This is a genomic window from Gimesia alba (assembly GCF_007744675.1).
GTDB classification, from domain to species: Bacteria; Planctomycetota; Planctomycetia; order Planctomycetales; family Planctomycetaceae; genus Gimesia; species Gimesia alba.
In genome coordinates this window covers 2158780-2216450 of the sequence record NZ_CP036269.1, presented here as the reverse complement: position 1 = coordinate 2216450, position 57671 = coordinate 2158780, and the positions used below count along the sequence as shown (strand labels likewise).

At 48.8% G+C, this 57671-nt stretch carries 35 protein-coding genes and 1 pseudogene (2 of these 36 only partly in view); 21 read left to right on the top strand and 15 right to left on the bottom strand.

Annotated elements, in window-relative coordinates:
* Window positions 1–1747, top strand: the 3' portion of a protein-coding gene (locus Pan241w_RS08330; RefSeq protein ID WP_145213694.1) for a hypothetical protein. Its footprint begins 659 nt before the window's first position; the window shows 1747 of its 2406 coding nt (coding positions 660–2406); its start codon lies beyond the left edge, outside the window; its stop codon occupies window positions 1745–1747.
* A 68-nt stretch (window positions 1748–1815) separates the two neighbouring features.
* Here Pan241w_RS08330 and Pan241w_RS08325 read toward each other — a convergent pair whose 3' ends face one another.
* Window positions 1816–3855: an outer membrane protein assembly factor BamB family protein gene (locus tag Pan241w_RS08325; protein ID WP_198000404.1), complete on the bottom strand. Its 2040-nt coding sequence runs from the start codon at window positions 3853–3855 to the stop codon at window positions 1816–1818.
* A 292-nt stretch (window positions 3856–4147) separates the two neighbouring features.
* On the opposite strand from Pan241w_RS08325, the gene Pan241w_RS08320 reads away from it, so the two are divergent.
* The 5 genes from Pan241w_RS08320 (at window position 4148) to Pan241w_RS08300 (ending at window position 12367) form a co-directional block, all read left to right on the top strand.
* Window positions 4148–4777: a hypothetical protein gene (locus Pan241w_RS08320; RefSeq protein WP_145213688.1), complete on the top strand. Its 630-nt coding sequence runs from the start codon at window positions 4148–4150 to the stop codon at window positions 4775–4777.
* Between the two features lie 95 nt (window positions 4778–4872).
* Complete coding sequence (locus Pan241w_RS08315; RefSeq protein WP_198000403.1) at window positions 4873–5973, top strand: AAA family ATPase; 1101 nt, start codon at window positions 4873–4875, stop codon at window positions 5971–5973.
* 84 nt (window positions 5974–6057) lie between these two features.
* Window positions 6058–6795: a hypothetical protein gene (locus Pan241w_RS08310; protein ID WP_145213681.1), complete on the top strand. Its 738-nt coding sequence runs from the start codon at window positions 6058–6060 to the stop codon at window positions 6793–6795.
* 20 nt (window positions 6796–6815) lie between these two features.
* Entirely contained in the window at window positions 6816–9623 is a 2808-nt protein-coding gene (locus Pan241w_RS08305; RefSeq protein WP_145213678.1) for a hypothetical protein, read from the top strand.
* A gap of 2 nt (window positions 9624–9625) precedes the next feature.
* Window positions 9626–12367, top strand: coding sequence for a hypothetical protein (locus tag Pan241w_RS08300; RefSeq protein ID WP_232107471.1), 2742 nt, complete (start codon window positions 9626–9628; stop codon window positions 12365–12367).
* 20 nt (window positions 12368–12387) lie between these two features.
* Here Pan241w_RS08300 and Pan241w_RS08295 read toward each other — a convergent pair whose 3' ends face one another.
* The 6 genes from Pan241w_RS08295 to Pan241w_RS08270 all read right to left on the bottom strand — a co-directional run bounded on the left by Pan241w_RS08295 (window position 12388) and on the right by Pan241w_RS08270 (window position 19857).
* Complete coding sequence (locus Pan241w_RS08295; protein ID WP_145213672.1) at window positions 12388–13146, bottom strand: TrkA C-terminal domain-containing protein; 759 nt, start codon at window positions 13144–13146, stop codon at window positions 12388–12390.
* A gap of 51 nt (window positions 13147–13197) precedes the next feature.
* Complete coding sequence (locus tag Pan241w_RS08290; RefSeq protein WP_145213669.1) at window positions 13198–13404, bottom strand: YqaE/Pmp3 family membrane protein; 207 nt, start codon at window positions 13402–13404, stop codon at window positions 13198–13200.
* 307 nt (window positions 13405–13711) lie between these two features.
* On the bottom strand, window positions 13712–17059 hold the full coding sequence (locus Pan241w_RS08285) for a PAS domain S-box protein (protein ID WP_145213666.1): 3348 nt from the start codon (window positions 17057–17059) through the stop codon (window positions 13712–13714).
* A 253-nt stretch (window positions 17060–17312) separates the two neighbouring features.
* The gene (locus tag Pan241w_RS08280; RefSeq protein ID WP_145213663.1) at window positions 17313–17576 is read right to left on the bottom strand and encodes a hypothetical protein; all 264 of its coding nucleotides are present in this window, start codon (window positions 17574–17576) and stop codon (window positions 17313–17315) included.
* Between the two features lie 129 nt (window positions 17577–17705).
* A complete protein-coding gene (locus Pan241w_RS08275; protein ID WP_145213661.1) occupies window positions 17706–17873 on the bottom strand; it encodes a DUF1328 domain-containing protein in 168 nt (55 codons plus the stop codon).
* A gap of 502 nt (window positions 17874–18375) precedes the next feature.
* Window positions 18376–19857 (bottom strand): sigma-54-dependent transcriptional regulator, encoded by a 1482-nt coding sequence (locus tag Pan241w_RS08270; RefSeq protein ID WP_145213658.1) that lies wholly within the window; start codon window positions 19855–19857, stop codon window positions 18376–18378.
* A 459-nt stretch (window positions 19858–20316) separates the two neighbouring features.
* Between Pan241w_RS08270 and Pan241w_RS08265 the strand changes: the two genes are divergently transcribed.
* From Pan241w_RS08265 to Pan241w_RS08255, 3 genes are all read left to right on the top strand, one after another.
* Window positions 20317–21147, top strand: coding sequence for a PRC-barrel domain-containing protein (locus Pan241w_RS08265; RefSeq protein ID WP_145213655.1), 831 nt, complete (start codon window positions 20317–20319; stop codon window positions 21145–21147).
* A gap of 124 nt (window positions 21148–21271) precedes the next feature.
* The gene (locus Pan241w_RS08260; protein WP_145213652.1) at window positions 21272–21460 is read left to right on the top strand and encodes a hypothetical protein; all 189 of its coding nucleotides are present in this window, start codon (window positions 21272–21274) and stop codon (window positions 21458–21460) included.
* 107 nt (window positions 21461–21567) lie between these two features.
* On the top strand, window positions 21568–21771 hold the full coding sequence (locus Pan241w_RS08255) for a CsbD family protein (RefSeq protein ID WP_145213649.1): 204 nt from the start codon (window positions 21568–21570) through the stop codon (window positions 21769–21771).
* 183 nt (window positions 21772–21954) lie between these two features.
* Here Pan241w_RS08255 and Pan241w_RS08250 read toward each other — a convergent pair whose 3' ends face one another.
* On the bottom strand, window positions 21955–22551 hold the full coding sequence (locus tag Pan241w_RS08250) for an ANTAR domain-containing response regulator (RefSeq protein WP_198000402.1): 597 nt from the start codon (window positions 22549–22551) through the stop codon (window positions 21955–21957).
* A gap of 335 nt (window positions 22552–22886) precedes the next feature.
* Between Pan241w_RS08250 and Pan241w_RS08245 the strand changes: the two genes are divergently transcribed.
* The 3 genes from Pan241w_RS08245 (at window position 22887) to Pan241w_RS08235 (ending at window position 27592) form a co-directional block, all read left to right on the top strand.
* On the top strand, window positions 22887–24443 hold the full coding sequence (locus tag Pan241w_RS08245) for an alkaline phosphatase family protein (protein ID WP_198000401.1): 1557 nt from the start codon (window positions 22887–22889) through the stop codon (window positions 24441–24443).
* Between the two features lie 397 nt (window positions 24444–24840).
* Window positions 24841–25794 carry a PP2C family protein-serine/threonine phosphatase gene (locus Pan241w_RS08240; RefSeq protein ID WP_145213641.1) on the top strand — a complete coding sequence of 318 codons (954 nt, stop codon included), beginning with the start codon at window positions 24841–24843 and terminating at the stop codon, window positions 25792–25794.
* Window positions 25787–27592 (top strand): cation:proton antiporter, encoded by a 1806-nt coding sequence (locus tag Pan241w_RS08235; RefSeq protein ID WP_145213638.1) that lies wholly within the window; start codon window positions 25787–25789, stop codon window positions 27590–27592. The genes Pan241w_RS08240 and Pan241w_RS08235 overlap by 8 nt, the downstream gene beginning before the upstream one ends.
* A 112-nt stretch (window positions 27593–27704) precedes the next feature.
* Here the strand turns inward: Pan241w_RS08235 and Pan241w_RS08230 are convergent, their stop codons facing one another.
* The gene (locus Pan241w_RS08230) at window positions 27705–28604 is read right to left on the bottom strand and encodes a helix-turn-helix transcriptional regulator (RefSeq protein WP_198000400.1); all 900 of its coding nucleotides are present in this window, start codon (window positions 28602–28604) and stop codon (window positions 27705–27707) included.
* Between the two features lie 141 nt (window positions 28605–28745).
* Here Pan241w_RS08230 and Pan241w_RS29685 point away from each other — a divergent pair.
* From Pan241w_RS29685 to Pan241w_RS08190, 7 genes and pseudogenes are all read left to right on the top strand, one after another.
* Window positions 28746–29825, top strand: a pseudogene (locus Pan241w_RS29685) (SMP-30/gluconolactonase/LRE family protein).
* Window positions 29822–30862, top strand: coding sequence for a peptidyl-alpha-hydroxyglycine alpha-amidating lyase family protein (locus tag Pan241w_RS08215; RefSeq protein WP_145213626.1), 1041 nt, complete (start codon window positions 29822–29824; stop codon window positions 30860–30862). Before Pan241w_RS29685 ends, Pan241w_RS08215 begins: the two are co-directional and overlap by 4 nt.
* On the top strand, window positions 30859–31998 hold the full coding sequence (locus Pan241w_RS08210) for a malate/lactate/ureidoglycolate dehydrogenase (RefSeq protein WP_145213621.1): 1140 nt from the start codon (window positions 30859–30861) through the stop codon (window positions 31996–31998). Before Pan241w_RS08215 ends, Pan241w_RS08210 begins: the two co-directional genes overlap by 4 nt.
* Window positions 31991–32791, top strand: a complete 801-nt coding sequence (locus Pan241w_RS08205; protein ID WP_145213619.1) for a cupin domain-containing protein — start codon at window positions 31991–31993, stop codon at window positions 32789–32791. The genes Pan241w_RS08210 and Pan241w_RS08205 overlap by 8 nt, the downstream gene beginning before the upstream one ends.
* A gap of 44 nt (window positions 32792–32835) precedes the next feature.
* Window positions 32836–34311 carry an Nramp family divalent metal transporter gene (locus Pan241w_RS08200; RefSeq protein ID WP_145213616.1) on the top strand — a complete coding sequence of 492 codons (1476 nt, stop codon included), beginning with the start codon at window positions 32836–32838 and terminating at the stop codon, window positions 34309–34311.
* Between the two features lie 50 nt (window positions 34312–34361).
* The gene (locus tag Pan241w_RS08195) at window positions 34362–37328 is read left to right on the top strand and encodes a PSD1 and planctomycete cytochrome C domain-containing protein (RefSeq protein ID WP_232107387.1); all 2967 of its coding nucleotides are present in this window, start codon (window positions 34362–34364) and stop codon (window positions 37326–37328) included.
* A 20-nt stretch (window positions 37329–37348) separates the two neighbouring features.
* Window positions 37349–38803: a DUF1501 domain-containing protein gene (locus Pan241w_RS08190; protein WP_145213613.1), complete on the top strand. Its 1455-nt coding sequence runs from the start codon at window positions 37349–37351 to the stop codon at window positions 38801–38803.
* A gap of 32 nt (window positions 38804–38835) precedes the next feature.
* Here the strand turns inward: Pan241w_RS08190 and Pan241w_RS08185 are convergent, their stop codons facing one another.
* Window positions 38836–39327, bottom strand: a complete 492-nt coding sequence (locus Pan241w_RS08185) for a carboxypeptidase-like regulatory domain-containing protein (RefSeq protein ID WP_145213610.1) — start codon at window positions 39325–39327, stop codon at window positions 38836–38838.
* Between the two features lie 481 nt (window positions 39328–39808).
* Here Pan241w_RS08185 and Pan241w_RS08180 point away from each other — a divergent pair, with 481 nt between their 5' ends.
* Window positions 39809–40867, top strand: a complete 1059-nt coding sequence (locus tag Pan241w_RS08180; RefSeq protein WP_145213607.1) for a DUF1559 domain-containing protein — start codon at window positions 39809–39811, stop codon at window positions 40865–40867.
* A gap of 131 nt (window positions 40868–40998) precedes the next feature.
* On the opposite strand, the gene Pan241w_RS08175 is transcribed toward Pan241w_RS08180, so the two are convergent.
* The 5 genes from Pan241w_RS08175 to Pan241w_RS08155 form a co-directional block, all read right to left on the bottom strand.
* Window positions 40999–42465 (bottom strand): DUF1501 domain-containing protein, encoded by a 1467-nt coding sequence (locus Pan241w_RS08175; protein WP_145213604.1) that lies wholly within the window; start codon window positions 42463–42465, stop codon window positions 40999–41001.
* Between the two features lie 45 nt (window positions 42466–42510).
* The gene (locus Pan241w_RS08170; protein WP_145213601.1) at window positions 42511–45465 is read right to left on the bottom strand and encodes a PSD1 and planctomycete cytochrome C domain-containing protein; all 2955 of its coding nucleotides are present in this window, start codon (window positions 45463–45465) and stop codon (window positions 42511–42513) included.
* Between the two features lie 152 nt (window positions 45466–45617).
* Window positions 45618–46820 (bottom strand): efflux RND transporter periplasmic adaptor subunit, encoded by a 1203-nt coding sequence (locus Pan241w_RS08165; RefSeq protein ID WP_145213598.1) that lies wholly within the window; start codon window positions 46818–46820, stop codon window positions 45618–45620.
* Window positions 46821–46827: 7 nt separating this feature from the next.
* Window positions 46828–49191 carry an ABC transporter permease gene (locus Pan241w_RS08160; RefSeq protein ID WP_145213595.1) on the bottom strand — a complete coding sequence of 788 codons (2364 nt, stop codon included), beginning with the start codon at window positions 49189–49191 and terminating at the stop codon, window positions 46828–46830.
* A 2-nt stretch (window positions 49192–49193) separates the two neighbouring features.
* Window positions 49194–49937 (bottom strand): ABC transporter ATP-binding protein, encoded by a 744-nt coding sequence (locus tag Pan241w_RS08155; RefSeq protein ID WP_145213592.1) that lies wholly within the window; start codon window positions 49935–49937, stop codon window positions 49194–49196.
* A gap of 616 nt (window positions 49938–50553) precedes the next feature.
* Here Pan241w_RS08155 and Pan241w_RS08150 point away from each other — a divergent pair.
* Window positions 50554–57671: the beginning of a golvesin C-terminal-like domain-containing protein gene (locus tag Pan241w_RS08150; protein WP_145213589.1), read on the top strand. 9799 nt of this gene lie beyond the right edge of the window; only the first 7118 of its 16917 coding nucleotides appear in the window; its start codon is at window positions 50554–50556; the stop codon falls past the right edge of the window.

The following is a 57671-nucleotide window of genomic DNA, read 5'->3' as shown; positions in this document are numbered from 1 at the left end:
GCCTAAACAGGACGAGACATTCTTTCTGGCAATTTCAGATATTCTCTATCGCGGGGGATCGGAGCACTTTTATCGCTTGAGTGTTTCCAACAAACCGCACATCGATTTTGTATTCCCCCCCGCCGGCGAACCGGGGTCAAGAAACACCTATACGATTTATGGACGCAATTTGCCCGGCGGCAGCTTCGGTAAATCGGTTTATCGAAATGGCCAAAAACTGGAATCCGTGGAAGTGGAAATTCAGCTACCTGACGTTCCAACTCCCCCGGGCAGTTTCCAACCCGGCACACCCCGCCAGGGTTCATTAAATGGTTTTGACTATCAGCTCGAAAATTCAAATACCGTCAAAATCGGATTTGCGACAGCACCCGTCACACTGGAAAAACCAGAGTTGGATCAACAAACAGTTTCGATTCCCACAGAAATCGCCGGACGATTCGACGAGCCCAATGATGAAGATGTCTTTCATTTTCAAGCGAAAAAAGGCAAAACATACTGCATTGAAGTCATCGCTGATCGAATGACATCCAAAGTCGATCCCTATCTGGAAATTCACCAGATCACTCAATCCAAAACGGGAGAAAAGACCTTCAAAAAAATCACGGAAAATGATGACCCGCCCTCATTTTTTAGTGTCCATAGAAAGAATGCCATCAATCTCGACACCAATGACGCTTCGGCGACATTTGTTGCGGAACAGGATGGCGAGTATGCAGTCACTATTATTAACCAGTTTGGTAGTGGAGGCTCGGCAGACCTGTATCGTCTGGCGATTCGCGAACCAAAGCACGACTTTCAGTTGATCGCCACAACAGAACGCACATTACCGACAGGGAGGACAGGCTATTCAGTCACCCCGCTCTTACGACGGGGTGCGAACTGGGGAGTGCGGATCGTCGCTCCACGCCAGGATGGATTTACCGGCGACATCGTGATCACCGCGGAAAATTTACCCCAGGGTGTGTCAGCGAAGCCTTTGACGTTGAGTGGTAAAACAGACGAGGGAATCCTGATCATTTCAGCCGACGAATCTGCCAAATCCTGGGCCGGGGAAATCCGCATCGTCGGCAAAGCTCAGATCAACAACCAGCCGGTGGTCCGTGAAGCAAAATTTGCTTCGCTGATCTGGGGGCATATTTTTGCTGATTCGATTCGCGTACGTTCGAGACTCACGATGCGCATGCCGCTGGGAGTGAATGAACACGAAACAGCGCCTGTGATTCTGTCACCAGTAGAAGACAAGGAATGGAACGTTGAACTCAACCAGAAGCTGGAAATCCCGATCAAGCTCACGGGAAGCGGCTCGCGAACCGGAAATCTGACAGTAGAACCGCATGAACTGTTTGGAATGCTACGTAGCCCTCCTACAGTCAATATAAGTGAGAAAGAAACTGAAGGGACGCTGGTCATCGACTTCAGGCCGACCGGGAATTTCAAAGTCGAGCCGGGGCGATATCAATTCGCCCTGCTGGGAGTCGGCGTGACGCAATATCAACATAATCTACCCGCCAGCGTTGAAGCTGCTGCCGAAGTCAAACGACTCGAAAAACTGGTAACACAAATCAAATCAGAGGTTGAACAGAAGAAAGCGAAACCCGATCTACTTGCTCGCGCAGAACAGGCATTGGCAAAAGCAACCGCAACGGCGCAATCGACAGAAAAGAAAGCCGCCCCCGCCAATACCAAATTTGCCGTCTGGTCAAAATTGATCACCGTCAATGTCACAAAACCGGCAGACAAAAAGTAACCCTGTTCATCATCATTGATGATGCTGGTCACTTGCAGAATGACTAAGAATCGAACCAGAGGGCCTGGCTAATATTTCAGCACCAAGACGATCACACCACTTCCATAAAAGCAGGCAAACGTCACCAGCTTTAAGGTAACAAAAGCCAAGAGCTTACCGGCAGACTTCCTGTTTATCCGCCACTCCCACCAGCCAATGGGAAGTGCACCAATCGGCCCTGCGAGAAATGCCCACTCAAACACAAGACTAAGTCGGCGGCAGAGTAAAAAATAGAGCACGAAGACAAACAGAAAGCAGATTAACGGCAAACGATCCCGCCAGAATGATGTTTTCTTAAGATTGCGAAATTGAACGCTCGCCAGAACCGGTTCCAGTGCAATAAACAGACACAGAGGCCAGGTAAAAACAAATTCCTGTGTCCAATCACTGATAAAGGTGGTCCCTAAAGCACCTGAACTAAATGCAAGAAAGCGATAGCCGATGATCCACGTCTTCATCCGACGCGCAGGAGCGACACAATAAGCAGGACCCGTAGCGATAATAAGACTGGCCAATAGCAGTCCCATACACCAGTAGAACCAGTTTACTAGCCAGGCTGGTGATGGGATATCAAACGCATACTCCGGCTCTACTGTGAGAATATGCCCCGCCCAGTCGTAGTATTGCTCTTGGGGAATCTCGGCCAGGCTGAGTGTGGACTGGTTTTGAGGCAACAATGCAGGTTCCCCTACGTAGATACAAGCCGCCCGGGATTGATTGCGAACAAAAACACAACCACGGTGTAGAATAGGGGGAGTCCAGGTCAATTCTCCCGTCAAGACAGAACAACGAGCCAGAATCTCGCACTGATTCGGATTCGCTCGCAACAAAATCAAATCGCCGCGTTCATTGCACAGGATCAGCTTACCATCCGCAACAATAATCCCCGCCTGGCCTAATTCGTCTGACGTATCATTATTGGATCGCTCGGGTCGCCCCGAACCCTGTTCCCATAATTCCGTGCCAGTCATAAATTCGATGCAACGAAATTTCCCACGTGAGGGCCGTTGTGTTTTCGACTGTTGATCAAAGATATCAAAACCATAGAGTTGATCACCAACCAGTACGCTGGAAAGGACGTCATTGGATAAGGTGCGGGATCGCCAGATGTTTTTCAGGGAACGCTGCAGCCCCCATTCTTCAGGCAACTCAAACAATTGCGAACCGGATTTGAACGGAGCAGCCACCCACAAGTACGGCTCTCGATAAATCGGCCAGGCAGAATGTTCGTCATAGCCTTGTGATAATTCGTGTTCCAGCAGCAGTTCCCCGGATTTCAAATCATGGATCACGATCGCATTTTCCAGGTAACCGAGGACCAGTTGCCGTCCGTTTCGAACGAGCGGCATGGCAGGGTTATAACTGGCAGGTTGATCGCCAGACGCCCAGACGGTCGAGCCATCGGATAAATTCAAGGCAACCAGACTCGCTCCCGGACCTCCCACAGGCAGGATTACCAGTTCATCCACAACGGTCGGAGAGCAAGAGTAACCAAAGCCGGTCCCCCCCTTGCCTTGAAAATCTTCTACGACATTGCGTGACCAATGCAATCGCCCCGTGTCCGCATCCAGACACCCAATCAGTCCACTCGGTCCTGCAAACAGCAAACGTCCTTTAGCCAGCGTGGGCGTCGCGCGTGGTCCCGGATAAACACCAGCCAGTTCGTAAGGCCAGTTATAGCGGTACTGCCAGATTGTTTTCCCGGTGCGCGCATCCAGGCAATACACAGATTGACCTTGTAATGTCTGGGCCTGGGTATAAACCCGATTTCCTTGTGCAACAAACGCCGAATATCCTTGCCCTAAATCTTTCACCCATAGAACAGGAGGCCCTTCCTCCGGCCAGCTGTCTGCCAGATGAATTTCGGAAGAATGCGCATCAAAATGGACTCCGCGTACTGCAGGCCACCCCTCTTCCTGTACCCCGTCTGGTAAAAACGGGTTTTGCTCTTCTGCCTGCAATTCAACGGCGACCACCAAAATCAATAATACGAGTCGTGACAGAAAATGGACTCCGTGGCGGAATTTTTGCCAGTTCTCCGATTCATTTAATCGTGATGAGAATGTCACATGTAACCGATCGTAAATTATAGAATGGAACAGTAAACCGTTGATTGTGAAGAAGTGTTAGCCGGCCTGACATGACTGAGAAACGAAATTTCGCACCGTGGCCAAGAGCTATTTTGTGCCAGTCTGACGATCACGTCAAATAAATAATCACTTCCGAACACGAAAACATTGTTGGCAAGACATGCAGGGAACGTCTTGCATTCATACACTCGAGTCACCTTTATTGCTATGATACAGTCTTGAATCAGATGCTGAGATCAGCTGAGCCATGCCTTCAACAGGATACTATCGCATGAGCAATTATGCCTATTTTTTTTCTTCCCTCTTCGAAGACGGCATCGTACACGTGCCTGAAATTGGAGAGCTATCCGATTCAGAAATTCAAACTGCGGATGAAATTCTGGTTGATTTTGAAAAACAATATCGGCTGGAAATGCCCCTGGAGATGCCGCCATTTTCGGTTCCCGATGCGCAGAATGCTGCTTATTGTTTTTTTCGCGCTTGTCAGTTTGCCGTCTCGCGCGATGCACCACCGCAGTTGATCGACTCTGAGTTCCAACGTCTGGAGGAATTGACTGATACGCCACAAACGCATTATTCAGTCGATCTTATTTTTCGTTTTTTACCTGATTTATTTCGTTTGTCAAAATCTGCGATGGAAGAAGATCCTCTAGTCCAACATCTTCATGACTGGGCCGTTCGCTGGCCTTTATCTTCAGTCAATATCAGTAATTTGCAAAAACCGGTTCAAATTGATGGCTTTTCTGAATCACCAGGACTCATGCGGCTTTACTGTGACCGAATCATTTCGACAGGCGATATTTCACGACTGGAAGATCCACGAGTGAGAACACTTGTAGAGGCATCGTGGGGAATGTATCCTGAACTGGCGCCCAATATTTCCCAGCACTTCAATCAATGAATTTGTCAGCAGCAATGAATCATACAACTCAAGAAGAAACTGATTTGGAAGGACTCCAACTCGGCCAGAAACTAAAAGAAACCATTTTGTCGCCAATGAAACAAACATTTGTCGGCAAAGACGAGATCATTGACCTGCTTGGAATCTGCCTGGTGGCCCGAGAAAACCTCTTCCTCCTGGGGCCACCCGGTACGGCCAAAAGTGCGCTGGTCCAGGATCTGGCGCGGCGGATTGAAGGCAATGTATTTGACTATCTGCTCACCCGATTTACCGAACCGAACGAAATATTTGGGCCGTTCGATATTCGAAAATTACGGGAAGGAGAATTGATCACCAATACGGAAGGCATGCTCCCGGAAGCTACATTTGTGTTTCTGGATGAACTCCTGAATGCCAACAGCGCGATCCTGAACAGCCTGCTGATGGTACTTAACGAGCGCGTCTTTCGTCGGGGTCGAGAAACCCGCTCTCTGCCCACATTGATGGTAGTCGGGGCGAGCAACCATCTCCCTGAAGATAACGCGCTGGGCGCACTCTTTGACCGGTTTCTAGTGCGCGTTCAATGTGAGAATGTCGAGCCAGATCAGCTGTCACAGGTTTTGACCGCCGGCTGGAAACTGGATGCCGACAAACAAGCGCCGCTTGAGACGATGTCGATTGATGACATCAGGATGATGCAGCTCATTCTCGACAAGGCTGACTTTTCCACGGTGCAATCAGATTATGTCGCTTTGATTCACCGGATGCGGAGAGCAGGCATTTCAGTCTCTGATCGCCGTGCCGTCAAACTGCAACGTCTGCTGGCGGCCAGCGCCATCCTTTCCGGACGCCTGAATGTGAACCGGACGGACTTCTGGATTCTGCGTTCGATCTGGCACACGGAAGAACAGATAGAAATTTTAGCATCCCTGGTTTCCGATGCACTGGAACAGGCAAGTGAAGAAGAAAAACAAACGGGACATCCTCGTTCTCGAACAACAACGATTCCCGATCCCGAATTGCTTGTCCGCGATATCGATCAATTGGAACAGCAATGCGCAAATGATAATTTGACCGAAATCGAAAAAACGCAATTCCAGGATCAAGTCACTCTGCTCGCTTCGCGATGTCAATGGGTGGAATCAGAACAACAGAAATCATTCCTGGAAGAAAAACTCGAAAAACTACGTGATCGCTTGCGCATCCTTTCTGAGTAAGCTCCTACTGGGAAACGAAAAAGGTTTTCGCTTTGTACTGCAGACTTTTTTGAAACAGACTGATCGTTTCGTCAGGACAGATCTATGAAACAACAGTGGGTGCTGCGTTTGCCTGTTGAAAACGTTGCAACTCTAGGACATCTCAGGCTGATTCCCGGAATTCAAGTGGCTGAATCCCCAAGCCATCTTTGGTTACGCGGCTCTCAAATGGATGAACGATTATCGCGTTTGCTCCGCTCGATTCCGGATGGAGAAATCTTCACACTGATGGAAGAACAGCAGCTGGTTCCCGCCGGCAAGCACGTCCCCCAGGGTTACTTGCCAACGGGCGAATGGACGCCAATTCAAGCCTGGTATTCAGTCCAATTAGAAAAATCGTCGCTCGCAGGGATTTCCACCGAGCGTATCGCTCTGGAATTGAAACGCAGCCAGACAACTCAACCAGCGAACGTGGTGGTCACTTCACTTGTCCAGTTATCAGAGTTTGTCAGTCATTGTGCCCAGGTTCGGCTGGCACCACTTTTATATGTCGTTGACGCACAACAACGTGCTGTGATCTACGGTTCCCCCCTGCCCCCGATTGAAGGAACCCACTTTTGCGAGTCAAAGGGGGTCGCGGTGGAAGCGGGCTGGACCTGGACGCCACCAGTCAATGCGGAAGTTCTGCGAGACCTGTTCCAGCTCTCGAAAGGGGATCTCGTATTGCTGCATTCTGATCAATCGAGGGAAGTCATACGCGCAGATCAGTTTGTGCGTCTGTCACGCTCCTCGGTCCGACTTTCGCTGCAGCAATTTGTGAAAACCAGTGAACCGAATTTTTAATCAGCTGGACCGAAAGACCCATGAGCGAAATTGAGAAACAGGTTCAAAAATATCTGACTCCAACACTTAATTCCTTTTGGCGCTGGGATGATGAAGGCGAAGTCATTGTCTGGGCCGACGGATCGACAATTCTGTTTCGACAGGAACTGGCTGAAATTGCAGCACACCTCGCGCCTCTGGGTCTCCCTCCACTGGAAATATTACTGATTCTGATCGCGATAATGCGAGACAGAATAGAAAACATCAAGATCCTGAAACAGCGTTTCAATAGTTTCAAGGTGCTAAGGTCAATCCTGCTCCATGAAAGTCAAAAATCAAATGAAGAAGAATCTATATCCAATCTAGAGAGAAGATTCCAAAAAATTCAGAAAATCCCTCGAGAACTGCGTTCCTCGCTTCAAGGCAAAGCAATCATTGCAGAAGTCGTTTTCGAAAACTATCCTAACCGTACCTCTCCGAAAACGGCTCATGCAATATTGGGAATTCTTTCGTCTGGTCTGGAAGAGATTCATTTTCAGACGGACTCAGACCTTGATTTTCCACCAAACAGTTATGATCTGACACTCAAAGATATTGCCAGTTTTCTCAAGGGCATCGACCAACTTGATCCGCAGAAGCTTCCATTAAGACAATCGACCGGCCTGGATGAACTCCCTCAACCAGTCGAACTGGAGCTTCCCTTTGCCCAACAGATTCGGCAACTCATTTCTGAACTCAAACATGAGGAAGAACACCAGATTCTAGCAAAATTAGCACAAAACTTATTGGCGGCTGTTTCGCTTCCCCGCCCGGTTTCGGAACCGGAAGACATCACGCATGGCGGTGTTTCGGATATTTGCAACCGAGGCCCGCTGGATCGCCTGCTGTTGAGTGAACTGGCAAACGATGATTTAACCCTGACTGTTCGCGTGGCCGTCAATGAAGCTTTATATTTGCGTCGCGAAGCTTCGCCACACCCCCCGAATCGCTGCCGTACCCTGCTGATCGACTGTGGTATTCGAACCTGGGGGATACCGCGAGTCTACCTTGCGGCTGTTGCTTTGGCACTGGCAGCGACGGTCGACCCCCAAAACGAATTTCAGGCTTTTCGGGCGATCCAAAATGAGCTGGAACCGGTCGACCTCACTTCTCGCGAAGGTCTGGAGGAACTGTTACAGACGCTGGATACTTACCTGCATCCGGCGTTTGCGCTCTCTGAATTCATCCGACAGCTACAGCAGACTGATTTCGATCCCGAGCCGGTATTGATTACGACAGAAGATGTCTGGCGTGATCCCGAGTTACAATACGCCATTCAAGAATCTGAGATCGACACACTGCATATCGCGACGGTCAAACGTGATGGTCAATTTCAATTGCTGGAAAAGAATTCCCGAGGGATCAAAACACTTTGTAAGTTGCATCTGGACCTGGAAGAAATCTTTTCAAATTCCCCGAAATCTGTCTCGGCCATTACGAAAGAAACAGGGATTGAACATTTACCCGCGATCTTTTCCATGCGTCCGTTCCCATTGCGATTGGCGTATGGTTTTCATCAGGGTAAGCGGACCACCTGGTGGGTTCCAGGTTATGGGCAATTAGGCGTCACTTATTCGGGGCTGTTATTATTCTGGTCGAATTCACGCTTTGGTGCCAGTTTGCTCGCTTATGATATTCCCCACCTCAAAGGTGACTGGATTCAATGGAAGACCGGGCTCCCCGAGGAAGGTCGGGTGTCACTTGTTACTGGAAAACTTCAGAACAGCGAACTTGAAATCGTTCATATTGACCTTGAAAAACAGGACGTTTCACACACTTCACTTGAGCTGGAACAGATGAAATGTACCGCGATTTGTGCGCATCAGGGATTTCTGTTTTGCATCAATGATTCCTTTCATACGATTGTGACTGTGGATGCCATTACGGGAGAACGCGCAGGCTCCTGTCACTATCCCTCAAACCTGGAATATGTTTGTGATCGTTTTTTTAGAAATACAAATCGCAGCAAATGGTTTGCACTCTCTCATGACATGGTCAAAGGCGAACCAATACTGACAGAATTCGCACTGGGAGAAATCTCTCCGCGAGAAGTCGTCACCATCTTCGAACGTGACCCTGACACCGGCCCCGTCTGCATTTTGAGAAAAAATGGAACCATTTATTTCCCTGCGCGGGAGCAAACCAAAGTCATTCCCTTGATGGATTCGATTACTGTTGACTCTCTTGCTCCGGAGCATATTTCAGCCGATGGCCAGATTGTTGTTTTAAAAGTACATCGCTCGTACAAGTGGGAATACTGCCTGTTAAACTTGTATAGTATGCAGGCGGAGCTCAAAACAGATTTCCGGGATATTCAATCCTGGGTTGATCAACCGGCGCATTGGAAAAAAACGGTTGTGAATGTTCGCAAGAAATTTCTTGGAATCATCATCACCAGCGATGGCAAGCTGGTCTTAAAATCGAACAAGCAAATATATCTGCGGCTGGACTACAACCAGTCTCAAAACAAAATCGAACTCGCTCATCACAAGTTATCAGCGTTAGACGAAACGCGGCTCAAAACGTTTAAACCGGTGAAGACCGATCGAAATGTCGGTTGTCAACTTTCCGTCGCGACGTGGGACGATGGATCTCAGGCGTTTCTGGACTCACGAGGCATGCTGCATTTACAAAGCTCTGACCTGTCAATCACGGAAGTCACGCTTGTGCTGGTTGAGAAATTCGTCTCTGGCTGGTGTGCTGACAACCGTTTCTGGGGAGATCCCTACTTTTGTGGTGAGCATGATCTCTGTGACCCGAAAGAAATTTTCGATTCCGTCATCCAGGAGTTTGTGGAGCATCTTTCGTGAAAATGCAAACCTTACAATTTCAATATACTTCCAGGCCACGACGCAAGACCGTTGCCTGGTTTCTTAAAGGTAATTCCCCTGCCGCTTGGCTCACGATAATTTCCCAGTGGAATGTACCGCATCATTCGTTGCGTCTGCTATTGATTCCTCAATCGATTACAAATCGTGAACCATGCGGATTGCTTGTCATCTCTAACAAAGACTCACTGGAGCAAGTCGCTCCCGCAGGAATCCCCTATGGGCAAACGACTTCACGTCTCTTCCTGCCGGTTGAAGCACAAATTTTCCCCGAGGTCACAAATAGTGAGCTCCAGTCACTGTTGTCTGAGCAATATACTTACGCCTGGCATCCCCAATGTGGGCTGGTGGCGTTTGAGCCTGAAGATGAAAAAACCGTTGCTGATTTTTTATTCGGTGATTTTAATCGGCAGACAGACTGGATTCATACGATCCCGGGGAATGCCGTTTTGTCTCAGTTGCGGTCCATTTCGTTAATTGAACTTCCCGATTTTTCATCACTCTTTGGGCAGGAAGAAAAGGAAATCGGTTCAGACGCTCCTTCGCTCGATAAACTTCCCAAAGCTCCGAACGAATCGGCCTTTGATGAAATCCCGAATCCCCTGCAATTACCCACCAAATGGCTTGCCAAAGGAATCCTCTCGCTGACGAAATATGTTCCCACGAAAACATCAGGTCCGCCGACCTGGATTAACCATCTGGAAAACTGGGCAAGCCAGAATCTGTTTAACGCATTCAAGCCTAATGAAGCAAAACGCAATAAGGAAATCAATCGACTGCTCAATCTGCTGGAGGAGAACCCTGATGAGGGTCTGCGTTTTGCACTCCCGATGGGGGGAGATGGAGGCTATCGTGGCATCGCGCCCCCCTCTGATTCATTAAGCATGCGAGACATCAATTTTAATCTTTCTCAAATGGGAGGAGGCGCTGCAGATTTCTGGGACATTCCATACGATTTTCAGATGCAACTCCTGGAACGATATCGCGAACTCGCAAACCGGGAAATTCAGCTAGGACGTTACCGTCGAGCCGCTTATATTTATGCACATCTGCTCGGTGATTATGGCGCTGCTGCCCAAACTCTGGCAGCAGGCCGTCAATGGCGTGAAGCCGCTGCTTTGTACAAAGAAAAACTAAACAAACCGGAAGAAGCTGCGAAGTGCCTGATCCAGGGGGGGCTGTGGGCCGAAGCCATCGCACACTATGAAGAACTAAAGGAGTATGAAAAAGTCGGCGATCTGCATCGCAAGCTGGATCAGGATGAAGCAGCCGTCAAATCGTATCGGCAGGCGGTAGACCATTTCCATCAACAAAGGTCTCATATTGAAGCTTCACGAATTCTCGAAGAGAAACTGCATGCCACCGATGAAGCCATCGAGGAACTGGAAGCAGGCTGGCCCCACTCTTCCCAGGCAAAGCGCTGCCTGGAGAATCTGTTTGGCTTGTACACAAAGCATGGCTTTCATCAAAGTGCACACCAGAAGATTCATGATCTGTCTGAGATGAACCTGACACTCTCGGACAGGCTGCCGCTGGTCCAGTTTCTAACGGAGACGACAACAACATACCCTGATCGCGCTGTTTGTGAACATGCAGAAGAAAATGCGCGTGTTTTAGTCTCACGAAGTTTGAAACAAGCCAATAACAGTCAGAAAAAAGAACTGCTTTCCCATTTAAGCCAACTGGTTCCGTCAGATAAATTATTGCAGCGAGATACAGGCAGGTATTTACAGCAAATCAAACAGAAACCAAAGGCTCCCAAACGCCGGTTACAAAACTCAGCGATCAATCTGGTTCGCACAATTGAACTGTCTCAAGAAGTCGATTGGAAAACCGCTGTCTGTCTCGGTAACTCCATTTTTGCAGCCGGGTACCATGATACCAGTCTCGTGGTTGAACGTTGCCTCTGGGATGGCACAGTAGATCATCACCGCTTGAAATGGTCTTTAAGCCCCGGTGACATACATGCTTATCCTATTCTGCTGATCCCCGGATCTACCACACCCGATCACAGTCTGATGGTGCGTGCGGTTACTGCACGCGACAATTTTAAAGACCAGACATTTCCTGAGAATGATCGCTTTCCAGACAGTGTAACAGTGGGAGACATTAAAGGTCTGTCACATATTATTTTGGGAGCAACACCAGGGTCCTTGAATGGGGTTTCCTGGAATCTGGCGATCCAGAGAAATCAGTTGCTGACGAGCTCATATAACCAGCAAGGTTATCTGATTGCGAGCCACACCATTCCGATACTAGAGGATCTCACACTACAGATTCCCATCCCCTGTCTGGAACGCCGGAATAAACTGTATTTTGCTTTAGGCAATCAGCTTGGAATTTTAGACTCGCAAGAGGCCCATTTTGAAGAGTTCCATCGCCCGATCAAGTCGATGGTTGCATCTACGCCCAATACTCAAGTCCGTATTGCACTGTCTTTTGACCAGGGAGGCACAGTGATCTGGTCTGGTTATGGTCCAAATACGACCTGCTCCTTCGGAGAAGGCCTGGATGATCCGATCGCCTGTTTTAATCGCAAAGGCAATCTGATCGTGAGTGGCAGTGGAACACTTGAGATTTACAAGACGCAGCAACAGAAGCTGGAAATGATCAAAAGTTCGACACTGAATTCACCAGATCCAATTGCCGTTTTGGCATCGAATCATGCAGATCAAATTGGACTGCTGGACCAATCGGGCAACATCTCAGTTTACCAATGCGATTAATTTTCCAGATAACATGATGATCAAACCGGCTTTGCCTGGTTCTGCTCATTTCGTTTTTGATCATCCACGGCTTTGTGATGCTCCCAGTTCCCGGCTGCACCGGTTCTTCGTTCATCCAGGTTTTTCAAAACACTGGCTTTTCCATAAAGCAGAACCGTATCATCGACTTCCAGTTGAGTATCCCCGCGGGGTGCTCCAATGTAGGAGGCATCCGGCTTTTCTATCCCAAGTACCAGCACACCTTCGTCGGCCAGTTTCAAATGGTTCAATCGAGTGTTTGCCAGCCAGTCACCTGCTTTAACATTCAATTCAACCACGATGTAATCACCAGTTAGATGCAGTAATCCAGCGTAGTCACGTATTTCCAGGTCACTCCAACGCTGCAGTGCGCGCTGTATGATTTTTGAAATGCGTCGGTCGACCCATTCACTGTAAGCGATCATCCAGAGTAATGATAAACAGAAGGCAAGAACTCCGATACGCAGCCACAACCCTTCATTCGACTCAGCTCCCATGAAAGATAGAATCAGTGACGAGATTGCTGTCACGAACCCGGCGTTCCCAAATACCATGAGGATCATAATGATTCGACGACGGACTGGGTGCCGCATGACTTTTTCGGTTTCGGTTGTCGTAAAACCCGTGCTGGTAAATGCCGACCGTGCCTGGAAGCGCGCCAGCGGGGTTGAGAGTCCCGTCAAAGTCAGTGCGATAGTCGCCACGCGCACCACGATCATGGAAATGACGATAATTACAACAAGCGATACAATTGCTAACATAATTGCTCAGATCAGATTTCATTTCATCTTAGAATTTGTCGACGTGAACTACTATTTCTTCGCAATCACCCAGACAGCATGTACCAGCCCTGGGATGTATCCACATAATGTGAGCACGATATTCAACCAGAAGTGCATACCCAGGCCGACTTGTAACAGCACCCCGACTGGTGGCAGAATAATTGCCAGAATGATTCGTAGTACATCTGCAAAAGTTGACGACTTTGGCTGTGCCTGAGTCTGTAAATTAGTTGACATGGTTTTATACCTTTCTGAATGAAGGGAATTTTTCCAGTAATGGTTACATGGCACGCATGTATTTTTCCAGTGCCTGTGAATGGAACCATTTCTAGAATGATTTAAAGCAGATCCCGTACCAATCCCGGATATTTGAGCATTTTCTACAAGCAGTACATGAAAACCATGTATTTTCAAAGACTTTAGGGAAAAACTACATAAATCCGTGATCGATTTACGATCAGAATGAGCGAATATCGATCATCCGCCAGCGCCCCTGAGAGTCGACGCTATTTGAGATGAGAGACAGTAACAATCATGAGTCGCCTCATTTATTTTCGGCTTGCCACTGGTGGAGTGCTTCGGTCAGGATGGTGAGCTCTTGCTGAAGAGTCGCCAGCGATTCCGAAACGTGATTCAAATCGCCGGAAAGACCGATGTCTTCCACCACTCTTGCCGCTTCAGTTGCCGAGTATGCATTAAAGTTCGCGCAAAGCCCTTTTAAACTGTGGGCTGCACGGGTAGTCTCTTCCGCATCTCCTTTGTCCGCACATTCAAGTGCTTCCTGCATCAGATTCGAAGAATCTTCAAAAAAGTAATTCACCATATCATTCAGAATTTCAACGTCATCCCCCGTACGTTGCAGCGCTGCTTGCATGTCAATCACGGATTGTTGTTTTCCAGAATCGACTTGCGTTCTGGGTACAGGGGGTTGTTGCTTCGTTTCCTCTGAGTCCGTCCGTTTTCGCTGGGCTTCCTTGGCATATCGTTCTAACAGACGCAGCAATTTTTTGGCATCAATGGGTTTAGAAATGTAGTTATCCATCCCCGCTGCGATACATTTATCGCGATCGCCACGCATGGCGTAAGCTGTCATCGCAATAATCGGAATATGGTCACCTGACTCTTCTTCCTGTTCACGAATCATTGCCGTTGCCTGTAAACCATCCATGGTTGGCATCTGGACGTCCATCAACACAATGTCGAACGATTCATTGCGTAGACACTCGACGGCTTCACGCCCGTTATTGGCAATCACACAGTGATGTCCTCTTTTATTTAAGATTGCCGTGATTACCTTTTGATTGGCTGGTGTATCTTCGGCAATCAGGACCTTAAATGACTGACTGGCTTCATTAATTTGACTGACGCTTTCCCGTTCAAGTTGAGGCCCCTTGAGAGCCGTCATGATTGCATCAAGTAAATCGGATTGAGAGACAGGCTTTTCCAAAAATGCTGAAATATCCAGGTCATGGCAACGTTCGCTAAAAACCTGGTGATCTGCAGACGACAACATGAGAATCGTTGCAGAATCCAACAGGCCTTCTTCTTTCGCCTGCTCCAGCAACATAAACCCATCGGTCTCCGGCATTAACGCATCGACAATCACAAGTGGGAATGTTTTTTGTTCCTGACTCGCTTCAGAGAGTTGCTCTATCGCATGTTGGGCTGATGGCACTGGTGTCGGAGACATTGACCAGTTGCTCAACATTTCTTCCAGGATGAATCGATTCGTATAATTATCATCCACGACGAGTACAGGCAGGTCTCGCAATTCATCGACGGTCGCTTTATCACGGATCACGACTGCTTCATCGGCTTCTGCAACAGGTAATTCTATGACGAATGAAAACTTGCTGCCCCTTCCCAATTCGCTCTCCAGCTGCATTTCCCCCTCCATCAACCCGATCAGTTCATGACAAATCGCCAGACCCAAGCCTGTACCCGAATACTGTCGTGTCGTGGAAGCATCGGCCTGGGCAAAAGGGGAAAAGATCCGTTCCTGATCCTCGGCTGCGATCCCGATACCTGTGTCTGACACACTGAATTCCAGAGAGACATTTTCGCCGGGTAAAATATCCTGAGTGACCTCAGACGACTCAATCAGCTTGAGGGCAACAACGACTTCCCCCTGCTCTGTAAATTTAATAGCGTTGCCTGCCAGATTCGTCAAAATCTGACGCAGCCTGACTGGGTCACCAACAACGCGTTTCGGAACTTCTTTTTTGATATGACATACGAGCTCTAAACCTTTCTCGTACCCCCTCAAAGAAAGCGTTTTAACAACATCGTCCAGTAAATCGCGCAGGTTAAATACAGTCGGTTCCAGTTCAAAACGACCTGCTTCGAGGCGTGAAAAGTCTAGAATGTCATTCACGAGCAACAGAAGTTGTTCTGCAGAATCTTTTGCTGTTTCGAGATAATCGCGTTTTACGGGCGTCAAATTCTCCTGTAATGTGAGCTCCAACATCCCCAGTATTGCATTCATGGGCGTGCGGAGTTCATGACTTACGTTTGCAAGAAACTCGCCTTGGGCACGGCTTGCCTGTTCTGCCTCATCACGGGCTTTCCGTAGTTCTTCTTCCCGACGACGTCGAGCAGTAATATCACGTTCGATTATTGACGAGCCGATAATCTGCATGTCCTGACCTCGAATCGGTGAAACGGTAATGGAAACATCAATAATGGTTCCATCTTTCCGCATGCGCCGGGTCTGGAACTGCTCCAGTCGTCGCCCCGTTTTCATGGCTTCGAGAATCTCAGATTCTTCACGCGCCATCCCAGGGGGCAGAATAATCGAAATCGTTTCGCCGATGACTTCATCAGCTTTCCAGCCATATGTGATTTCAGCCCCGTTATTCCAGGAAGTGATGGTCCCATCAGGCGCTTTGCCGATGATCGCATCTCCTGAATTATCAACAATGGCAGCCAGACGCGTCCGTTCTTCCTGCCATTGCATACGTTCCATCATCTGCCTGATTTTATTTTTCACCCCGCGCGCTAAAGACAACAGATTCTGATCGGGCGAAACCAGTTTTGTATTGAAAAACTCGACGACTGCAATCACTTCTTCGTCTACTTTAATCGGAAATGCAAAAGCAGCTCTGACTCCAAGACGAGACTTATTACGTCTACGAACGATGGTTTCGTCCTGTTCAATATCTGTAATCCAGACTGCTTTTCCAGTCTGCCAGACCTGTCCTGGAATATCCTCGCCTGGAGCCAGTTTCACTTGTTCTGAAACAGCTTGCAGCTCACTAAAATTTGTATTCTCTGCCAGGTACCAGATACGTGAAGAGACCAACTGAGTCCCTGCCTGATTTCGAATAAAGGCATGTCCTACAGGCCAGCCCGAAATCTCTCCCAGATTGGTAACACAGATTCGCAAGGCGTCTTCCAACGCATCATGCGTTGATGAAGAATAACTCGCCTGCTGGAGTAAGGCTGTTTCCAGTTTCTCACGTGCAATGAGTTGTTCGGCCTCTTTCCTCTCCGATACATCCCGCACAAAAGCATTAAAAATGATTTGCTCATTCCATTCGAGTTGCGTCACCATTAATTCAATTGGAAATTCTTGACCATCTCTGCGCAGTGCTGTTAGTTCCAGTTTCTGATCAATCACACGTCCTTTACCTGTGGACTTGAATAGACGAAGACCATCCAAATGTTGCGCAATATACTGCTGAGGCATAATCAGTTCTGCAACCGGTTTTCCCACTGCTTCTTCACGTGTCCACCCAAAGACTTCTTCAGCGCGCCGATTCCAGTCAATCACGCAGCCATCCAGATCCATGGTGATGACTGCATCCAATGCAGAATCAATGATTGCCTGTAGACGTGCATCAGAAGCCCATAACGCAGAACTCGGGGTATTAGAATTTGAGGAGTGTGTCATGCTCTTGCTGTTTCTAATTTAATGACTTTGATTTTTCTGAAGCATTCTGAGAACCAGAAAGGGACTACAGCTTCATATTTTGTATGAAATTAACAGAATGGAATGCGTTTTTCTACACGTATGCAATCAGCAGGACCAGACCACTGGGAAAAGATGCCTCCACTCTGACCTGGGGCTCCTGCTGGAAAATAAGCTTTTCAAAACAGGGGAGGCCAGCCTTAGACCACTTGCCTCCCTGTCTCCTCAATTATTGTTATTGTTGCTTAAGAGTGTCGGGCGCCGCCTGATCTGTTTTCGAATCTTGCGTTTGATCAATAAGATCACGTCCCTGCTGAGTCGCATCCTCAATCAACGCTTCGCCTTTTTCAAGAGCAGATTCGGTATCTTTTTTAACCTCGTCTTTATGAATCGTAATGGTTGAACTCTCATTAAGGTCAGCAAAGGATACCCACTCACCAAGCACCATTGCCACTACGGCAACAATAATCAAAATAATGACAATCAAATTTTGCATCATCCTACTCCTGATTAAAAACATCTGATTCCTGCCTCATAAACCAAACCGACGACACACAAACAGTATGCCGTCGGTTGGTTATTGCAGCAGCTTAGAAGACAGAATGAATCTAGCCTTCAGTTGATCCTATTATTCCGTAGGAATACGCTTGCCAGTCAGCAGACTGATGACTGCAAGGACCAGAAAGATGAAGAAACAGATTTTGGCGGCACCATAGGCCATTCCACCAACCAGACCAAAACCAAACAGACCTGCGATTAAAGCAATTACCAAAAACATCAATGCCCAGCTTAACATAGTTCCACCCTTTCAGTATGTGGGGTTGTCTTGTTCGAAATCGGGTTCTCATTTCCGATCCGGTCAGGCCAACGACAATGTCAGCGGAAACCAACCGACCGAGTTTTCATCTCGGCTCATTTAATATTTCTTTTTTCATTGTTGATCGCGTTGTGGCGATAAAAGTAAGTATCGCAAGTGGTGTGCCAAACAAGTCACCCCAGCAACAAATTCACCGTAAGCCATTACTTGCGAGTGAGATAGAAAAACAAACCAAACTTTTATTTTTCAAGAAAGCATGGAGGAGAAAAGAAAATCGGTTGCTCACCGATCGGGAGAGAAGATGCTTTGGTCGGTTACCAACCGAAACCAGAATGAAGAGATTCTACTTGATTGAGCTGCGCATTTTTTCAAGCGCGTGTACTGATCTGACTGAGCACGACGAAGCAAGCAGGCCCCACAGTCTGTCTGTTGTGCTGGTGGGCTCCTCTTCAATCAATTCGGTCAGGCAAGTATTGAGATGCTATGTCGCATCGTCATCGATGCTGACCGTCTTCTCTAAAGAAATGCCGAACTGGGCAATACGATCGCGAATTTTTCCTCTCGTGATCCCCAGAATTTCCGCGGCACGCGTCTGGTTGCCACCAGTTTCATTTAAGATCCTCGTGAGCAGGTAGCGTTCCATCGTTTCCAGAGTTTCGCTGTAGAGATCAGTCGAATTGGCAAGCAATCGCTCATCCACAAAAAGGCGCAAGTCAGAAAGTGGGAGCGTATCGCCCGTTTCCGAGATTTCCGGATCTGCGGAAGCCGCAGTTGCGACATCTGCAGAAGTCTCGCCCAGAAGCTCGCCTGGCAGGAACGAGGGAATAATAATCGGACTGGTGCTGTTTAACAGAGACTGTCTGATCACACTCTGTAATTCACGTACATTTCCAGGCCACTGATATTTCATCATCAATTCGAGCGCTTCGGAAGAGACTCCTTCGGTTTCCGTACGTCCCATCTCATAGCATGCCGCATTCAGATAATGCTCTACCAAGAGAGCAATGTCTTTACCACGTTCACGTAACGGTGGTAAAGAAATTGTCATCCCATTCAGTCGATAGAACAGGTCTTCGCGAAACGAACCATCTTTCACCATCTCTTCCAGGTTACGATTCGTCGCCGCTATGATCCGCACGTCTGTTTCGATGGTTTTATTTCCGCCAACGCGTTCGAACTTCTGCTCCTGCAACAGACGCAGTACTTTCCCCTGGGTCAATTGTGACATATCGCCCACTTCATCGAGAAAAAGCGTACCACCGTTGCATTGTTCAAACTTACCGATCCTCTGTTTATCGGCTCCTGTGAAAGCCCCTTTTTCGTAGCCAAACAATTCACTTTCTAAAAGTGTCTCAGTCAGCGCGGCACAATTGACCGCCATGAAACATTCGTTTGAACGGGGACTGTGCTGATAGATGGCCCGCGCGACCAATTCCTTGCCTGTACCACTTTCTCCTCGAATCAGAACGTTCACATTTTGTGCGGCGACGCGTCCAATTGACTTGAATACTTCCAGCATCTGTGGACTGCGCCCCACAAACTGATCACCATTTTCAGGCTTTGCATCGCCCACGGGCAACGCAACGGGAATATTCATCAACCGGCGGGTTTCGATGGCTTTCTGAATCAGAGCATTGAGTTTCGGTAGGTCAAGTGGCTTGGCCAGATAGTCAAATGCCCCTAACTGCATGGCTTCAATAGCCACATTGCTTTCACTTGATGAAGTAATGAAGACAACCGGCAATCGACGGTCAAGACTGCGAATTTCACGAAACACATCCAGTCCTGAAACTGAAGGCAACACGATATCAAGCAGGACTACTTCGGGCGCTTCGCCTCGGATTGCCTCAAGCCCTTCGTCGGCTGTTCCTGCAGAAATGACATCCACATTTACTTTTTCAAGCGATCGCCGCACCATTTCGCGAATTGTACGATCGTCATCAATCACCAATGCTTGGGGCATATTTCAAAAGTTCCCGGTTTCTTTTCAAATTTCCATTGTGGCTGCTGCCTCGCGAGCAGGCAGATTCTACCACTGTCGTAACCCATTGAACAGAATCAAGCAGCACGGTATTTGAGTATTATAGACGGTTGCTCGCTGTTTCAAACTTATAAATTCTATGACTTCGTGGATTGACTGTATAAGCGTCTGCGTTAAACTGTCAGGTAGATCCAAGCTCCCGATTCGTGAAGAACAGGGAGATAACAGGCCTATGAAAGCCCTGTGGAGCACGCTTTGTGTGCGCCGCAGGGCTTTTTTTATGCTCGGACACAACTCCTTTTCCTGCTGGGTGATCGTCGAACAGTCTGGTTTATCAGCCATCGATCAACCAAAAGTCTGACGACAGATAAGGAGGTCGGAAATCAATTTTGAAATTTTATCTGGAACAAGCAAATCACTATATTTCAACGAGAAAACCGCATGGGAACGCGTAAATTCAGTGACCGTCAACAGGAACCCGCTGCGAATGGCACGCGATCTGCTTTTCGTTTACAGACAGAAAAAGGAAAGGAGACATTCATGTTTCGCAGCATTAAAGAACTTAACGGTTATAAGATTCTCGCCACTGATGGAGAATGTGGAACCGTAAAAGATATTTTATTTGACGATGAATCAAACATTGCCCGTTACATTGTCGTTAACACAGGTGGATGGCTGACCGGGAGGCAGGTTTTAATTTCCCCCGTTGCCATTGATCAACCAGATTTTGATTCCCACAATCTTCCTACGGTTCTCACCAAGGCAAACATTGAAGAATCGCCGACGATAGAAGCTGATTACCCGGTATCTCGACAATACGAGTCGGCTTTGGCGTCATTTTATAATTGGCCCATGTATTGGGGGTCTGCAGCTTCCTCCGTTCTCAGCCGCCAGACGACCTCTGCGGAAGTGGCGACGCAAGTTAAAGAGAATGAAGGCGATCCCCACTTACGTAGTACACGGGAAGTGACAGGGTATCAGATTCAGTGCATGGAAGGTCCTCTGGGGCATATCGAAGATTTAATCGTTGACACAGAGAGCTGGTCTTTGCGGTATCTGATTATCGATACGAAAGACTGGTTGCCGACAAGCAAAAAAGTCATTATTGCGTTCGACTGGATTACCCATTTCACATGGGAAGACAGAAAAGCCCACGTCGATTTAACTCAAGACCAGGTGAAAAACGCGCCTCATTATGATTCACGGCTGCCCGTAAACCGTGCCTATGAAACACAGCTTTACGACTTTTATGGTCGTCCCTCTTATTGGTAAGACGCATCCAATGTCGTCTACCAGCATGTAAGTTTCACTCGACACTACTTTAAAGTGTGATCGCATCGGGCTCTCCGTGCGCTGACATGAAATCTGATTCGTAAATTTCTAAAGGAAAGATCCCATGAAAAAACATATTCAAATGCTGTCAATTCCATTTGTCACACTGGCCCTGCTGCTGACAGCATCATTCACACTCACTGGTTGTGATAACAAGGAAAAAGTACTCGATGTTGAAACGCCCGGCGGTGAGATTGAAATTGAACGTGATAAAGATTCGGGCGCAGTTGGAGTTGAAGTAGACAAAAAATAAGCTCAAACAGGTTTCATGTTGAAACCTGATAACAAGTCGGTTCTTTCCGGAACTGATATATCAATGTGATCGAACTCACTCTCAACTTAATATGAAGGAGAACAAAAATGAACAGTGATCAACTTGAAGGAAAATGGAAACAGATTAAAGGTCAAGCCAAACAGAAATGGGGTGAATTGACCGATGACGAACTTGATCAGATCGATGGAAAGCGTGAAGAACTGATCGGTAAGATCCAGGAACGATACGGGATCGAAAAAGAGGAAGCTGCGAAACAGGTTTCTCACTTTGAAGAGACCTGCCATTGCTAGTCCTCGATTAGATGAAAAGCGGTCGATGTCAATTTAAAAACGTCATCGATCAAGAAGCCAGCTCGGCAGAGTGAGGCTCTGGCGCTGTGGACTGTATCTGATACAGTTCACAGCGTTTCTTTATACTCGGACTCAAGTACCACTTTGATCAAGCACGCAATGCCACCAGTTCAATTACACCTTCTACTCTCCCTCAACGATTTCAAATGCTCCTTCTGCGTTAATGATCGATTGCGCTATCTCAATTAGCCTCATACGTTTGCTACTTGCCAGTTTTTGAAGCTGCTTGAATGCGTCTCCTTCATTCAAACCAGTCGCTTTCATCATAATCCCTTTTGCCCGTTCGATGATTTTTCGATCTGTCAAGGCGACTCGCAAATCCTGATTCTCTTTGCGGAGTTCTGAAAATTCCTGACCACGGCGATACACCAGGAGAATCGTCGGACCGAGATCAATCATCCGGATCGGTTCCACGAGCCAGGCCATAATATGGTCGAGAGCGGCCGTTTCTACGAGTTCCAGGTCTGTTTTCGGCGTTACAATAATTCCGGGGATGGGGCAATCCTTACTAACCAAAGTGAGAGCCCGGATCCCATCCATATCTGGCATGTGTACCCCACTGATGACAATATCAGGCTGCTTCTTCTGACAGACATCAACAATGCCTCCTCCGGTAAAAACAGAACCCAGAATCTGATGTCCGAGTTCTTGAACACCGTTCTCAATTGTAACACGTGTCTCAGGATCGCTATGCGCAATCAGAACCTCAAGGGATTCCATCACCATCGTCGTTCAATCTCACTTTGCATTGAGTTGTAATTTTTTAGAACATTACTCGTTCCTATTAGACCAAATCATTTTTGAGTGCACCATATCTGAATGACCAAATTTTGCTGAAATATCGAGCCGCAGTTATGGATATCGGTCTGTTTGACAAACAGTAAGCAAAAAATAATACAATACGATCTCAGGATTGCTGTCAGAGTTGAAACAAGTCAATTATGATTGCCTGTTCTTGAATCGGTTTTATGAGTCCCCCCGCTTTGGGGGTCTTCAATTACAGGTTTGTGAGACCATCCTCTGACCTGGACCTCTATCAGAGAGTGAATTCTTCAATGAAAAAAGTCCTATTGATCATCATTGATGCTTTGGCAACACGCGTTGTTTCACCAGCGTTGCAGAACGGAATGTTGCCGAATATTCAGAAGCTGGTTGACCAAGGCATCTTGTGTCCGGAATGCACGTCTATTTTCCCATCGATTACCCCCGCTGCTACGTGTTCGATCGTGACAGGCGGGTACCCTTTTGAACACGGAATTTCCGGCGCTTACTGGTATGATACCGATGCAGACGAAGTCGCTTATTTTGGTTCTGATTTACCCGCCATCATGAACGAAGGAATGGAGCACTACATCAATGATTTTCAAATCAGATTGAATATGGAGCGGTTGCGAATTCCGACACTCTTCGAGCGAATTGAACAGCATGGGTCACTTTCTGACGCGGTCGTTAATTTCATGTGGTATCGCGGCACTGTAGAGCATGAGACAACCACTCCCACCCTGTTAAATTTAACTCCCGGCATTTCCCTGGCATCAAGTATGCGCGGCCCACACACCATGTTTCTGGGTGATTTTGTTTCAACGCCGCTTTACGGTACGAAGCCCTCTGCACGAGGAGGCTTACCGAGACGGTTTGGTTTTCATGATGAAGCCACCGCTGACTACCTGCTGGCGATGGCAGAACAAAATTGCCTGCCGGACTTGACTCTGGCTTATTTCCCTAACAACGATTTTGACAGCCATGCAGAGGGACCCAAGAACGCTGTTTCCACTCTGCAAGAAGTAGATACCCATTTAGGAAGACTCTTTGAGATGCAAGGCGGGCTTGAGAAGTTTCTGGACGAATTTACCATTTTAATCACAGGTGATCATTCGCAATCTGACCTGGATGAGAACCCCAGCGTCGATTTGAATCAAGTACTTGAGCAATTCCCGATCGTCGAAGCAGGAAAACCCTGGCAGGGAGATGAAGACATGAAGGTTTGCCCGAATATGCGATCCGCTCAGATTTATATGAAACCGGAACTCTGGAATCGGCGCGGAGAAGTCATCGACTGCCTGATTAATTGCCCTGAGATTGATCAGGTTATCTGGTGTGATGATGAGAATGGCTTAAATGGAACTGGGGAAACTTCCTTTCACGTGCAGACAGCCGACCGGGGTCGTCTCGACTTTAAACCGGGAGTGGATCAGGAGGGCAACGCTGTCGACTGCTATCACACCAACTGGGTCTGGAAAGGAGATCTAGCCGCCATTGATGCGAAAGTCACTCCTGAAGGTGAAGTCAAATACGGTGATTACCCGAACGCATTCGAACGCATTGCCACAAGCTTTTCTGAAATCACAGGCAATATCTGGGTAACAGCACGGTTGGGTAAGGAATTCTGTCTGCCTGACCTCAAGTGCAATCCCGCAGGATCGCATGGTTCACTCCATCAACTCGATTCAACGGCCCCACTGATAGCGGCCGGCTTGCCCGATGATTTCGAACTTCCGGCTTCCCCCAGAATTATCGATATCACTCCGATCTGTATGCAACTTCTCAATCTCTCGCCTCCACGCCTGCCTGGATCAAGCGCAATATTAAATCCTTTGAATGAGGACTTGTAAACTTAGCCAGAAAGAAGCCGTGCGACCGGCTGGAGAAATTTGTAGTCGGTCGCCAGCAAGCCAGAGTGGTTTGAATTCGCGCAGAAAATGATGTGGGAGTAGTCTCGTCGAGACATGAATTCCTGAAATAAACCGACGGCAATCAGGTATCAGACAGTAATTACATTCCTTTCTCCAGTTTCAGAACACTACATAACCTCTTCCGCAGAAGTAGTTTAACTGCAGCACTTTTCATGCAGCGGTTCCCATTCCAACACATTGTTCCAATTGGGAATGTGAAATGCATTGAGTTAGCACATTCAGAACAGTGAATGGCTGAGCGCGTGTTAAATTTCGTCCGTGAACAAAATACTCACTGAGACCGATACAACTAAATCCAGGAAACAGGAGCAGTACGATGACAGGAAAGATGGATTGCTATGGCTTGACACATACCGGCCCCCAACAGCTCCCAAACCAAGATCAATTCCTCATTGCTGACCTGGAGAAATCCATGCGGATTCATTTGAGTAGTTTAAGTCTGGATAACCATTCCAGACTTTTCGGAAACTCTCAAGCGAAACTGTTAATGGTCGCTGATGGAACTGGTAATTCAGAAACCGGCGATTTAGCCAGTCGACTGGCGACCGATAGTATCACGCGTTATTTTTTGAACAACATGCCCTGGTTTCTTCAGTGGGATGAAGATTCAGATGATGACATGTGCGATGCACTGATCAATGCGTTTGAGCAATGCCAGAAACGTATGGAAACCGACGTCCAGGAACATCCGGAGCGTGCAGGAATGGGAGCATCGTTGACGTTGGCTTACATAGTCTGGCCACAGTTGTATGTCGTGCATACCGGCCATACTCGCTGTTTCCTATACAGACAATCGAATCTCCATCAACTGACTAGAGACCATAGTCTGGCAGAGAGACTGGTAACCAATGGTACTTTAGAGGAAGATGAAGTCCCGGAAATCTGGCAAAATTTATTATTAAATTCAATTGGAGGAGACGGGGACAGTGTACTCAATCCTGATATCTGTAAAATGCAAATACAAATGGGAGATGCATTGCTGTTATGTACGGATGGATTGACAAAGCATGTCCCTGATTCAGTCATCTCCGAGATATTGGGGCAGGACACGATGGCCGATGACACTTGCGTCAGATTACTGAGCGAAGTAGAGGCCCATGAAGGCACAGAGAATGCAACCGTCGTCGTAGCCCGTTTTCTCGATATTGGTGATCAGGATGTGACAATGATTGACTCGCTGGATGTCGAAACAGGGAATACACAACCTCCGCCCAAAGCGAAAAAAATGAAAACCCAACCAAAACCGATCGCTGGAAAACACAATGGGTGAACACGCCATATTGTCACTCGCGTTAATTTTACTTGCAGGAATGTTTTGTCAATGGATCGCCTGGCGGGTCAAACTGCCGGCGATTCTTTTCCTGCTGCCGATGGGCATCCTGGCCGGCTCGGTATCGAATTTACTGCAGCCAGATCAATTATTTGGCGACCTGCTGTTTCCCTTTGTATCGCTGGCCGTTGCCGTGATTCTTTTTGAAGGGAGTTTGACTCTCAAATTTAAGGACATCCCGGGGCTAGAACGTGTGATCCGCAATATGATCACTCTGGGAGTATTGATATCCTGGATCACGATCACACTGGCAACACGCTTGCTGCTTGGTTTTTCCTGGGAAGTCTCTTTCCTGTTTGGCGCTTTAATGGTTGTGACGGGGCCCACGGTCATCATGCCGCTCCTGCGAACGATGCGACCGAAAGAAAATGTTGCCAATATTTTACAGTGGGAGGGAATTTTGATCGATCCCATTGGGGCAATTCTGGCGGTGCTGGTTTTTCAATTTATCGTTTCCGAGGGAACCGACGAAGGTTTTGCAGCCGGTCTGATTGTCTTCGGTAAGATATTACTCAGTGGAGTCTTATTTGGAGTCGCCGGCGGTTTTTGTTTCGGATCTCTGATCAAAAAATATTGGATTCCGCAGTATCTCCATAATTTCGCGGCCCTGGCTTTTGTCTGCACGATTTTTGCCGTTTCCAATATGCTGGCCACAGAATCAGGTTTGCTGGCAGTCACAGTCATGGGAATCTGGCTGACCAACATGAAAGAGATCGATTTAGATGACATTCTGAACTTCAAGGAAAGTCTCAGTATTTTGCTGGTTTCCATGCTGTTTATCATATTAGCTGCGCGATTAAATCTATCCGCATTTATTGATCTGGGCTGGCCAGCACTTGGAATCTTTTTTTTGATTCAATTTTTCGTTCGCCCGTTGAGTGTGCATGTTTGTGCTCTGGGCTCAAAGCTCACCATGCCAGAACGGTATTTGTTGTCATGGATTGCCCCACGTGGAATCGTCGCTGCCGCGATCTCCGCACTGTTTGCGATTAAACTGGAAACAACAGGCTACCCGGAAGCTGCGCAAATGGTCCCACTTACATTTCTGGTCATTATTGGAACAGTCCTGCTGCAAAGTGCGACAGCCAGACCTCTGGCCAGAATCTTAAAGGTAGCAGAACCAGAGCCGAAAGGGTTTCTAATCATCGGTGCGAATCCCGTCACGCAAACGATCGCTCTGGAATTGAACAAAAATGGCTTTCGAACTTTGTTGACCGATCAAAACTGGTCTGCTGTCTCGGAAGCAAAGCTCAAAGGATTATCCGCGTACTGGGGCAATCCGGTATCGGAACACGCAGAACGGCATCTAAACCTGATTGGAATTGGCAATCTCCTGGCCATGTCTCCGCACCTGGAATTGAATGCCTTAGCTGCACAATATTTTCGATTGGAATTTCCGCCGAAATGCATCTTTACAATCCGGAATCATCAGCCGGAATCGGGCCCCACAGAAGAGAAGTCCGTTTTTAAATATGGAGGCCGTTTTCTCTTTGACGAGTCGATTACCTATGAAGATCTGGAAGAACGGCTGAATCAAGGTGCTGAAATCAAAACCACTGAGCTGACCGAAGAGTTTTCTTACGAAGACTATCTCGAAAAACTGGGAGAAGAACGCTTAATGTTGTTCGCCATTGACCCGGGTGATCAGATTCATGTCTTTACTGCTGAGCCAGAATTCCAGCCAAAAGCGAACTGGAAAATCCTGGGGCTTTCTCCAAAAGTGACGACGCAAGAATAAACTGCTTGAAGACTGAAGCCACTGGAAAGCGAGATCGCAATAAACAACCTGGAACCAACAGGTTTAATCGAATAATTACAGTGAGGCATACTGTGTATTAATTCGCTTACCACTACTTGCGAAACTCCGAAGGAGTTTCTCCTGTATGTTTTCGAAACGTCTGGCTGAAGTAGGTTGGCGAAGAGAAACCCAGTTTGCTGCTTACCTGATCGATGGTCAGGGAAGGATCACAGAGCAAGCGTTTTGCCTGCCAGATTTTGAGTTCGTTGAAGTAGCTCATGATGCCACAACCGAAAGTCGCACGAAAGACTTCCTTGGCACATGTTGCGCTGACATGAACAGACTCTGCCACTTCTGCAATTGTCAACCGGTCATTGACGCGACTAAGCAGAAGACGTCGAATCTGCTGAGCCACACCGTGTTCTCTTGCATTGATCAGGTCGGGCGAAAGTCGTTCCAGCACAAGTCCCAGAAAAGTCCAGAGTCGCCCCGCCACTCCCAGTTTTTTCCAGGGACGTTCGACCGTCAGCTGATCAGCGATTTGCCAGAATGCATGTTGTAAATCCGGATCACCGGCAGAATTCAGGTAATGGATACCTTGAACCAGTTGATTCAGTTCTCGACACGCCTCCGCAATCCCTGAACTGACCGGCCAGCGCCCCGGTCGATCAGTATCGATCAAAAAGGAGACGGTTGCCGCGGTATGTGTTCCCGCGTTCGACCAGCAGTGATCAACACCAGGCGCCAGAATGCAGAAGTCACCCGCGTCCAAAGCATGCCGACCTGTTGATGTCTGCAATGTCAATGGCCCCTGCAGGCTGCCATGCATCGCCACGATAGAGTGATGATGCCGTTGCGTAGTCGTACCGGCAGGAAAATGCCCCGACCTGAAGTGCATGAACGGCCGTGGCACAGGAAGAGAATACGCCAGATAGCTCTTATCCACATCAATCATGAGATCTGCACGATTTGCCGAACTATCTTGTGTTCCGGAAACGTGTGTTTTTTTCATAGTGGTATGCCCCGGTCGTTTTATCTCTCGTCCGATTTCAACTGACATTCGGCTGATACTGAATTCACGTCACACAGTCGGCAGGCTTAGAATAGTGACCTGTTACAAGATCAAGTATATCAGCTTCCAGAGGAGTCCGAAATGCGTTGGATCGTTTTAACTATTAGCGTGCTGATTTGCAATTGCATTCCCTCAACATTCATTCGGGCTGAGGATGTTCAGCAGAATCCGATCTTTCCCGAGCACGCGAAACTGGAATTGTTATTTACGCGGCAAGCCAAAATCAATAGCGGTTTAACGGAAGGACCAGCAGTCGCACCTGACGGCAGCATTTATTTCACGGATATGCCTTTTGGAAAACAAGAGAACGGCATGATTCTCCGTTTCGATCCCGCAACAAAACGCACAACGGTATTCACTGATAATAGTGGCAAGTCGAACGGACTTGCGTTTGACTTGAATGGAGATCTGATTTCCTGCGATGGAGCTGACGGCGGTGGTCGGCGGCTGATACGCTGGAATACAAAAACGGGTGAGGGAACGACGCTCGTGGATCGCTTTCATGGGAAACATTTCAATGCCCCCAATGATCTGTGTATTGATTCACAGGGTCGAATCTATTTCACCGATCCCCGTTACATTGGTGACGAAGCACGCGAATTGAAACATCGTGCGGTTTATCGCCTCAACCTGGATTCGACTGTGACTGAAATCACACACATGGTCGAAAAACCAAACGGCATCGCACTCAGCCCGGATTAACGCACATTGTATGTCGGCGATCACAACAACGGCAGTGAAGGTGCCACACCCAGCCCGCATGACCCGGCGCCAATCAAAGGTGCAATGAAAGTCTACGCATTTCCACTGAATGAGAAAGGGCTGATTTCAGGACCGCCGCGAACCCTGGTTGACTTCGGCCAGCAGGCCGGCTGTGACGGGATGACCGTCGATGCGCAAGGCAATCTCTATCTCACCTGCCGCAGTCTTAAAAAACCCGGACTGCTGGTCATTAATCCGCAGGGAAAGGAACTCGCCTTTCTCCCAACAGGACCGAAAAACCAGAGCGGTGAGTTTGAAGACTGGAAAGGTATTCCCAGCAATGTTGAGTTTGGCATCGGCGACGATAAGAACACACTGTATGTCACCATCGACAAGAGCCTGTATCGCGTGCGCGTCAAAACAGAAGGGTTTCATCATATTTACCGGAGCAAACCATGACAGCTGAGACCTTTGCTAACAAAAATCAAAGAGCCGTTGAAGTCGGCGAGAAGGCATTCCGCTATCGCGTCGCGGAGAACTGGCCGAGACTGCCCCCCGAATTGAATTTGATCGAAGTCACTGCGGTTGCGACAGACTCGCGTAATCGAGTGTATGTTTTCAATCGCGGCACACATCCGGTTGCGATCTTCAATCCGGATGGAACGTTCAAATCTACGTGGGGCGAAGGCGTTTTCGCGCGAGCACACGGAATTACCATCGGGCCGGACGATGCGGTTTATTGCGTTGACGACCTAGATCATACGGTTAAGAAATTTTCCGCCGACGGCGAGTTCTTAATGACCTTAGGCACCAGCGGGCATTTTTCTGACACCGGTGCGACCAGCGTGGATTACCGCAACATTCAACGTGCCGGAGCCCCTTTCAATTTTCCTACAAATCTGGCAATCTCGCCCTGTGGCGATCTCTACGTGGCCGATGGTTACGGTAACGCACGCATCCATCGATTCACGGCAGACGGGGAACTGCTGTTGTCCTGGGGAGAACCCGGCGATGGTCCGGGACAGTTTCATATCCCGCACGGTATCGCCGTTGATCACAGCGGAATAATTTATGTTGCCGATCGTGAAAACAGTCGGATTCAGATTTTCACCGCCGAAGGTCAATATGTCACCGCATGGAACGATGTCGCCCGTCCCTGTGAAGTGTTTATCGATCACGCTTCCAACGTGTATGTCGCTGAGCTGGGGTTTCGCGCAGGGATGTGGTCAGACACGCATCCACCAACGCCCGACGCCACCGGCGGTCGAATGAGTGTCTTCAATCTGCAGGGAGAACTGCAGTCCCGCTGGGGAGGTGGCGAGACCCCCTGCTCTCCTGGAGATTTCTTTGCTCCGCATGACGTCTGGGTCGATTCAGATGGCGATGTTTATGTCAGTGAAGTCACCATGTCTGCGGGAGGCAACCGAGGGCTGGTTTCGCCGGACTGCCACACTCTTCAGAAATTCATTCATCAATCGAAAGAGGTGTTACGATGAAATTTCAACACGACCATCTGATATCACTCGCAGCAGAGATATTCGCAGCAGCAGGCTGCCAACCGGATGAAGCACACCGCGTTGGCCGGCGCCTCGTTGAGGCGAACCTCGTCGGACACGATTCCCATGGCGTAATTCGTATTCCTTCGTACGTGGAATGGTTGCGCAACGGAAAAGTACTTGCCAATCAACCGATTCGGATCGTCAGTGAGAATGACGTGATTGCCGTGGTCGATGGACAATTCGGTCTGGGACAAAGCGTCGGAGAAACAGCGATTCAACTTGGCATCAACAAAGCAGCCCAACAGGGAGTCTCGGTGATCGCATTACGAAATGCGGGGCATCTGGGACGCATCGGTGACTGGGCGGAAATGGCAGCAGAAGCCGGGATGATCTCTCTGCATTTTGTCAATACGAGTGGAGCGGGAATGCTGGTTGCTCCGTTCGGTGGAATCGATCGTCGGCTCTCGGCGAATCCGTTCACTGCCGGGGTGCCTGCTGGAGAGGGAAAGCCAATCATTCTTGATATGTCGGCCTGTACTGTCGCCGAGGGAAAGATTCGTCTTGCCCTCAATCAGGGAAAGATGGTTTCAGACGGTTGCCTGATTGATTCAGAAGGGAATCCGACCAATGACCCCCGGCACTTTTATGGAGATCCACCGGGCGCGATTCTCCCCATTTCCGGTCATAAAGGTTCCGGCCTTTCGTTGATCATCGAACTACTCGCCGGCGCGCTCACAGGCAGTTCGTGTACGAATCCGGAAAACGCCTGGCGGGTGGCAAACGGGATGCTGTCGATTATCATTGACCGTAGTTTCTTTGGCTCTGCAAATGAATTCTTTCCAGAGATGGAACGTTTTGTTACATTCGTTAAGAGTTCACGAACCGTAATCGACAATGGTGAGATTCTCATGCCAGGCGAACTGGAACAGCGAACCAGGGCCCGGCGATTGGAATCTGGTATTGAATTAGACGAAATTACCTGGAAGCAAATCTGCGAAACATGTCAGTTACTGGACATCAAACATGGTTTTGCAGAAGCCGACCTGACAGTTCAGACATTCCAGGATAGTCAAATCACCATGCCGGGCTGTGAGCCCATTTCAGGCAAATCAGGGAGCCGGATCCATGAGTAGTACACAACAGCAGGGACGACAGGAAGTCATCGTGTCCGTGAATGAATCATCAATCGTTTCGCTGACTGAAAATGTTGAATTCCAAGCACTGATTTCAGGCGATCTGGGTTCGCAAGGACTCTCTACTGGAATCGCAATATTTCAACCAGATGCCGTCCTTCCAGCCCATGTGCATCCGGTCAGCGAAGTGATCGTTCCCCTTTCGGGAAAGATCCATGTTATCGTTGAAGGACGCCGCTATGTACTAGAGCAGTACGACGCCCTGCATGTGCCGGCCGGGTTACCCCATTGGGTTCACAGTGATCTGAGTGAACAGCCGGTTTCCTGCTTCGTGGCTTTTGCCAGCGAGCAACCAACGCGGGAGTGGGTGGAAAAGAAGTTTTCTATTGAAGACTGCTCAGAGACCAATCCCTCGTCTGCCGAGCACTTGACTCGATTTGAAACAGCGTCTGTTTACGAGCTATCATCAGGGGCTCTTTTTCGTGATTTGTTTGCCCGTCGGTATGGTTCCCGGGGAATTTGTGGCGGCTACGGCCTGTTTCAGCCAGGCGCTTCGCTGCCGTGCCATATCCATGGGTTTGATGAATCGATTACAATTATTGAAGGGACGGCGGTCTGTCAGGTCGCGGGAAGTGAATATGAATTGTCCGACTGCGATACAGCGGGCATCCCGCAAGACCGTCCGCACCGATTTATAAATCGGTCCAAGCGTCCCATGGCAATGATCTGGGTGTATGCCGGCGATGAGCCGGACCGGACGATATTGGAGCAGTGTTGTTGTGAAGAAGCTTGACCAGCGAATCTAGCAGATGATGCGAACCATTTAAGAAAGACGCGATGACTACCAATTCGAATCCGAAGTCAAAACCAATGCTGTTCGGGAGTCTTGCTCCCTGGGACGAAGGCGATTTGCCGGCGCCGCCGCCGTTTTCAGTGCGCAACCTGTTCCGCACAATCGGCCCTGGTGCGATCTTGCTGGCCGGATCAATTGGTGGTGGCGAGTGGTTGATTGGCCCTACGATTACTGTCAAGTACGGAATGAACATTCTCTGGATCGCAACGGTTGCTATCGCTTTACAACTGCTGTTTAACCTGGAAGCCATCCGCTACACCCTTTATACGGGCGAGCCGATTCTGGTGGGAATCATGCGTTTGCGTCCCGGCTCCCGATTCTGGGCTGGCGGATACATCTTTGCCACAATTTCACAATTAGGAGTACCTGCTCTCGCAGCAGGTTGTGCTTCAGTCCTGTTTGCCTCCTTTGCCGGTCATCTGGCGGGTGAAGGAGATGCCACTATGTTAAATTACCTCACCTATGCGGTCATTGTTTTCACCATCTGTATTCTGCTCTCCGGTAAGACGATTGAACGGATGCTGGAATACTTTTCGTGGATTATGATTGCTTTCATATTTTCCTTCCTGATCATAGTGAATGTATTATTTGTCCCCCTGGATCATTGGATGAAAACTTTGACCGGCTTCTTCCAGTTTGGTAGTCTGCCCGCTGATGTCGACGTGTTGTTACTGGCCGCCTTCGCAGCGACAGCCGGTTCGGGAGGCGTTGGAAATCTGGTCATTACCAACTGGTACCGCGATAAAGGCTTTGGCATGGGTGGAAAGGTCGGAGCGATTACAAGTGCGTTCAGCCACAGCGAAATGCAGCTCTCTTCGGTAGGAAAGGTGTTTCCGATTACTGAGGACAACCTGCGAAACTGGAATTCCTGGTGGAAGTATGTGTCGGCAGATCAGATCTGGCTCTGGGGAGTGGGATGTCTCGTGGGGATGTTCCTGAATGTAAATCTGGCGACAGCCGTGATTCCTGACAACACAAACATGGATCACATGGCGGCCGGTGCTTTTCAGGCGCGTTATATGGCAGAACATCTCTGGAGCGGCTTCTGGTGGCTGGCTCTGTTGAATGGCTTCTGGGTCCTGATGTCGACCCACTTGAGCAACACTGACGTACTGATTCGAACTGTCACGGATATTGTCTGGGTCGCCAGTCCCCGTCTGCGCGAACGCCGCCGAATGAATATCAGTCGACTGTATTATGCATTTCTGGCAATCGCCACAGTCTGGGGTCTGTTTGCCGTCAACTGGGGACATGCCATCTCCTTGTTTAAAATTCTGGGCGCCGTTGCCGGCCCTGTCCTGGCAATTGCCGCTGTTCAGATTTTAATTGTGAATACGAGCCTGCTACCAAAGGAATTACGACCACCACTTTGGCGACGTTGCGCTTTGGCCTTATGCGCCATTTGCTATGGATGTCTTTCTGCCGCACTGTTATGGGACTTGTTTTTAGCTAAGAATTGAACCAGACTATACCTTACCGTATCTGTTCTATTGGATCTCGGAGATTGACTATGATTAGTAAACTGCTGGCCAAACAAGATCGCCTGCCGTTTTTTAATCAGACAGCGATGATTCGCTTTTCGATTTCGATTCTCTTCTGCTGTGTCGGTACCATCAAATTGCCCGCCGACAAAACAACAGCCGCAAAAAGTCATGTTTTCTATGAGAGCTCCGTCAAGAAAATCATCGAAGCCAAGTGTGTCCGTTGCCATAACCCCAAAACGAAAAAGGCGGGGCTGGACCTGAGCACCGCGCAGGGAATTCTCAAGGGCAGTGAATCCGGGCGGATCGTTCAAGCGGGAGATCCGGAGGCGAGCCTGCTGATTCAGATGATCGAAGCAGAAGAAATGCCGCCTGAGGAGAAAGATCACCTCAATAAAAATCAATTAGAGTCGCTCCGTCACTGGATCACCGGCGGTGCGCAGTTTCGCGAAGCCGTTTCGTCTGCGCCTGCGGTCACGCAGCATGATATTGTTCCCCTACTCTATTTGCGTTGTGTTGCCTGTCATGGTGGACGTCGGCAGGAAGCGGGCCTTGATCTAAGAACACGAGAGTCAATCCTGAAAGGGGGAAAATCCGGACCAGCGTTGATTCCTGGAAAACCGGAAGAAAGTCTGATCGTTCAACGGATCAAATCCGGCGAGATGCCTCCACGACGGAAGCTGGTTTCTGTCAGTGTCAAACCAATGGAAGCCAACGAACTGGAGTTACTTTCCCAGTGGATCAGACTCAAGCTGCCTGAACTGAAAGAGGACCCGACCGATGAATCAGCTTTGTCTGATTCACTGGTGTCGGACAAAGATCGGGAGTTCTGGTCGTTTCAACCTCCTGTAAAAGTGTGGGCCCCTCAAGTCAAACACAGTGACCAGGTCAAAAACCCGATTGATGCATTTATTCTGCGAAAACTGGAAGAACGAGGGCTGACGTTCTCCCCCACAGCAAGTCAGCGCACTTTAATCCGCCGCCTGTATTTTGATCTGACCGGTCTACCGCCAACGCCAAACGAAATCGATCAGTTTCTCAATGATCCTGATGCACACGCGTATGAAAAACTGGTGGATCGTTTATTGGCATCGCGCCGCTATGGTGAACGCTGGGCGCGGCACTGGTTGGATGTCGCCGGGTATGCTGACTCTGAAGGAGCTCAGAACCAAGATAAAGTGCGACCGCACATGTACCGCTACCGCGATTATGTCATTCGTGCTTTCAATCAGGACAAACCCTATTCCCGTTTTCTGACGGAGCAGATCGCCGGTGATGAACTCGTCGATTATCAATCGCGGGAAATCACACAAGAAGCGTATGACTGCCTGGTCGCGACTGGTTTTCTGAGAACTGCGCCAGACAGGACCTTTGCCAACATCACCAACTTTGTACCGGATCGGCTGGAAGTCATTTCCGATGAAATGGACATTCTGGGATCAGCGGTGATGGGATTGACGTTAAAATGTGCGCGATGTCATTCGCACAAATTTGATCCCATTCCACAACGAGACTATTACCGCCTGACGGCGATCTTTAAGGAAGCCTACGATGAACATGACTGGCTGAAATCACAAGGGGCACGCACGCTCCCCCATGTCATGCCTGAAGAACGCCGTCATTACGAGAATCATGAAAAACAATTGACGGCACAAGTCAATCAAACCAGGCAAGCGTTAAAAGATCTCACCGCCAAAACTCTGAAAGTGCAACGGGAGAAAAAGATTCAAGTGTTGCCTGACACAGATCGAAAACAGATCTTGATTGCGTTTTCGAGTGATCCGTCTTCACATACGGCTGAGCAGACGAAGCTGTTAAAAAAACACGAACAACTGATCAATATCGCCCCGGAAGAGTTGAAGAAACTCGATCCCGAATATCAACAGAAATCCGAGGAACTACAGACTCAAATTAAAACTCTGGAAGCGAAACGAATGTCAGAACCCAGGATTCGTGCCCTGTGGTCGCGTGGGTCCCCTTCACCGTCTTATATTCTGAAGCGTGGCAATTATCTGACTCCCGGCCGTCCTGTGAGTCCTGGTGTACCTGCGGTTCTCACAAAAAACAATCCATCATTTATGCTTTCTACTTCAAACTCAAAAGGAAAGTCGGTTGGGCGGCGTCTGGCCTTTGCCCGATGGTTAACCCAACCGGAGAACCCTTTGACCGCACGTGTGATGGTCAATCGAATCTGGCTGCATCATTTCGGAAGAGGTATTGTCAACACGCCGGGTAATTTTGGTCATGCAGGCGAACGCCCTTCTCACCCGGAATTGCTGGATTGGCTTGCGAATGAGTTTGTACGGCAGAACTGGAGCCTCAAAGCCCTGCACCGACTAATGGTTACTTCGAATACCTATCGACAGAGTTCGACCGTCCTCGAACAGGCTTTACGGATTGACCCCGACGGACGTCTTCTATCGCGGATGCCACTCAAGCGAATGGAAGGGGAAGTTCTCAGAGATACGTTGCTCTATCTTTCAGGCCAACTGGATGAAACTCCCTTTGGGCCGGCCGATCCGGTTGAAGTCCGATCGGATGGCCTGGTGACGTCAAAACGTTCTGAGCGTGGATGGCGCAGAAGCATCTATATACTCCAACGTCGCACACAAATCCCAACGCTGCTGGATAATTTCGACTACCCGCAAATGGGGCCGAATTGTCTGCGCCGGGGAGAATCGCTTGTTGCTCCACAGGCGCTGCATTTAATGAACGATCAAATGGTCCATCAGCTGGCAGTCCATTTTGCAGACCAGATTCGGAGTGAAGTGGGAACCGATCTACAGGCGCAAGTCAAACAGGTTTATCTAAAAGCATTTGGTCGCACTCCGACAGCAGAAGAGGAACAGATTGGCATAACCGCCCTGAAGCAACTGGCAGCGAAATGGCAAGCGACTAACAAACAAAAAAAAGAGAAGACGGACAGTAATCATAAATCGCTGGTGAATTATTCGCATGCGATCTTCAACCTGGCAGAGTTTCAATATATCGATTAATTAAAATAACGAGTCGTCACATGAAACAGGATCACTGCTTTCAAAATCAAATACCGAGACGCAGTTTTTTTCAACAAGTCTCTACGGGGATTCAGGGTGCCGCATTGACCTGGCTGCTACAGCAGGATCTGTATGCTGAGTCAAAATCAAAACCCCACCCGGAAACGCCTTCATTTGGCCCGCATCATCAACCGCGTGCGAAATCGGTCATCCATTTGTTTATGAATGGGGGACCGAGCCAGATGGATCTGTTTGATCCCAAGCCGCTACTCGATCAATTTCATGGTAAGCAGCACTTTGACAAAATCGCAGGGGAAGTCGAATTCCCAGAGCAAGCGGGCGCTTTGATGAGGAGCCCGTTCAAGTTTTCCCAACATGGTGAATCGGGAATGTGGGTTTCTGACGTCATGCCTCATCTGGCGACTCAGGTAGATGAACTCACCATGATTCGTTCGATGTATACCACCAACCTGACTCACGAACCCGCGCTCTATAAAATTCAATCGGGCAGTGAATTTCCGGGACACCCGGCTCTCGGCGCGTGGGTCTCGTATGGACTGGGAAGCGAAAACAAAAACCTGCCTGCTTACGTTGTCATGGATGATCCCCTGGGTCTGCCTGTGAATGGAATCGAAAACTGGCAGGCCGGTTTTCTGCCGGCACAACATCAAGGGACGCGATTTCGCGCGACAGGGTCTCCGGTATTGAACCTGAAACCCGGCTATGATCAACCTGACGCCGTTTCCAAACTCGAACGTGACTTAATCACACGTTTAGACAAAATCCATCAACGCAAACATACGCACCATCATCAGTTGGAAGCGCGTTTATCGACTTACGCCCTGGCAGCACGGATGCAGATCGCCGCCTCGGATGCACTCGATCTTTCGCAAGAGACAGCAGAAACACAAAAAATGTATGGCATCGGGCAGCCAGTCACCGAATCGTATGGTCGCAGATGCCTGATTGCCCGCAGACTGATTGAACGAGGCGTGCGATTCGTGCAGTTATTTATCAACAGTCAAATCTGGGATACTCACAGTGCGATCGCGACCAGCCTGAAAGATGCATGCCAGCGAACCGATCAACCGGTGGCTGCCTTGTTGAGAGATCTGAAACAACGAGGATTGTTAGACGAAACACTCGTCATGTGGGGTGGCGAAATGGGCCGCCTGCCGATCGCCCAACTCTCGGCAGATAAAGACGAACGCAAATCGGGCCGGGATCATAATAAAAATGCGCTCTGCACCTGGATGGCAGGCGGCGGCGTCAAGCGCGGGCTGACCTGGGGAGAGACCGACGAATTGGGTTTTGCCGCTGTCGAAAACCGGGTCAGTGTGCCGGACTGGCACACCACGATGCTGCATCTTCTGGGATTAAACCACGAAGAACTCTTCATTCCCCGAAACGGTTTAAACGAACGCCTGACAGGCGTGGGTAACAATCCACGTGTGATTCAGGATATTCTGGCCTAACAATTACAGCGCCATTTTTTAACCCGAAACGCTCAGTCGTTTAATTCAAACTTCAGATCAGTGACTTCTTCTCCTTCAGGAACTGAAGCCGTCAGCCCTGAGGTCTCGGCGTTCGCATATTTTTCCGGAAGCAGATTCTTGGGAGGCGCCTCTACAGTCGGATTCGGATCATAGTTCGGATCATCCTCTGGCAAGGCTTGACTTGTGCTGGTTGCTTCCAGCTTGGAAATCATGACCGTGTACTCTCCTGGAACGACGCCGTCGGTTCCTTCAAATGTTCCCATCTTGAAAGCACCTGTCGCATCCGTTCGCCCATTTGCGGTTTGACCTTCAGAACTAGCAGGGCGAAATACAATAATGGCATCTTCAACAGGGTTACCCTGATAAGTAATCACTCCAGAAACAGAATTCCTTACCGGGCGTGTGTCTTCAGGACCACCACCACAGCCATGTAATGACAAGACCATGAAGATTGATAAAAGACTGATTCCATTAAACAATCGATTCCCTAAGTCATTTCGCATTATCAAACCCACTTTGCCATTCTAAAAACAACTAGAAATAAACTAAGATACTTAATTAAAACCAAACGGTAGAACTAAGTCTTTAAATTAGCGGAGAACGTAAGGAACATCCCCTTAATATCAATATTCTCTTAGTATGTTAGTTGAAATCACTAAGAATTCAACTAACATTAATAAGTAGTTGAAAGTAGATTATTGCTTATCAACATTCTCCAGAGAATTTGATCATTCCAAACAATCACCAAATCACATCTTGAGTTGACCTAATTTAAAATACTAAAGTGATGCTCTTTAACAGTACAGCGTTTAAGTAATCTGTACTGTTAATTCTCATTTAATAACGCGACTTTTACTTTCTGCCAATCTAGTGACGAGTTTTTAATCAATTCGTTTTTTTCCAGGAGATATTTATTCCTGTATCCCCTTTTAACAAGCGCCAATCGGGGATTGATTCTACTTAATTTAATAAGGAGTATCTTTGGTGAAGAGTTTATCGAGAGACAGACGTAAGGGATTCACATTAATTGAACTGCTGGTCGTGATTGCCATTATCGCTATTTTAATTGCCTTACTGTTACCAGCAGTCCAGCAGGCTCGCGAAGCAGCCCGTAGATCTACCTGTAAGAACAATTTAAAACAAATTGGTCTGGCACTTCACAACTACCACGATGTGTTTGGAATGTTTGTCCTGCGTAAAGGAGGTACGAACGGGTCAGATAGCAACACATCAAACCGTGGTCGACTGAGTGGATTTGTTGGACTGTTGCCTTATATGGATCAGGCTCCTCTGTTTAACAAAATTGCAGCAGGTGACGCAACACGTTCGCCCTTCGGTCCTGCTGCCTGGAGAGGCTGGGGCGTCTGGAATGTCGCCATTCCCATGCTGAAGTGTCCATCGGACGGCCGCAACAAGCAGCTAATTCGAGCACAGAACTATGTCTTCTGTATTGGTGACTCAGCCACCAGCATCAATGGCACCAACTCACGCGGGTTATTTCCAAATCGGTATGGGACTCGAATCCGGGATATCACCGATGGAACCAGTAATACCATCGCCATGAGTGAGCATGTCCGGGCTAACTATGGTCCCAATATCAGTAATGCCGGACGAAAACGAGTCGAAGGGATTGCCATGAGCCAGGCACCTCGTACCAATCCAGGATCATGCATGACACTGGCTTCCGGCGCAGCTTGGGTAAGCGGGACGACTGTTAAAGGAAGACATGGAACATCGCTCTGGGATGGACAGGCAGAACGTTGTGGATTCAACACGGTCCTGCCTCCCAATGGTCCTTCCTGTGCCGAAGGCACGAACGTCAATGCCGACTCAGGTCATGCAGCACTTGCTCCTTCCAGTCTGCATGTCGGTGGCGTGCATGTGCTGATGGCGGATGGTGCCGTACGGTTTGTTTCTGAAAACATTGATACGGGCGACCTGAGTCAGCCTAGCCCAAGTCCCTCTTCAACGATTGCCAGCCCATATGGTACTTGGGGTGCATTGGGAACGAAGGACTCTGAAGAAATCATTGGTGAATTCTAAATCATCACCAATAAAAAAACGTGATTGACGAAATTAAAAATCCCTCCTCGCTCCTGAGCGAAGGGGGATTTTTTGTCGACCTTGAAGTCAGCCCCCCGTCGTTTGAGTCACCATGTTTGTTCGAAGATCACTCAGGCAATGATCTCCTGAATCAATTCCCCTCCTAAATCAGTAAGGCGATAATCGCGACCATTGAAACGATACGTCAGTTTCATATGATCAATGCCCATCAGATGCAGCAATGTCGCATGCAGATCATTCACGCCGACGCGATTATGAATGGCTTTGTAACCAAAATCATCACTGGCACCATATTGAACGCCCCCTTTAATCCCGCCACCTGCCATCCACATGGTAAAGGCATTCGGATTATGATCGCGGCCCTGGCTTCCCTGCGAGTCGGACGTTCTTCCAAACTCGCCTCCCCAGACGACCAGTGTGGAATCTAACAGACCACGAGATTTCAAGTCGGCCAGAAGTGCGCCGATGGGCTGATCAACAGATTTCGCGGCAATTCGATGATTGAGGCCGATATCACTATGACCGTCCCAGGGAACGTCAGCGACTCCGCCACCGCCACCATTTGTCCCGGCATAAATCTGAATAAATCGCACGCCTCGTTCCACCATCCGCCGGGCAGTGATGCATTGTTTGGCAACCAGTTCTGTTTCTTTCTGGTTGACACCATACATTTTCTGAATCGCCTCTGATTCCTCTTTCACATCTAATGCCTCTGGTGCTGCAGTCTGCATGCGATAGGCGAGTTCAAACGATTCCAGTCGTGCGGCCAGATCGGCTTCATGGGGCCTTAACTGTTGATGCCGGGCATTCATTTGTTTCAACAGATCCAGCTGTTTTCTCTGCTGCTGGTCAGTCATTGTTTTCAAACGGGACAGATTAGAAATAGGGACGTTGCTTCTGCCGTCAATGGCCGTCGGTTGATAGACTTTAGGCAAAAAGCCGGGAGCCCAGATTGGATTTCCCCCACGAGGCATTGCACCATGCATGACAACAAAGCCCGGTAGATTCGAATTTTCGGTCCCCAATCCATAGGTCACCCAAGACCCCATACAGGGCCTGCCCTGCAGGAACACTCCTGAATTCATTTCTAACATCGCGGGTGTATGGTTATTCGAGCGGGAAAAGCAGGAATAAAGGAACGACATGTCATCGACATGGTTCGCGATGTTGGGAAAGATCTCCGAAACCCATGCTCCCGATTCACCATACTGTTTAAACTTGAAAGGAGACTTCAATAGTTTCCCACTGGTTGTGAAGAACCCGGTTTTGGGATCTGCGCCTTCCAGCTTTTCTCCATCCTTTTTCTGCAGCATCGGTTTATAGTCGAACGTATCAACTTGCGAGGGGCTGCCTGGCATAAATAGCCAGATTATCGATTTTGCTTTCGGTACAAAATGAGGTGGTTTTGTCTCTAAGCCTCCCTCATCTGCAGCCTCGATTGAAGAAAGCAGTCCCTGTTCCTTCAACAGACCCGTTAAGGCTAAACTACCGAAGCCTAGTCCCGCGTTTTTTAGAAAGGAACGTCGAGCACGAACATCAAAAGGCCGGTCTGTTTGTACTGAAGCATGTTCGCTCATCGCGTCATCTTTCTGAAATGAGATCAACTACGGAATCTTCACCATTCAATCAACAAATACAAATTCATTCATACAAAATATCAACTGACAAAAATCGGCCACCGCCAATTCGTATGCTTTCGGATTCGCTCCGTAGGATTCTGCCTGGTAATGAATAAACTGCAGCATCTGTTGCTGCTCAGTTGGATCAGGCTGCCTGGACAGCGCGATTGCATACACATCGTTTACCGTTTGTTCCAGGCTGATCTTTGCATTGGGACGAACACGTTTTGCAAATTGTTCTGACAATCTACGAATAAACGGCGAATTCATCATGGCCAGAGCCTGAGGAGGAACTGTGGTTACATTTCGTTTCCCCACACTTTGAATTGCATCAGGCGCGTCAAACAACTGCAGAATGGGAATTAACTTATCTCGTTTTACAGTCAGATAAATACTGCGTCGTTTCTCTTCCTGATTCAATGTCCCCGGACCAAACATCTTCTGATCCAAGGAGCCGCTGACTGACAGCAAAGTATCGCGGATAATCTCAGCATCCATACGAATTGCAGGACGCCGCCACCACAAATGATTCTCCGGATCATGCTTCACGCCACTCGCATTTGACTGACCTGACTGCTGATAAACGGCGCTCAGCATCATCAATTTATGAATTGGCTTCAGGTTCCAGTTGCCCTTGATGAGTTGAACTGCGAGATAATCCAGAAGTTCGGGATGAGTCGGACGAAAACCTTGCGTTCCAAAATCGCTGGGTGTCTCGACAATTCCTCGTCCAAAATGATGATGCCAGAGTCGATTCACAATCACCCGTGCTAATAGATGTCCCGCTCCCTGATTGGTATCTGTCAGCCAATCCGCAAATGCAATTCGAGGATGACGCGGCTGGGCATTTTTCTCTGTTTTTTCCAGCAACCATTCTTTTTCTTGAGTGTCGCTCGTCATGAGCACTTGCAGAAAACCAGGTGCCGCCAACCCATTCTTGCGATTGGAATTCCCACGCACCAGATAGTACACCTTGCGGGTATCTGCGCCAAAATTGTAAGTTGCCCCTCCCTTTCGCGCTGCAAAGACAGGCAACAAATCACGCTTGGGGTGCAGCTTCATATTGTCCTGCTCAGCGTCATTCAGTTCCACCCAGCCGGCATCGTAGGGTGCATACCACTTCAACAGTTCCTGTTGTTGTTTGTCATTTCTTTTCTCAGCTGCCAAGGTCAGAATCGTTTGGATATTTTTGGGAGGCGTCGTATCTTTCGCTTTAAAATAAAAGCCGGAAGGCCCTGAGGCATTCACAATTTTGATCAGCAGTTCATTTTTTCCTGCCTGTAACGCCAGTTTGACCATGTCCTGATCCGCGGCCGCACCACCGGTTACTTTTTTCGACAAGACCGATTTGCCATTCAGCCAGACTTTGATGGCATCATCTCGCCCCAGTGATATTTCCAGAGGAGTCGCGACAGGAACCTCAATGGTACGGAAAAGATAATTTGCGGAATTATTACCGGTTAGTGTATTGTGCACTTTGCCATCGGCCCAGGTTGGCTGAGGAGTCCACTTGAGTTTCCCTTTTGAGTAGGTCTGCTTGAGATCCACTTTTTTCTCAGGTGCATGTTTCTGATTGAATGCCTGATCAAAGTTAGCAGACTGAAAGGGACCAATCGAGTGCCAGTCGCTGAGCTGAGGTTGAATTGACTCGGTCGGCCTTTTTTTCAGCCATTCAACCAGTTTTGCTGGCAACGCTTCCTTCTCATATTTCAACCGCGCGTCTACAAATGGCTTGTGTGTCAGATCAAAGGCAGCTTTTTCTTTGTTATATTTTTCCGGGTTTTGATCGTGTTGATAATCCTGGAATCCGGTTTCTGCAAACGCGGCAATCATGCGATAATAATCGTGGCTGGAAACCGGATCAAATTTATGATCGTGACAGCGGGCACACCCCAGCGTCAGACCTAACGTAGCGGTTCCAATCGTGTGAATGACATCATCTAACTGTTCATATCGACTTCGTTCCCGTTCTTTTTGTGTCTGCTGTGAAGTAAAGGGACCTGCTGCCAGGAAACCGGTTGCCGCCTGAGAGAGATAATCTGTGGGGCCTAATTGATCGCCGGCAATTTGCAGCCGAATAAATTGATCATAAGGCATATCTGAATTGAGTGCCTTAATCACAAAATCGCGAAAGTGATATGCAGCGGGGCGGTCTCTATCAAAAGCGTACCCATTGCTTTCCGCAAAGCGGGAAACATCAAGCCAATGCCGAGCCCAGCGTTCGCCATAATGTTGCCCAGCCAATAAGCGATCGATCAGTTTTTCATAAGCATCCGGCGACGGATCATTCACAAATTCTTCAACATCTTTTGGTTCTGGAGGCAGTCCCCAGAGATCGAAATAAACACGTCGGATCAATGTCTGCCGACTGGCAAGCTGATTGGGAGTAATCCCCTGGGCTTCCTGTTTTGCCAGAATAAATTGATCAACGGGCGTCTTGCCCCATGTTGTGTTGTGTGGCGTAGGTGGCGGTGATTGATTTAAGGGTTTGAACGACCAGAATTCGCGGCCTTTCGCGATATCAATTGTCTCTTTTTTGATTTGGGGCACCTTACCATCGCGTGGATCAGGCGCTCCCATTTGAATCCATTTTTCAAAGTCCGCAATCACTTGATCAGACAATTTGTTCTTGGGAGGCATCTCGAATGATTCATGTCGAATCGCAGCAATCAACAAACTATTCTTAACATCTCCTGGGACGATACTGGGACCCGTATCTCCCCCAGTGAGCATCGCAGCTCTGGTGTCCAGCAATAATGCGCCCTCGAGTTTTTCATTCTGCTTTGCTTCTACTGAATGGCATTCGTAGCATTGATTGACAAGCACGGGTCTGATTTTCGTTTCGAAAAACTGAATTCCAGCTTTCGAGGGTTGCGCAGTCGGTGTTGGCTCTGCTGAAAAAGCAGGTTTGAACAGCAGTATCAGTCCCAGGCTAAAGAACGAAAAAGAGCGCAGCATATCAATCGTCCCATTGAGTCATGGTAGGAAAAAAGGTGCGAATGACAGAATCCAAAAGGAGAATCTCATTCTACCAGGCAGGCGTTTGGTTCACACATTGTCAACACAAAATGCAGAATATAAATTGTACCAATAACGGTACACTTAGCAAGCTATTTCCCCACGACAGGTGTACCATCTTCGATTTCGTCGGTCGGGTGCAGGATAAGTAGATCACCTGCTGTAACCCCCTGCGTTATTTCTGTTTCAAGTCCATTGCTCATGCCGATTTCAACGGGTTGTAATTTCGCGTATCCCTCTTCAACAAGAAAAACGTGCCAACCACGCCCCTCACGAAACAATGTACCAGATGGCACCTTTACGACATCCATTGCCTCAGAGACAACAATCCGCGCTTCAATGCGATATCCGTCTCCCAGTGTTTTACGTTTCTCAAAAGGGCTGCTGAAGTCGGCTATGATGTTCACGCGTTGTTCTTCCACACCAAGCGCGGAGACTTTCAGGAACGCGGATGGTTCCACAAGCCGCACCGTCGCCTCGAGCTCGCCGGCACCGCCCCAATGCTCGATAAATATTTTTGCTCCCGGATGAATCTTAACCGCATCGGTCGAAAGAACATCAATCTCCAGTTCCAGGTCGTGCGGATCGCCGAATTCGAGCAGGGGCGTTCCCGGAGTCACCACTCCTGCATTCTCGTGCAATACACGCAAGACCTGACCATTAATCGGAGAAGTCATCGTCAAAGTGCGTGAGGAATTTTTGCCTCCGGAAGTCGGACGCGTACTGATCAATGCTGCTTTGGCAAGCTCCAACTCGAAGTTGGCAACAGCTAGCGCAAAACCGGCTGAATCAACATCTGCTTTTGCCATTCCCTGGTGATGTTCATATTCGTCGAACTCTGACCGAGTAATGGTTTTCATCTGCAACAGCTTGAGCGCCCGTTGATAATCATGCTCGGCTAATTCCAATGCCTCCTTATTACGATGCAACGCTGCCTCTGCTTGTTTGACAGTCGCCTCCGCAGCACGAACACGTGCTGCCGCTTCGGCTTCGGCCCGTGCATCCAAAAGAATCGGATCACTCGGTTCGATCCGGGCCAAAACCGTCTGGTCGGCTTGAATGGGATCGCCTTCCTGAAGTTCGATTCGAAATAAATTTCCGGAGACCGGCGCGGAGACGATATACTTTTCACGAATGCGAGTCTTACCGTCCTCATTGACCGTGACTAAGAATGCACCCTGATCCGCTTGCACAAGGTCTACTTGAACCGGGACCGGCCAAAAGCCATACGCCAGCAACCCACTCAAAATGAGTAAAACCACCAGCAGCGATATTCTCCGCGACCATTTTTTCATTCGACGATTATGCTTTCACTTTGAGAACGGCAATCAAATCCAACTTATCAATCAGGCGACGCACGATCAACGCTGAGACCGTAGCAGCCACCAGAATCACAACAGCCGAGTAAGCAAACGTTGCGCGTGTGATCACCAGTGGGATGCGGTGCGTTTCGGTATCTAATGCCAGAGTTGTGAAGTAGGACAACATGTATCCGAGAGGCAACCCTATAGGCAGAGCGGCTAATGTAATAATTGCCAGTTCAGCGAGCAACACGCGCGAAACTTCCCCTCGGGTAAACCCCAAAATGCGGAGCGTCGCCAGATCACGACTGCGTTCTGCAAGCGTAATTAAGGCACAATTATAGATCACACCAAAGGCGATCACGGAGGCAAAGAGTGCATTCGTAATCCGCATCGGTCTGAGATTCTCAGCTATCGTATCGTGAAAACTCTTCAATGCAGCCTGCTTCAACGTCACTCCTGCTGCTACGGGCGTCTCCTTCAAACGCTGATGAAAATCATTCAGACGCAAAGGGTCCACAGACAGAAACACTCCAGAAATCGATTCTCCTTCACGCAACAGACGATACATGTCTTCTCGAAACATGTATGCCCGCGGTTCCGTATAATCGGGGAAGACAGCAACAATCGGCACTAGACTTCTCTGTCTGCGACCATCCAGAAACTGAATGTGGATTTCGTCTCCCCGTTTCACATCCAGTAATTCCGCCAGTTTTTTCGAAATCGTCAAGCCACCCGCCTTGAGAGTAACTTCTTGAACATCCTGATCCAGTACACGAAATAACCGAGGGCGTTGCTCAAGCCCCATCAATGAAACCCGTCGCGCGTTTCGGCCGTTACTTAACCTTACAGGTGCTGCACGAAATGCTTCTACATATTCAACCCCGGGCAAATGCTGCGCGTCATGAATGGCTCGGGAAGAGAGTGCTTCGTTGAATGTCACCAGGATATCCTGGCGCTGCGCCCGTTGGAATTGCACGTCGATCACATAATTGATCGAATCTTCCACAAATGAACCCAATACAAGCAAGGCCACCCCCAGTGACATCCCGAGAACAGAAAACAACGTTAAACGTAGATTCTGTTTCAAACGCTGAAAGACCATCATTTCAATTCTTGGCAAAAACCGGCTTAACACCAGCCGCTCGATCCACGATTTGTGATACACCGCGGGTGCCTCGGGTTGCATGGCGACAGCCGGTTGCAGAGACATCGCCCGGCGAATCGCGATCGCACCACCAAACAAACCAACAACGAGACTCAAACCTGCAGCCAGGGGAAGCTGGTCCCAGGCCACTTCAAAATATAAAATGGGAAAACGAAAGAACTCTCCATAGTGCGTGACCATACGCTGCATCAGATAGATGCCTGCCCCCGTTCCCAATACGAAACCAAAGGTAACCAGGATCAACAGCATCTTCAGGTAATGCACTCCGATTTCAGTGGGCCGATATCCGAAGGCACGCAGCGTGGCGATTGCTTCCTGCTGATGATGGACAATCCGGGAGAAGACCAGATTAAACAGGAAGGCAGCAACCGCCAGAAATATCATGGGAGAGATATAAGCCATACCACTCAATTGATGTATCTCGTCAGCCACACGACGATGAGAAATCTGGTCATCACGCCCATAAGCACCCAGACCGCCATAGGCTTCAGTGTTGCGGTCAACCTCAGCGATCACATCCTGTTCGGAAGCCCGCGGTAAGAGTTTTATTGACAGATCGTTAAATGCCCCTTCCATATTAAATGCCGCCGCCATTTGCTGGTACGGCATCCAGAACACACCGAAGTGGCGGTTATCAGGTAGAAACTGACCAGGTTGAATGGCATAGATATATTCAGGCGACATTCCAATACCGACGATGCGTAATTTCTCCTGACGCCCGCCCATAATCACCTGCACTGTATCACCGGGTTTCAGATTATGGGCATCGGCAAACAGTTCGCTGGCTAAGACTTCACCGCGCACATCGGGATCAGGCAATCTACCGCGACGCAGATAGACGGCATTCAATTTGGGTTGCCCGTGATCGGGTAATGAAACAAGTCGGCACGTTGCCGGCTCGACCATGCCAGGAATATCGAGAATCACATCGCGGACCACCCGCGTTTCGATCCGTTCTACGCCAGGGATTTCGCGAATCCGCTCTGCCAGCAGATTGGGAGCACGTTTGAGTGAGACAAAGACATCAGCGAAACGATAGTCGCTGTAATATCGATCATAGGTCACTTCGATCGACTGAATCGTACTTAAAGACATTGTATAAGTTGCAACGCCGCAAGCCAGCACCAGACAGATCGCCAGAGCCTGGCCCCACATTCGTTTCAGATCAGCGATGAGTAGTCGGTCCAGAGTTCGCATGGCTACCAGACCAGTTCGTGCGGTAATGATTTTCGTGCGTTTTGTTTTACCTCTGTTATCTGTCCGTCCGACAGACTGACAACACGGTCTGCCATATTCGCGATTGTAGCATTATGCGTAATCACGACCGTTAAGGTTCCCAGTTCCTGGTTAATCTGCCTGAGTGCTTCCAGCACGATGACGCCGGTCTTCACATCCAGGGCTCCCGTCGGTTCATCGCAGAGCAGCACATCGGGCTGTTTGACAATTGCCCGGGCGATGGCCACGCGTTGCTGCTCGCCACCGGAGAGCTGTGCCGGATAGTGATCAATGCGTTTTTCCAGTCCGACCAGATGCAGTGCTTCCTCTGCAGAAAGAGGATCAACGGCGATGTCTGCGACCAGCGCGACGTTCTCGCGTGCGGTCAAGCTGGCGATCAGATTATAAAACTGAAAAACGAACCCGACATGCTCACGACGATAGCAAGTCAGTTCTGCTTCATCGGCGGATGTCAGATTGTGATCCCGAAACTGCACAGAGCCGCCGCTCGGGACATCCAGCCCGCCCAGAATATTCAGTAACGTTGACTTGCCACTGCCCGATGGTCCCAGAATCACGATAAACTCACCAGGAAACAACTCCAGGTCAATCCCACGCAACGCCTGGACTTCGACCTCCCCCATCGGATAGACCTTAGTCAGATTCTGCGTACAAAACAGCGACTCCCCTGCGATTGCCTGGGTCGTGTCAATTGCTTGCTTCTCCATTCGCGCTCCCTGTCAGCTATAACCGCACATCCTCAGATGTTAAAGCAATGCTATCGTGTTTGGAACCAGATGTAACGAATCATCAGCTGGAGACCAATTTTTTTATCTGAAACCAATTTGTCTTCTGGTTCGCTGCAGTGTCTCCAGAAGCATCAGATCGGACTTTGCTGCTTTCATTCGGAATGAGACGTTGGGAATCAACCCCATCCCAAGCAAAGAACTACACAATCATACCGATCCATACCAATCGACAGGTAAAAAACACTGCTCTTGTCCTGATTAGCGACTCAATACGGACTAAAAATCTGCTCCCCAAACCACTGAAAAAGACACATGCGATCACATGTCCTGTTTAATGAACAAACTGGTAAAATTGTTAAAAAAAGAAGAATGTAACAGTTTTTACAGTAGACAATGGACAGATGCATCAGTTAACTCTAGTACCTATATAGAAAATAGATCGATTGCACCAGGAGGGCTTTTTCTTAGTGGTTATGCCTCTCCTATGGAAAAATGTCCGCTACCTCATGCGTTCATTCCGTGATTTGTCTATACGAAACCTTCCACAATAATCCATCCCCTGAATCGTTTGAATTTCTTACGAAGGAATGACAGGATGCTACTGACCAACTGGCTCAACTCTCTTACTTCCCGCATCAAAAAACGCCCCGTCTTTCGATCCCGTGACCGCCGTGCCATCCGCCGACGCTGGCAGGCGATTGTCAAGAATCAGATCGCGACAACAGAAGCTTTGGAAGACCGAACGCTGCTGACGACATTCACAGTCGAGAATTTAGACGCCAGTGGTACCGGTTCACTGGCAGACGCGATTGATCAGGCCAATGCCAATGCAGGTTTAGATACGATTGTCTTTCAGACAGGTCTCGCAGGGACCATCAATGCCGGAGGTACTCTGGTGATTGAAGATGACATCATCATCAACGGTGACACTGACGGAGATACAAGCACGAAAGAAATTACTGTTACCGGAAATGACCTGTTTCGTGTGTTTATCGTCGACTATTCCGACGCCACTTTTTCAAACCTGAGAATTACCGATGGATCAGGTTTCATTGGTCATGATGACACTGAAGGTGGGGGAGGAATTCTTGCGGTAGGGAATACATTTCAACCAGTTCTTACTCTCCAGAATATGGAATTCACGGGAAACCAATCATTCAATGGGGGGGCGGTTCACGCGTTTGACACCAATTTACATGTCGAAGACAGCCTGTTTTCCGTAAATATTGCGTCAGGAACTCCTGGAATCGATTATTCAGCTGCCGGTGGTGCGATTGCAATCACTGACAGAAATGGTGCTGGATCAATGCATTCGATTGACCGCTCAACTTTTTCCAACAACCAAACAACTGAAGCGTCAGGCCTATATGGTGGAGGAGGGGCAATTGTTTTCAAGTCCGCAGGTGCTCAGTTCGATGTAACGGATAGTGTCTTTGACACAAATCAGAGTAATGGGCCAGAAGGAGGTGGTGCAATACTTGTTAATAATTCATCCCTCTTCCGGATTTACTCTTCATTATTTACAGGAAATCAAGTTTTAAGTTCAGCGAATGCAGATGTCAGTGGTGGCGCCCTCAAAACTTTTAATTCTAGAACCAGCGTGTATACCTCAACCTTTGTAAATAACACAGTCGCCAGTTCTGCTGGTAATGGTGGTGCGATTTCTATAGAAGATTCACCATCGGTAACATCAGGAATCTTCAACAGCACCTTCTCTGGAAATAGCGCTGATGCTGGCGGAGCCCTCGCTTTAGAGAATTCACGTGTCGTTTTGTTTGATTCTACCGTAACTGATAACTCTGCCGTACAAACGGGTGGAGTTTATCTTCTCACCAATCCGTTCGGATTGGGTAGTACACTCACTCTCCGTAACTCTATTTTGGATGGGAACAGTGATCATCAGATTGGCACAGATGGAGGGGTAAACCTTGATACATTTTCAGGAGGCCATAATCTGATAAATGGAACAGTAGAAAATGTTCCCAATGGTTTTGTGATCCAGTCGACTGATATTACCGGAACTCCTGCAAATCTTGCTCCTCTGGCCGCGAATGGACCGCTCGTTGGTGCTCCTGGTTCTCAATCTGCACTCCAGACTCGCGTTCCCCTGCCCGGTAGTCCCGCTATTGATAATGGTGATACCTCAAGTCTTGAAGATCAATTGGGGATTGCTCGCCCACAAGGATCAGCCCCAGACATTGGCGCCATTGAATTTGTGTTTAACGGCCCGGCTGTGGTCTACGTAGATGACAATTTCAGTAATCCAACTCCAGGTCAGGATCCAGACGCAGGAGGCCCCGCCACCGAGTTTGGCGTGGATGCCTTTGCCACGATTCAGGAAGCCATCGACAATGTTGCCGAAGGCGGCACAATTATTGTCGCCGCTGGAACATACACTCCCTCCGCAACGATCAATGTTACCAAAACAGTCACCATCCAAGGCCCTCAAGCCGGCGTTGATCCGCGTCCCGGCAGCAGTTCCCTGCGTGATGAAACCGATGATACTACTGAAGCCATTATTGACGGCGGCGGAACCCTCAGCCAGATCTTTTTGATTGATGCAGATAATGTGACACTGGACGGACTGGTCATTACCAACGGAACGGGAGACCTGGTACGCAGCAGTAACCCCGTAGACCAGGTCATTGTCCAAAACAATATCATTCACAACTCGTCAGGCGATGAAGGCATTCAGCTGAAACAGGCCTCCAACTCCACGATCCAGTACAATTATATCCATGATACAGCCGGGGACGGGGCGAATTATGATGGATCCTCAAACAGCAGTATCCGTTTTAATGAATTTGATCACATTTTCAGCACAAACGGTGCGATTTTTGTTGACGATTCAGAAGCAATTACCATTGAAGGTAACCTGCTCAATTTAGGGCATATGAACGCAAATGATGGAATCAAAGTCAACGATTTTTATGAAGACGCTCACTCAACCACATCCTATGTGATCAATAATATCATTATCGATTCGCTTCAGGACGGAATTACCATCGGACGTTCCAACGTGGTTGTCAGTGGAAACGATATCAGCGGCAGCAGCAGTAATAACGGCGTAATTTATGTCAGTGAAACCGTCGATAATATTCAGATCACGAATAACTCGATTCATGACAACTTAGCTGCCCAATCTGGCACAGATACCAACTATGCAATTCGCATCGGACGTACCTCGACCAATCCGCGCGTCCCCACCAATGTTGTGGTCCGCGACAATAGTATTGTGAATAACGAAGGACTGATTTTCTTCCAGCAGGATACACAACCCAACCTCGATGCACTCCGAAACTGGTGGGGCACGACCGATGCCACGGTCATCGCAGCCGGGATTGTTGGAGTGATGGACGGAGCCGGAATCACTAATGGAGGAATCGACTTCTCAACGATTCTCACCAGCGGTGCTGACGTATCTGGTGCAACTCCGGGGTTCCAGCCTGACACATCCAGCTTAAGCGTGCATGCACTGGGCAGTGATCCCGGCATGGGCTCACGCATTCAAAACGGCATTAACCTGGTGGATGCTTCCGGAACAGTCGAAGTTCAATCAGGAACTTATACAGAAAATGTGATCGTAAACCGTGGAATTACACTGAGCGGCACACCTGATATTCAGGGAACACTGACAGTCACCGATGGAGCGACATTGGCTCCCGGATTCAGCCCCGGAATCATTCACACAAATGGCCTCAATATTCAGGGAGATACGTTTGAGCTGAACAACATCAATCTGGGCAGCTTCACGCATCTCGATGTAGGTCCCAGCGAAGACCTGCGGTATGTAGAATCAGTCCAGGGCGAAAACATTCTCTTCTGGAGAGGTTCCACGGGAGAACTCCGTCGTGCCACTTATACCTGGAACGGAACAAATTTAGTCTTGGGCGCCATCACCAGTCCGACTGGCCTGACCTCAGGCGACCATGCCAGCATCCTCAACATGGGCGGCGGCGTGTTGGAAGGATATTTTCATACCGGCACAGGCCCCAGCGTCACCAGTCAGTATCACGCCATCAGTAATGACGGCGGACAGACCTGGATCAATGAGACATTAATCCCCTACCCCTTCCCGACTCCGGGAATCGGCTCCGATTCCGGTACCACCGGCGGCGGGGGGATCATTGAAATCAACGGCGAACGTCGCATCTACGCTCAAAACAACTTTGGTGATATTGTTCTCTGGACGACAGCCGCTGGTTCCAACGGCCCGCTGACCAATGTAGGTGCCCTCATCGATGGTTTAACCGGCGATTTCCAGAATCAATCTCCCAGTGGTGATGCGATTGGCCTTTCATCCGGGCAGACACTCTATCTCTATGTGGATGGTGAAGGTTCTGAAAGTACGTTGGGCGCCATTGGTGCATTGATCGTAGATCCTACCGGGTTGGTCATTACGAGCCAGATCGACAATTTCATCTCTGTAACCGATACGGCGTTGAGTACAGCTGGTTTGACGCGACTGGATGAAATGACCATCGGCGCCGTACAGATCGCAGGGAATATGATTACCGGTGTGCTGATGATCGATGGCGATAGTGTAGCCAATGGCAGCAACGAAGATCTGTTTTATGCTCCGATCACCATTAACACCAATTCCGTTCCAGCGGGAAGCCTGGATATTGAGATTAACGGAACGACTCCGGGAACCGAATTTGATCAGATTGATGTCACGGGAACTGTAACTATTGGTGCGGGAGCAACTTTAAATCTGATCGACGGCTATGATCCGGTTGCAGGCGAACAGTTTGTTTTGATCAACAATGACGGTATTGATCCTGTTGTCGGTACTTTCAGCGGATTGGATGAAGGCCATGAATTTTCCAATTTTCTCGGCGTCTCAGGACTCACCGCATTCCTGACTTACACAGGTGGTGACGGCAACGATGTCTCTATTGTCGTTCAAGATCCAACACCACAGATCACACTGCCCGTAAATGGAACAGCCAACAACTACACACTCAGCTTAGTGGGCCCGAATCTGGTTTTGACGGACGATGATTCCGGCATGACCATCGCTACAATTCCTTTACTTTCTCTGGGCGGCCCCTTAGTCATTGAAGGTGAACCCAATCAGGATGACACGCTCACGGTTGACCTGACCGGCATCGATGAGACCACGCCGCTTCAAATTATCTTTAACGGTGGAACCGGAGGGAATGACGAACTGGTTCTGAGTCGGACCGGTAGTTTGACTTCTGTAGAACATGTTTTGGTCGATGCCAGCTCAGGTAATATTATCATCAATGGGGCAGCGACTCCGATTATTTCCTATACCGGCCTGGAACCAATCACTGACAATCTGGACGTTGCAGATCGAGTATTTACTTTCACAGGAGCAGCAGAAACGATCACACTGTCTGATGATGGTGATCTGAATGATGGTGAGTCTTTCATTGACTCTTCACTGGCTGAGTCGATTACCTTTGTGAACGCCACAAACTCCTTGACGATCAATACCGAACTCGGTGGAGGCAGTGGCATCGACACCCTGAACGTGGAAGGCCTGGATGAGCAATTCAACGCGAATCTCACCATCAACGCGGGAGCAGACGATACCGTTTCCTTCCAGACAAATGCGACAGACATTGGATCAGGAAATCTGTTTGTTACCAGTGGAACCGTTGAACTGGATGTCGATATTCTTGCCGCCAGTATTTCCGGTGATGCTCCCACGGTTAATGTTCTTGGTTCCGCCGGTGGTGCTGAACTTCGCGATGCCCTCAATCTCGCTGGAATTGGCGGGACCATTAATGTCGCCGCGGGCATTTATCTGACAACTGGCACTCTGAACTTGAACCAGGCGGTTTCCATTGTTGGTGCCGGTAAAGAAGATGTCGAAATCCGCAAATCAGGCGCTCCGACAACCTATGATGAAGTGATCCATATTTCCGGCAATGACGTGTCGATCAGTGGCGCCCAGTTAGGTTGGGAAACGCACACGATGGCAACCGACTATCGTGGATATGTCGTTGTCACGACAGGCGACAATACGACTCTGAATAATCTGTTATTCAGTGACAACTATCGAAGTGCCGTCGTCTTTGAAAATGCCGACAATCTGGAAGTCTCCGATTCCATCTTTGAAGGCAAATTCGGACGTGCCGCCATCCGTGATGGAAACAGCGGCAGTGGTGAAAACTTCCTGATCACCCGTAATGAATTCCGTGCCGATCACTTCCGCTGGGGGCCGATCGCCATTGGTCCTCAGGGAACATTGGGCGATCCGAACAGCGAAGCCTTCAGTGGTGAAATTTCCTTCAACTACTTCGGAAACGGATTGGAAGCCGGTGCGTTCCAGGAACAGGGCGACCAGAATTACACCGTCACGATTACCAATCAGGGCATGACCGCCGATGGTGTCGACATCATTCACAACACGTTTGACTGGCAGGATTCTGCTACAATCAATGGAGATGGCAACTTTGCCCAGTCTGGTGGTATTTACTTTGATCCAAATCTCACCGTTCCCCCGGGATCGGTCAACATCACCGATAACATCTTTAACGGCTTCACATATGACGGACCTCAACCTTCCAATGATCCACTGTGGAATCCTGCTGGCGGTGTGTTTGGTGGGGCACTCGAATTTGATGGCGTCGATGACTTTGGTCTGTTCCAGGATCCTGCCTTTGATGTGGGAGCAGCCGGAACGCTCAACTTCTGGGTCAATATGCAGGACCAGAGCCGCCGCAATCAGTTCTTTGAAGGTCTGGACGATCTGGGTTTTGAGTTTCAGTATCGAACGAACAGCGGCGGGCAGTTCTTTGGCAGCCCGGGGCGCGGCGTTAACAATACCGGTGATAATGTTGTTATTCAAGATGGCAGCGCTGGTGGAACGGAAGGTGTCTGGCAGAATCTCCAATACACGTGGAATTTTAATGGCGGCGTGAATCCGGAAATGCACATCTATCTTGATGGCACGGAAGTTGGCTACCTCAGCACTACCTATGACGCAGATCTCAGCCAATGGGTTGAGATCATCAGCACTGTCAACCAGTTAGTCACCGTCGGCCGCGATGCCAGTGGAGATCGGCACTTCGATGGTCTGATGGATGATGTCGGCTGGTTTAACGCGGTCCTCAATCAGACTGACCGGGACATGATCAGAATGAATGGCGTCGCCACTCTTTCGGCGGATGCCCGGTTAATCGCGCACTGGGACTTCGACCAGGCGGCCGGCAATATTGCCGTTGATAATAAAAACGGCATCGAGATGTATATTTCGGCAAACGGGATCAGCCCGTTCGGTCCTGAGTTCCGACCCGGAATGGGACAATTCGGCGGTGCGTTGGAATTTGACGGCATCGATGATTTTGCCACATTCCAGGATCCCTCGTTCGATGTCGGCGCGCAAGGTACCTTGAGTTTCTGGGTCAACATGCAAGATACCGGGAAACGGAACCAGTTCTTTGAAGGTCCTGGAAATCAGGGTCTGGAATTCCAGTTCCGCCCAAACAGTGGAGGTCAGTTCTACGGAAGAGTCGCAAATGATGGCGACTTCGTGATTGAATCTGGTGGCAGTGCTGGCGTTGCTGGTACATGGACCAATATCCAATACACGTGGGATAACACCACCTCGGAAATGCGGATTTACATCGATGGAACGGAAGTCAGTGGCTATCTGCCCGGATTCACCCCCACAGACCTGTCCAGCTTCGACAGTATGCAATTCATCGATACGATCAATGGTCTGATGAATGTGGGTCG

Excerpts from the sequence above, each read along its gene's own strand:
- Pan241w_RS08190 (WP_145213613.1), top strand. The coding sequence starts at position 37,349 with ATGAAACAGGATCACTGCTTTCAAAATCAAATACCGAGACGCAGTTTT.
- Pan241w_RS08250 (WP_198000402.1), bottom strand. The coding sequence starts at position 22,551 with ATGGAATCCCTTGAGGTTCTGATTGCGCATAGCGATCCTGAGACACGT.
- Pan241w_RS08305 (WP_145213678.1), top strand. The coding sequence starts at position 6,816 with ATGAGCGAAATTGAGAAACAGGTTCAAAAATATCTGACTCCAACACTT.
- Pan241w_RS08290 (WP_145213669.1), bottom strand. The coding sequence starts at position 13,404 with ATGTCAACTAATTTACAGACTCAGGCACAGCCAAAGTCGTCAACTTTT.
- Pan241w_RS08165 (WP_145213598.1), bottom strand. The coding sequence starts at position 46,820 with ATGAAAAAATGGTCGCGGAGAATATCGCTGCTGGTGGTTTTACTCATT.
- Pan241w_RS08215 (WP_145213626.1), top strand. The coding sequence starts at position 29,822 with ATGACAGCTGAGACCTTTGCTAACAAAAATCAAAGAGCCGTTGAAGTC.
- Pan241w_RS08205 (WP_145213619.1), top strand. The coding sequence starts at position 31,991 with ATGAGTAGTACACAACAGCAGGGACGACAGGAAGTCATCGTGTCCGTG.
- Pan241w_RS08255 (WP_145213649.1), top strand. The coding sequence starts at position 21,568 with ATGAACAGTGATCAACTTGAAGGAAAATGGAAACAGATTAAAGGTCAA.
- Pan241w_RS08320 (WP_145213688.1), top strand. The coding sequence starts at position 4,148 with ATGAGCAATTATGCCTATTTTTTTTCTTCCCTCTTCGAAGACGGCATC.
- Pan241w_RS08170 (WP_145213601.1), bottom strand. The coding sequence starts at position 45,465 with ATGCTGCGCTCTTTTTCGTTCTTTAGCCTGGGACTGATACTGCTGTTC.
- Pan241w_RS08280 (WP_145213663.1), bottom strand. The coding sequence starts at position 17,576 with ATGATGCAAAATTTGATTGTCATTATTTTGATTATTGTTGCCGTAGTG.
- Pan241w_RS08200 (WP_145213616.1), top strand. The coding sequence starts at position 32,836 with ATGACTACCAATTCGAATCCGAAGTCAAAACCAATGCTGTTCGGGAGT.
- Pan241w_RS08160 (WP_145213595.1), bottom strand. The coding sequence starts at position 49,191 with ATGCGAACTCTGGACCGACTACTCATCGCTGATCTGAAACGAATGTGG.
- Pan241w_RS08235 (WP_145213638.1), top strand. The coding sequence starts at position 25,787 with ATGGGTGAACACGCCATATTGTCACTCGCGTTAATTTTACTTGCAGGA.
- Pan241w_RS08310 (WP_145213681.1), top strand. The coding sequence starts at position 6,058 with ATGAAACAACAGTGGGTGCTGCGTTTGCCTGTTGAAAACGTTGCAACT.
- Pan241w_RS08210 (WP_145213621.1), top strand. The coding sequence starts at position 30,859 with ATGAAATTTCAACACGACCATCTGATATCACTCGCAGCAGAGATATTC.
- Pan241w_RS08285 (WP_145213666.1), bottom strand. The coding sequence starts at position 17,059 with ATGACACACTCCTCAAATTCTAATACCCCGAGTTCTGCGTTATGGGCT.
- Pan241w_RS08270 (WP_145213658.1), bottom strand. The coding sequence starts at position 19,857 with ATGCCCCAAGCATTGGTGATTGATGACGATCGTACAATTCGCGAAATG.
- Pan241w_RS08300 (WP_232107471.1), top strand. The coding sequence starts at position 9,626 with ATGCAAACCTTACAATTTCAATATACTTCCAGGCCACGACGCAAGACC.
- Pan241w_RS08185 (WP_145213610.1), bottom strand. The coding sequence starts at position 39,327 with ATGCGAAATGACTTAGGGAATCGATTGTTTAATGGAATCAGTCTTTTA.
- Pan241w_RS08175 (WP_145213604.1), bottom strand. The coding sequence starts at position 42,465 with ATGAGCGAACATGCTTCAGTACAAACAGACCGGCCTTTTGATGTTCGT.
- Pan241w_RS08240 (WP_145213641.1), top strand. The coding sequence starts at position 24,841 with ATGACAGGAAAGATGGATTGCTATGGCTTGACACATACCGGCCCCCAA.
- Pan241w_RS08245 (WP_198000401.1), top strand. The coding sequence starts at position 22,887 with ATGAAAAAAGTCCTATTGATCATCATTGATGCTTTGGCAACACGCGTT.
- Pan241w_RS08260 (WP_145213652.1), top strand. The coding sequence starts at position 21,272 with ATGAAAAAACATATTCAAATGCTGTCAATTCCATTTGTCACACTGGCC.
- Pan241w_RS08315 (WP_198000403.1), top strand. The coding sequence starts at position 4,873 with ATGAAACAAACATTTGTCGGCAAAGACGAGATCATTGACCTGCTTGGA.
- Pan241w_RS08295 (WP_145213672.1), bottom strand. The coding sequence starts at position 13,146 with ATGTTAGCAATTGTATCGCTTGTTGTAATTATCGTCATTTCCATGATC.
- Pan241w_RS08195 (WP_232107387.1), top strand. The coding sequence starts at position 34,362 with ATGATTAGTAAACTGCTGGCCAAACAAGATCGCCTGCCGTTTTTTAAT.
- Pan241w_RS08155 (WP_145213592.1), bottom strand. The coding sequence starts at position 49,937 with ATGGAGAAGCAAGCAATTGACACGACCCAGGCAATCGCAGGGGAGTCG.
- Pan241w_RS08230 (WP_198000400.1), bottom strand. The coding sequence starts at position 28,604 with ATGAAAAAAACACACGTTTCCGGAACACAAGATAGTTCGGCAAATCGT.
- Pan241w_RS08275 (WP_145213661.1), bottom strand. The coding sequence starts at position 17,873 with ATGTTAAGCTGGGCATTGATGTTTTTGGTAATTGCTTTAATCGCAGGT.
- Pan241w_RS08265 (WP_145213655.1), top strand. The coding sequence starts at position 20,317 with ATGGGAACGCGTAAATTCAGTGACCGTCAACAGGAACCCGCTGCGAAT.